53 protein-coding genes and 2 tRNA genes (2 of these 55 running past the window's edge) are annotated in these 57,671 nt (G+C 61.6%); 42 read left to right on the top strand and 13 right to left on the bottom strand.

The genetic code is table 11. The features are described 5' to 3' along the window. From V4529_09030 to V4529_08990, 9 genes are all read left to right on the top strand, one after another. Positions 1-1,041 carry the 3' portion of a hypothetical protein gene (locus tag V4529_09030; GenBank protein MES2358472.1) on the top strand. The gene continues 486 nt to the left of window position 1, outside the view, so 1,041 of the gene's 1,527 nt are visible here — the last part of the coding sequence; the start codon falls outside the window, past its left edge; the stop codon is at positions 1,039-1,041. After that, positions 1,035-2,807: an ABC transporter ATP-binding protein gene (locus tag V4529_09025; protein ID MES2358471.1), complete on the top strand. Its 1,773-nt coding sequence runs from the start codon at positions 1,035-1,037 to the stop codon at positions 2,805-2,807. The genes V4529_09030 and V4529_09025 overlap by 7 nt, the downstream gene beginning before the upstream one ends. A 648-nt stretch (positions 2,808-3,455) precedes the next feature. Then, on the top strand, positions 3,456-4,331 hold the full coding sequence (locus tag V4529_09020) for a hypothetical protein (GenBank protein ID MES2358470.1): 876 nt from the start codon (positions 3,456-3,458) through the stop codon (positions 4,329-4,331). Positions 4,332-4,333: 2 nt separating this feature from the next. Beyond that, positions 4,334-4,954: an acyltransferase gene (locus V4529_09015; protein ID MES2358469.1), complete on the top strand. Its 621-nt coding sequence runs from the start codon at positions 4,334-4,336 to the stop codon at positions 4,952-4,954. Further along, positions 4,954-6,051, top strand: coding sequence for a glycosyltransferase family 1 protein (locus V4529_09010; protein ID MES2358468.1), 1,098 nt, complete (start codon positions 4,954-4,956; stop codon positions 6,049-6,051). Before V4529_09015 ends, V4529_09010 begins: the two co-directional genes overlap by 1 nt. Positions 6,052-6,518: 467 nt before the next feature. Further along, positions 6,519-7,331: a glycosyltransferase family 4 protein gene (locus V4529_09005; protein MES2358467.1), complete on the top strand. Its 813-nt coding sequence runs from the start codon at positions 6,519-6,521 to the stop codon at positions 7,329-7,331. After that, positions 7,328-8,575: a hypothetical protein gene (locus V4529_09000; protein MES2358466.1), complete on the top strand. Its 1,248-nt coding sequence runs from the start codon at positions 7,328-7,330 to the stop codon at positions 8,573-8,575. Before V4529_09005 ends, V4529_09000 begins: the two co-directional genes overlap by 4 nt. Positions 8,576-8,715: 140 nt before the next feature. Then, positions 8,716-9,645, top strand: a complete 930-nt coding sequence (locus V4529_08995) for a GNVR domain-containing protein (protein MES2358465.1) — start codon at positions 8,716-8,718, stop codon at positions 9,643-9,645. 5 nt (positions 9,646-9,650) lie between these two features. Next, complete coding sequence (locus tag V4529_08990; GenBank protein MES2358464.1) at positions 9,651-10,841, top strand: glycosyltransferase family 4 protein; 1,191 nt, start codon at positions 9,651-9,653, stop codon at positions 10,839-10,841. 18 nt (positions 10,842-10,859) lie between these two features. Here V4529_08990 and V4529_08985 read toward each other — a convergent pair whose 3' ends face one another. After that, entirely contained in the window at positions 10,860-11,837 is a 978-nt protein-coding gene (locus tag V4529_08985; protein MES2358463.1) for a GDP-mannose 4,6-dehydratase, read from the bottom strand. 39 nt (positions 11,838-11,876) lie between these two features. Continuing rightward, positions 11,877-13,583 (bottom strand): capsule assembly Wzi family protein, encoded by a 1,707-nt coding sequence (locus tag V4529_08980; GenBank protein MES2358462.1) that lies wholly within the window; start codon positions 13,581-13,583, stop codon positions 11,877-11,879. A gap of 11 nt (positions 13,584-13,594) precedes the next feature. On the opposite strand from V4529_08980, the gene V4529_08975 reads away from it, so the two are divergent. From V4529_08975 to V4529_08950, 6 genes are all read left to right on the top strand, one after another. After that, positions 13,595-15,343 (top strand): capsule assembly Wzi family protein, encoded by a 1,749-nt coding sequence (locus V4529_08975; GenBank protein MES2358461.1) that lies wholly within the window; start codon positions 13,595-13,597, stop codon positions 15,341-15,343. A 303-nt stretch (positions 15,344-15,646) separates the two neighbouring features. Next, positions 15,647-16,960 carry a sugar transferase gene (locus V4529_08970; protein ID MES2358460.1) on the top strand — a complete coding sequence of 438 codons (1,314 nt, stop codon included), beginning with the start codon at positions 15,647-15,649 and terminating at the stop codon, positions 16,958-16,960. Positions 16,961-17,021: 61 nt separating this feature from the next. Further along, positions 17,022-18,023 (top strand): NAD-dependent epimerase/dehydratase family protein, encoded by a 1,002-nt coding sequence (locus V4529_08965; GenBank protein ID MES2358459.1) that lies wholly within the window; start codon positions 17,022-17,024, stop codon positions 18,021-18,023. Positions 18,024-18,033: 10 nt separating this feature from the next. After that, complete coding sequence (locus V4529_08960; protein MES2358458.1) at positions 18,034-19,380, top strand: flippase; 1,347 nt, start codon at positions 18,034-18,036, stop codon at positions 19,378-19,380. Positions 19,381-19,411: 31 nt separating this feature from the next. After that, positions 19,412-20,212 carry a glycosyltransferase family 2 protein gene (locus V4529_08955; GenBank protein ID MES2358457.1) on the top strand — a complete coding sequence of 267 codons (801 nt, stop codon included), beginning with the start codon at positions 19,412-19,414 and terminating at the stop codon, positions 20,210-20,212. Next, complete coding sequence (locus V4529_08950; GenBank protein MES2358456.1) at positions 20,202-21,419, top strand: glycosyltransferase family 4 protein; 1,218 nt, start codon at positions 20,202-20,204, stop codon at positions 21,417-21,419. The genes V4529_08955 and V4529_08950 overlap by 11 nt, the downstream gene beginning before the upstream one ends. On the opposite strand, the gene V4529_08945 is transcribed toward V4529_08950, so the two are convergent. The 6 genes from V4529_08945 to V4529_08920 form a co-directional block, all read right to left on the bottom strand. After that, complete coding sequence (locus V4529_08945; GenBank protein MES2358455.1) at positions 21,355-22,260, bottom strand: glycosyltransferase family 9 protein; 906 nt, start codon at positions 22,258-22,260, stop codon at positions 21,355-21,357. The genes V4529_08950 and V4529_08945 overlap by 65 nt on opposite strands. A 260-nt stretch (positions 22,261-22,520) precedes the next feature. Continuing rightward, positions 22,521-23,450 (bottom strand): glycosyltransferase family 2 protein, encoded by a 930-nt coding sequence (locus V4529_08940; GenBank protein MES2358454.1) that lies wholly within the window; start codon positions 23,448-23,450, stop codon positions 22,521-22,523. Next, entirely contained in the window at positions 23,443-24,834 is a 1,392-nt protein-coding gene (locus V4529_08935; protein MES2358453.1) for an O-antigen ligase family protein, read from the bottom strand. The genes V4529_08940 and V4529_08935 overlap by 8 nt, the downstream gene beginning before the upstream one ends. Beyond that, on the bottom strand, positions 24,827-25,921 hold the full coding sequence (locus V4529_08930) for a GNVR domain-containing protein (GenBank protein MES2358452.1): 1,095 nt from the start codon (positions 25,919-25,921) through the stop codon (positions 24,827-24,829). Before V4529_08930 ends, V4529_08935 begins: the two co-directional genes overlap by 8 nt. 10 nt (positions 25,922-25,931) lie before the next feature. After that, positions 25,932-28,607 (bottom strand): SLBB domain-containing protein, encoded by a 2,676-nt coding sequence (locus V4529_08925; GenBank protein ID MES2358451.1) that lies wholly within the window; start codon positions 28,605-28,607, stop codon positions 25,932-25,934. A 33-nt stretch (positions 28,608-28,640) separates the two neighbouring features. Continuing rightward, a tRNA-Val gene (locus V4529_08920) sits at positions 28,641-28,714 on the bottom strand. 119 nt (positions 28,715-28,833) lie between these two features. On the opposite strand from V4529_08920, the gene V4529_08915 reads away from it, so the two are divergent. Further along, positions 28,834-29,940: an acyltransferase gene (locus V4529_08915; GenBank protein ID MES2358450.1), complete on the top strand. Its 1,107-nt coding sequence runs from the start codon at positions 28,834-28,836 to the stop codon at positions 29,938-29,940. Here V4529_08915 and V4529_08910 read toward each other — a convergent pair. Then, positions 29,938-30,009, bottom strand: a tRNA-Ile gene (locus V4529_08910). The two genes, V4529_08915 and V4529_08910, sit on opposite strands and share 3 nt — an antisense overlap. 112 nt (positions 30,010-30,121) lie before the next feature. On the opposite strand from V4529_08910, the gene V4529_08905 reads away from it, so the two are divergent. Further along, on the top strand, positions 30,122-30,859 hold the full coding sequence (locus V4529_08905) for a class I SAM-dependent methyltransferase (GenBank protein MES2358449.1): 738 nt from the start codon (positions 30,122-30,124) through the stop codon (positions 30,857-30,859). A 25-nt stretch (positions 30,860-30,884) separates the two neighbouring features. On the opposite strand, the gene V4529_08900 is transcribed toward V4529_08905, so the two are convergent. Beyond that, positions 30,885-32,435 (bottom strand): hypothetical protein, encoded by a 1,551-nt coding sequence (locus V4529_08900; protein MES2358448.1) that lies wholly within the window; start codon positions 32,433-32,435, stop codon positions 30,885-30,887. Beyond that, the gene (locus V4529_08895) at positions 32,432-33,454 is read right to left on the bottom strand and encodes a PfkB family carbohydrate kinase (GenBank protein ID MES2358447.1); all 1,023 of its coding nucleotides are present in this window, start codon (positions 33,452-33,454) and stop codon (positions 32,432-32,434) included. Before V4529_08895 ends, V4529_08900 begins: the two co-directional genes overlap by 4 nt. Positions 33,455-33,560: 106 nt before the next feature. On the opposite strand from V4529_08895, the gene V4529_08890 reads away from it, so the two are divergent. The 15 genes from V4529_08890 to V4529_08820 are packed head-to-tail and all read left to right on the top strand — an operon-like array spanning position 33,561 to position 45,711. Continuing rightward, positions 33,561-34,370, top strand: a complete 810-nt coding sequence (locus V4529_08890; GenBank protein MES2358446.1) for an ABC transporter permease — start codon at positions 33,561-33,563, stop codon at positions 34,368-34,370. Beyond that, complete coding sequence (locus V4529_08885) at positions 34,367-35,212, top strand: ABC transporter ATP-binding protein (protein MES2358445.1); 846 nt, start codon at positions 34,367-34,369, stop codon at positions 35,210-35,212. The genes V4529_08890 and V4529_08885 overlap by 4 nt, the downstream gene beginning before the upstream one ends. Beyond that, positions 35,213-36,190, top strand: coding sequence for an MlaD family protein (locus V4529_08880; GenBank protein ID MES2358444.1), 978 nt, complete (start codon positions 35,213-35,215; stop codon positions 36,188-36,190). A gap of 3 nt (positions 36,191-36,193) precedes the next feature. After that, complete coding sequence (locus tag V4529_08875; protein ID MES2358443.1) at positions 36,194-37,192, top strand: asparaginase; 999 nt, start codon at positions 36,194-36,196, stop codon at positions 37,190-37,192. Between the two features lie 57 nt (positions 37,193-37,249). Beyond that, positions 37,250-37,885, top strand: coding sequence for a carboxymuconolactone decarboxylase family protein (locus V4529_08870; protein ID MES2358442.1), 636 nt, complete (start codon positions 37,250-37,252; stop codon positions 37,883-37,885). Positions 37,886-37,887: 2 nt separating this feature from the next. Beyond that, a complete protein-coding gene (obgE, locus tag V4529_08865) occupies positions 37,888-38,910 on the top strand; it encodes a GTPase ObgE (GenBank protein ID MES2358441.1) in 1,023 nt (340 codons plus the stop codon). Beyond that, a complete protein-coding gene (dprA, locus tag V4529_08860) occupies positions 38,907-39,773 on the top strand; it encodes a DNA-processing protein DprA (GenBank protein ID MES2358440.1) in 867 nt (288 codons plus the stop codon). The genes obgE and dprA overlap by 4 nt, the downstream gene beginning before the upstream one ends. Further along, positions 39,740-40,885, top strand: coding sequence for a radical SAM family heme chaperone HemW (gene hemW, locus V4529_08855; protein MES2358439.1), 1,146 nt, complete (start codon positions 39,740-39,742; stop codon positions 40,883-40,885). The genes dprA and hemW overlap by 34 nt, the downstream gene beginning before the upstream one ends. A 13-nt stretch (positions 40,886-40,898) precedes the next feature. Then, the gene (gene hrcA, locus V4529_08850) at positions 40,899-41,933 is read left to right on the top strand and encodes a heat-inducible transcriptional repressor HrcA (GenBank protein ID MES2358438.1); all 1,035 of its coding nucleotides are present in this window, start codon (positions 40,899-40,901) and stop codon (positions 41,931-41,933) included. Between the two features lie 51 nt (positions 41,934-41,984). Next, positions 41,985-43,118: a molecular chaperone DnaJ gene (dnaJ, locus tag V4529_08845; protein ID MES2358437.1), complete on the top strand. Its 1,134-nt coding sequence runs from the start codon at positions 41,985-41,987 to the stop codon at positions 43,116-43,118. Beyond that, positions 43,115-43,942, top strand: coding sequence for a 50S ribosomal protein L11 methyltransferase (locus V4529_08840; protein MES2358436.1), 828 nt, complete (start codon positions 43,115-43,117; stop codon positions 43,940-43,942). The genes dnaJ and V4529_08840 overlap by 4 nt, the downstream gene beginning before the upstream one ends. Next, positions 43,939-44,676: an RsmE family RNA methyltransferase gene (locus V4529_08835; protein ID MES2358435.1), complete on the top strand. Its 738-nt coding sequence runs from the start codon at positions 43,939-43,941 to the stop codon at positions 44,674-44,676. Before V4529_08840 ends, V4529_08835 begins: the two co-directional genes overlap by 4 nt. A 5-nt stretch (positions 44,677-44,681) precedes the next feature. Further along, complete coding sequence (locus V4529_08830) at positions 44,682-45,029, top strand: histidine triad nucleotide-binding protein (protein ID MES2358434.1); 348 nt, start codon at positions 44,682-44,684, stop codon at positions 45,027-45,029. Between the two features lie 53 nt (positions 45,030-45,082). Further along, positions 45,083-45,271 (top strand): 30S ribosomal protein S21, encoded by a 189-nt coding sequence (rpsU, locus tag V4529_08825; GenBank protein MES2358433.1) that lies wholly within the window; start codon positions 45,083-45,085, stop codon positions 45,269-45,271. Beyond that, positions 45,271-45,711: a GatB/YqeY domain-containing protein gene (locus tag V4529_08820; GenBank protein ID MES2358432.1), complete on the top strand. Its 441-nt coding sequence runs from the start codon at positions 45,271-45,273 to the stop codon at positions 45,709-45,711. Before rpsU ends, V4529_08820 begins: the two co-directional genes overlap by 1 nt. Positions 45,712-45,926: 215 nt before the next feature. Here V4529_08820 and V4529_08815 read toward each other — a convergent pair whose 3' ends face one another. Beyond that, positions 45,927-46,286: a DMT family protein gene (locus V4529_08815; protein MES2358431.1), complete on the bottom strand. Its 360-nt coding sequence runs from the start codon at positions 46,284-46,286 to the stop codon at positions 45,927-45,929. A gap of 95 nt (positions 46,287-46,381) precedes the next feature. Between V4529_08815 and V4529_08810 the strand changes: the two genes are divergently transcribed. From V4529_08810 to rsmA, 10 genes are all read left to right on the top strand, one after another. Beyond that, entirely contained in the window at positions 46,382-48,760 is a 2,379-nt protein-coding gene (locus V4529_08810; protein ID MES2358430.1) for an endonuclease MutS2, read from the top strand. Beyond that, complete coding sequence (dnaG, locus tag V4529_08805; GenBank protein MES2358429.1) at positions 48,757-50,637, top strand: DNA primase; 1,881 nt, start codon at positions 48,757-48,759, stop codon at positions 50,635-50,637. Before V4529_08810 ends, dnaG begins: the two co-directional genes overlap by 4 nt. Beyond that, positions 50,634-52,343: a single-stranded-DNA-specific exonuclease RecJ gene (recJ, locus tag V4529_08800; protein MES2358428.1), complete on the top strand. Its 1,710-nt coding sequence runs from the start codon at positions 50,634-50,636 to the stop codon at positions 52,341-52,343. Before dnaG ends, recJ begins: the two co-directional genes overlap by 4 nt. Then, positions 52,340-52,852 carry a 16S rRNA (guanine(966)-N(2))-methyltransferase RsmD gene (gene rsmD / locus V4529_08795; protein MES2358427.1) on the top strand — a complete coding sequence of 171 codons (513 nt, stop codon included), beginning with the start codon at positions 52,340-52,342 and terminating at the stop codon, positions 52,850-52,852. Before recJ ends, rsmD begins: the two co-directional genes overlap by 4 nt. After that, positions 52,852-53,337 carry a pantetheine-phosphate adenylyltransferase gene (gene coaD, locus V4529_08790; GenBank protein ID MES2358426.1) on the top strand — a complete coding sequence of 162 codons (486 nt, stop codon included), beginning with the start codon at positions 52,852-52,854 and terminating at the stop codon, positions 53,335-53,337. Before rsmD ends, coaD begins: the two co-directional genes overlap by 1 nt. Before the next feature lie 43 nt (positions 53,338-53,380). Beyond that, positions 53,381-54,211: a phosphate acyltransferase gene (locus V4529_08785; GenBank protein ID MES2358425.1), complete on the top strand. Its 831-nt coding sequence runs from the start codon at positions 53,381-53,383 to the stop codon at positions 54,209-54,211. Further along, a complete protein-coding gene (locus V4529_08780) occupies positions 54,208-54,540 on the top strand; it encodes an STAS domain-containing protein (protein MES2358424.1) in 333 nt (110 codons plus the stop codon). The genes V4529_08785 and V4529_08780 overlap by 4 nt, the downstream gene beginning before the upstream one ends. Before the next feature lie 85 nt (positions 54,541-54,625). Then, entirely contained in the window at positions 54,626-55,045 is a 420-nt protein-coding gene (locus tag V4529_08775) for an ATP-binding protein (GenBank protein ID MES2358423.1), read from the top strand. Beyond that, on the top strand, positions 55,045-56,328 hold the full coding sequence (locus V4529_08770; GenBank protein MES2358422.1) for a GAF domain-containing SpoIIE family protein phosphatase: 1,284 nt from the start codon (positions 55,045-55,047) through the stop codon (positions 56,326-56,328). The genes V4529_08775 and V4529_08770 overlap by 1 nt, the downstream gene beginning before the upstream one ends. Next, positions 56,253-57,161, top strand: coding sequence for a 16S rRNA (adenine(1518)-N(6)/adenine(1519)-N(6))-dimethyltransferase RsmA (gene rsmA / locus V4529_08765; GenBank protein MES2358421.1), 909 nt, complete (start codon positions 56,253-56,255; stop codon positions 57,159-57,161). The genes V4529_08770 and rsmA overlap by 76 nt, the downstream gene beginning before the upstream one ends. Positions 57,162-57,315: 154 nt before the next feature. Here the strand turns inward: rsmA and V4529_08760 are convergent, their stop codons facing one another. Next, positions 57,316-57,671: the 3' portion of a hypothetical protein gene (locus V4529_08760; protein MES2358420.1), read on the bottom strand. It continues 229 nt past the right edge of the window; 356 of the gene's 585 nt are visible here — the last part of the coding sequence; its start codon lies beyond the right edge, outside the window — the gene reads right to left on this strand; it ends in the stop codon at positions 57,316-57,318.

Genomic DNA, 57,671 nt, shown 5'->3' with positions numbered 1-57,671 from the left:
CAGGTGTTAATCCTAGGGCAGCCGCGTTTCGATGTGTACTGTTCGCGAACAGAAGCTGCAGATCTCTCAGTGCTGGGTGTGGATGCAAGCGCCGGTAGGCCTACCGTGTTGTTCCTATCCTACGATCTTGACGCGTACGCGGAGGAGCGCAGTCTGGGAGCGGCGCACAGACCGTGGGAGCGATTGCATCAGGAGACGGAAAGCGTGCTGCTCGACCTCGCTGCGAAGGGAGAATTCACGCTGATCATCAAGCCACATCCGCAGCAGAATGCGAGCCAACTGGCGCACCTTGTGAATCGCGTGAATCACGTGCCGAATACGTTCATTTTGCCGGCTGGCGTGGATACGAGATCGCTTCTACTGTCGGTCGATACCGTGGTCGGCTTCCAGACGACCGCGATCGCGGAAGCGATGATAGCCGGCAAGCGAGTGCTCTACACGTTCTGGACGGAGAATGTCGAGCGAGTCCAGACGTTGCTATTGCCCTTCCATGAAATGGGCGATGCGATCGAGGTTGCAACCTCTCGTAGCGACTTGTACGAACGATTACAATCTCCGGTAGCAGCACTGACTGAAGACGTGAAGCTGAAGCGACAACGATACTGCGAGCCCTATCTTGGGATTGTCGACGGGGCTGCGGCAACTCGGGTCTGGAGCGTTGTGCGGGCGAATGCCGATCGACACATTAGCGCGAGTGCAACCGGAGGGCTGGACGGCCGATCGCTTGCGTATTGCCGGACGGAAGCAACACGGGCCGCTCGCAGCAGCATCGTGTGGGGTATTCTGGCCAAGGGCGCATCCTTTTTCCCGGGAGCGCGCAAATTGGCCGCTCGCGCGGAATGGCGTCGATGGCTGGAGATTGAACGCGTCACAGAGTGCCGTGAACGAATTGCGGGCGAATATCGAAGGACAGGATCGTTGCGTGGGCCTCGTTCTGACGGTGTGTTCGGGGCTGCGCGGCGCCTCGTGGCGGGATTAATCCAGCCACGCTCCGATCTCGATAACGTGCCGGCGAGAGTGCACCGTGCGCGACCATGCTGACTCTTCTTCGCCAGCTGGGCGCCTTCTTTCCCGGCCGGGATCGGGTACGTCTGATATTCGTCCTGGCGTTAAACGTGCTTGGCGCGCTGGGCGAGACCGTGGGCGTGGCGCTGATCCCCGCGTATGTCGCGCTGCTCAATGCTCCAGCGGCGGCGCGGAAATTCCTTGCGGGTCATCATGGCCGGTGGTTCGTGAATGGAACAGACTCCGAGATGCTGGTACGTGCCACCGTCACGCTGGCGCTGTTCTTCGTACTTAAGAATGGCTATCTGCTCGCGATGACGTATGTGCAACGGCGGTTTATTGCAGGTCGCCAGGTAACCCTGTCAACGCGACTGTTACGGACGTATCTGTTCAGCCCGTACACGTTCCACCTGACGCGCAATACAGCCGAGCTCTTGCGCAATATCAATTCGGAGGTGAATCAGGTTTTCAGCGGCGTGCTGCTGCCGCTCATCGCCCTGATGTCGGAACTGCTGATTCTGATCCTCGTTGGTGTTCTTCTGTTCTCGGTAGATCCGTTGTCCTCAGGTGTCGCGTTGGCGCTTATCGCTGGCGCAACGGCCGCCTACTATGGCACCATCAGACGCAAGATAAGCAGGCTCGGCCGACGTCAACAGGCGAGCGGGGCAGAGCTCATCAAGTGGGTGAACCAGGGGCTTGGCGGGATCAAGGAAACTAAGGTTCTTGGGCGGGAGGCATTCTTTCTCGATGCCTACGGCCGGAACGTGACCGAGTGGGTACGTGCCGGAACGATGTTGCAGATGCTCAATGAATTTCCACGTTACCTGATCGAAACGATTGCGATGTGCGGTATGGCGGTGGCTGTGGTGGTCATGGTTGCCGCAGGCCGCGACATACAGAGCATCCTGCCCAGGATGTCGCTGTTCGCGGTTGCGGCGTTACGCTTGATGCCATCCATGAACAGAATGGTTGGCGCTGCAACCTACCTGCGCTACCATCGCCACGCCGTGGATGTTGTTTACCACGACGTCACCGAGACCCATGCCGATGAGCGGGCATCTGCCGGCGGCGACGTGGTTCTGAAGAGTGAAATCACGCTTCGCGACGTAACGTATCAGTATCCGGGCGCGGACGCTCCCAGTGTGCGGGATATTTCCTTGGTCATACCGCGAGGCGCGTCGGTCGGATTCGTTGGCGCATCCGGTGCTGGAAAGACTACGATCATCGACGTCCTGCTGGGATTGCTAAAACCGACTGCAGGCGCCGTGTTAGTCGATGGAATCAATATCGAGACGGGCGTACGGGACTGGCAGCGAAGGATCGGTTACATTCCGCAGACAATCTATCTTTCGGACGATTCGTTGCGTCGTAACATCGCCTTCGGACTGGCGGATTCGGAGATTGATGATGCAGCGGTATGGCGAGCGATTGCCCAGGCCCAACTTGACATGCTCGTCCGCTCGCTCCCGCTGGGGCTGGATACGTTTGTCGGAGAGCGCGGCGTTCGCATATCCGGGGGCCAGCGGCAGCGTGTGGGAATCGCGCGCGCATTGTATCACAATCCCGAAGTTCTCGTAATGGATGAAGCCACGGCGGCACTGGATCATCGCACCGAGAAGGAAATCACTGACGTCATTCACGAACTTCGGGGTAGCAAGACAATGATCATGATTGCGCATCGGCTTAGCACCGTGCGGCGCTGCGACATCCTATTTGTGATGGCCGACGGTCGGCTCGTTGATCAGGGCGGATACGATGCTCTTGTCAAAGCGAGCCCAGTGTTTCAGGGAATGGTTGGTTAGATGGCTCGGAAGCGTTTGTTGGTCTATTCGCCGTTGGCGATCTGGCAGCCGCCGATCTATGAAACGCAGTTGGAGATTGTGCAGGGTTATATCGATGACGGTTACGACGTAACTGTGCTAACGTGTCACGCACATTTGCCTACGTGTGAAGCAAACCCAAGTCACTTGTGGTCAGTATGCACACTGTGTCGCTCTCGCGCTAAGTCCGGATTCGAATGGCTTCGCGGCCGATTTACTGTTGCCGATTTCTTGGATGTAACGCCGGACCAGCAAAGGCGCATCGCCACCATTGCGCGGACTCCTTTTCGGACGCTAGAGGAACTCCGATCCCTCACCGTGGATGGTTCCGATATTGGAATGGCGGTACTAAGTAGCGTTGTCAGTTCGCTTAGGGATCCCAACCCGGATCTGGACGCGAATCGCGCGGGAATCGTAGAGGGAATTCGAGCGGCGGCCGTCGTCCATTTCTCAATTGTGAATCATATTGCCCGTCTCCGCCCGGACGTACTGCTCTTGTTTAACGGTCGTATTGCGAGTCTGAGGCCAGCCCTACGGGCCGGACAGGCGTCGGGAGTGAGGACAGTTGTATACGAGGTAGGGGGTTCGCCCGATCGTTACCTCACGACAACCAATACCTATCCCCACGACTTGGCGACGCTAAAGGACGTCTTCAACAGCGCGTTCGACGAAGCAACGGAAACCCCAGAGGAGAAGGCGCAGATTGCAGATTCATGGTATGAAGCACGGATTGCCAGTCGTCCGGCTGATGGAATGTCGTTCACCGGGAAGCAAGAAGCCGGTCGCATTCCAGAGAGGCTTCAAACCGACGGGCTGCGCGTCGGCGTATTCATATCGTCCGAGGACGAATTCGTCGCGATCGATGGATGGAAGCCGCCGCTCTACGCCAATCAGGCCGACGGTATTCGTCAACTTCTCGCGGCCTTTGCCGATTGCAGCGGTGTGCAATTTGTGTTGCGTGTACATCCAAACTTGATCGGGCTAGACAATGCGCAGACGCGGGAACTTGCCGTAATCGCGCGGGATTATCCTGATCTGTATGTCATTGAGGCTTCTTCACCGGTTCACACGTATTCGTTGATTGAGGCTGTGGATATTGTCGTAACCTTTGGCTCGACGGTCGCCATTGAAGCCGTCTATCTTGGGAAGCCATCAATAATGCTTGGGCGACATATCTTTGAAGACATGGGCGGCGTGATTCGCCCGCCAACGCATGAGGAATTGGTCGCGATAATCCGCGGCGCTATTAGCGGCAAACCTGTGGATGTGCAACCGGGTGCTAAGCAGGCCGCTATCCGATTCGGCTTTGCGCAATCCCGAGTTGGCGTGCCATACAGGTACGTCGTCCGTGACGGCGCTGATCGTGCAGTAATGGTCAGAGACGGCCATAGCTATCGATTGCGCTCCAGCCTCACTGCCAGGCTTGTCACGGCGCCGGCTCGCGCCATTCGGAGGCTGACGAGCTCATTGGTGCCGAAACACGTCATGCCGTCATCCAGCATATGATCATGGACGCGCTTCGGCGGCTGCTGTACGATCCACGAAGGGTCGCACGCACGGATCGTAGGATTACGATTGAATCCACCTCGATATTACTTAAATCGACGCGTTTCAATTTTCAGGCCGCGGGCGGATCCGTTCACGTCGGCGCTGACTCGATTGTTGGTGGAATATTTACCTTCGAGTCCGACGCCGGCGAGATTCGTGTAGGAGCGCGGAGCTATATCGGCGGCGGAACACAAGTCATTGCGCGCTCGAGAGTTGCGATTGGTGATGACGTGATGATCGCATGGGGGTGTTATCTATACGATCACAACGGGCACTCGCTGAATTTCCGCCATCGGATTGCGGACATGGCGGCTCAAGTAAAGGCTCATCGTGCTGGGCTTCCGTTGATTGCCGGCAAAGACTGGACAACGGTAGACACTTCCCCTATCACGGTGTGCAATAAGGTCTGGATCGGGTTCGAAGCTACGGTATTGAAAGGCGTGACCGTTGGGGAGGGAGCAGTTATAGCCGCGCGATCAGTCGTTACCAAGGACGTGCCACCATGGACGGTCGTTGCCGGTAACCCTGCAACAATTGTCAAGTCAATTGAGCCAGCGGACAGGCCGCGTACGAACGATTAATGGCGCAGCTCGTGTACGATCACCAGATATTCTCACGTCAGCGTTTTGGTGGCGTGTCGCGCTACTTCGTGGAGCTGGCCGCGGGAGTAGCGGCAAACTCGGAGTTCGCAACATCAGTAGTCGCGCCGCTACACATGAATGTGCTCCTGGCGGAGCGCCGAGACGTGCCCCTGGTGGGCACGTACGTGCCACACATACGCGGTACGGGTGCCTTGCGATTTGCTGTGAATGCGCGGGTCAGCCACCGCCATCTCCGCCGTATGAGGCCGGACATTGTTCACGAAACGTATTTCTCCGACGTGTCAGGAACACCATGCTCGTCGACGGTAATAACGGTGTTTGACATGATCCACGAGTTGTTTCCGCAGTTCTTTCGGCCTGATGATCCCACGGCGCGGCGTAAGCGCGCCGCGGTGCAAAGAGCATCGCACGTGATTTGCATTTCAGAATCCACGCGACAGGATCTCCTAACTTGCATCGACGTCGACCCGGAGCGCGTTTCCGTTATTCCCCTCGCGGCCAACGATAGTTTTGGGACCGCCAGTCTTTATCCACGGTCGGTACCCATGCCATACGTTCTTTATGTCGGCGAGCGAGAAGGGTACAAGAACTTCAAAATGGCTCTCTTGGCGTTTCTCAAGAGCGGACTTCCGTCGAAGGGCGTGGCCCTCGTATGCTTCGGCGGAGGGGCTTGGTCCGCAAGCGAAGCACAGCTTGTTTCCGAAAGTGGGATGCCACAATCGCTGCTGATCCACCGGCATGGCAACGACAGGGCGTTGGCGGAGCTGTACCAGAACGCCGAGGCTTTTTTGTACCCCTCGCTTTACGAAGGGTTTGGCATTCCACCACTGGAAGCAATGAATTGCGGGTGTCCGGTTATATGCTCGCATACGAGTTCTCTTCCGGAAGTTGTTGGAGACGCGGCAGAACTCTTCGATCCGGCTGATGTTAACGACATCGCGCGCGCGCTTCGGGCTGTAGTTGGAGACTCTGGTCGCTCGCGGGACCTCCGCTTCCTGGGTGCGCGCCGTGCATCGGAATTTTCCTGGATGCAATGCGCACTTCGCACCACGGAAATTTATCGGCGCATGCTGTGAGCAGTTTGCCTGACTCGCATTCGGTAAGCAGCGGGCCGCCTTCTCCTGGCACCGGGCGGATAGCGTGTGCGTTTGTGGGAATTTTGGATGATGAAGGCCGAAATGGAGAGAACGCCGCATATAGTCCCGCCGGTGCGCAATTCCAGGAGTCTCTCTTGGAGGCGTTGGGGTCGACGTCACTGAATGTGACGCGCGTGTACTCACTGCGACCCGTCCAGTCCTATCCGAAATGTCGGACGCTGCTCTTCGGGGCAAGGGAGACGCTGTGCAAGACGATCCCGATGACTCTGCTGCCGTTCGTAAATTATGGTCCCTTAAAGACTCTCACGAGCGGATTCGCGTTATTCCCCAGACTTCTCGCGTGGGCGTGGAGAGAGAGACATCGGCCTCGCGTAGTGTTGCTTTACAACCTGTATAGTCCCCCGGGAATTGTCAGCATTGTCGCTGGCCGCCTGACACGAACGCCCGTGGTCGCAATCGTCGCCGATATTCAGGTCCCGGGGCAGGGACTGCTACCCAGGACAATTCTGCGACTTCTGGACTTCCAACTTCAAATTCGTACACTGCCGCTATTTGACGGGCTTGTGGTCCTCACGAAAGCAGTGGTGGAGGATTTTGCTCCGGCGGTTCCATGTATGGAACTGGACGGTGCCGTACCGGAATCCTTGATGGACCCGTTGCAGTTGATCGACCGCGAGGCCGATGGTGATTCGCGCTGCATCATTATGTATGCGGGTGGCTTGTCGGAGTTAAAGGGGGTGCCATTGCTCCTGTCGGCGTTTGCCATGCTTGATGGCGAGGGGTTCGAGCTTTGGGTCACTGGCCGCGGCCCTTTGGAAGCGCTTGTTCGCCAGGCTGCCGATCACGACGCCAGGATCACGTATTGGGGGTTTCCGGCGCAGGAGAAGCTCCACGAGTTATATGCCCGGGCCGATGTCTTGGTCAACCCGCATTCGGCATCGACCGAGTCTGCGCGCTATCTTTTTCCATCCAAGCTGATAGAGTATCTGGCAACCGGTGTCCCAGTGGTATCCACGTGCAGTACACCGGCGGTACAAGCGTGCTATGGCGATGTTGCTGTGGTGTCGGGCGACGGCGCGCCAGCGAGTTTGGCAGAGGGGTTGCGAAGGGTAGCGAGCATGTCGAGGCTCGAGCGGCGCGCTATTGGACGCCGTGGTAGGTCGTTTGTACTGAGAGAGAAGAGCTGGCGCGGACAAGTCGATCGGGTCTCTGCTTTCGTGGGCGCACTAGTCGAGCATCGAGGGACATCAACGAAGTGACAATTGACATTCGGGCGCTCGCCAGAAAATTGATAATCCTTGCGCTTGTGCTTACACCCTTCGTGAGCATTGGTGACGTGCTTGCTCTCTTCGGGGGCTCAATCCGTTCGCAGGTGATTGCTTCGACACCCGTTTACCTGAAGCTCGTAAAGGACGTGCTCATGGTCGCGCTTGTCGCTTTAGGTATCGCGAAGTTGGCGCGGTCCGGCCGCACGAACGTTCTCGCGATTCCTTTCTTGATTTTGTTGTTGTATACACTTATCGCGGCTTCGCTCGCTTCCGATAGTCCGACCCTAGCATTAGCCGGGCTGCGATGGATTCTGCCCGTGTTCGTCGCATTCTTTGTCTACGAATTCGTAGACGATCTCCTCATGCAGCGGATTGCACGCACACTAGCAGCGCTCCTGTTCGTCCATTTTGGATTGCAGGTTGTTGAACTGTTTTACATGAGTCACTGGTATGGCGCAAACGTTCTCGGTCTCGCCGCACGCGTACCCGGGTTCTTCCTTATCCCAAGTACCGCTGGTTTCTTTGCTGTTGTTACTCTTTATTTTGTGCACTTCTACGACACAAGCCCACGTCAGCGCTGGGCCATCTACTGCGTGGCACCGGTTAGCGTGTTTCTCACCCAATCTGGCACCGGCCTGATCGCCACTGCGGCTGTCGCAGCCCTGATTGCGCTCGGCATTCGCCGTGTCTGGCTGATTATCCCGTTGGGAGGGCTCGCTGCGGGCGTGATCGTTCCGTTACTCCCGGTGATTACGGGAAGGCAAGCAGACTACGTTACGGTTTCGGGCGGTACTCGTGTGCAGATATTTGCAGACCTATTTCGCCATATCGAGCTAGTCCCGACCGCGTTCGGATACGTCACGAATACCGCAGTATCACTATTTGCCAACGGTGGAGCGAGCCTTCGTTCCGACGTAATACCGACGATTGTCGATTCCACCTACGCAAGCATAGTAGGAAATCTGGGCATTGGGGGTACTGTCTTTTTCGCAATCTTTTGTGCAACCTGGGCTATAGTCGTGGTGTGTAGTCGTCGCTTGGACCTCTACGTTGCGACCGCCATATTCAGCTTGTATGGGTTCACGACAATAATCTTCGAGGCGTATCCGATGAATGTGCTGTTATCCGTTTGCGCCGCATACTTCTTGAGGGCGACGTACGTGCCATTCTGGTCGGGAAGACAGAACGCTGCGTTATCCCTCCCACCCCGTATCAGCTCTCGCATACCCGTCTGATGAATCTCACTGAGCCACCGGTGTTCGTTGAAGGCCCTGATCAGATATCCGTGGCGGCGCTCGGCCGAGGCATTTGGCGCAGCCGAGCGTTAATTGTGGTCACTATGCTGGTTGTGGGTGCTGCCGGACTTACGCATGCGGTGTTTCGTCGAACCACCTACACGGCGACGGCGTGGTTCAGACCCCAGTCGCAGCCGTCCCAAACCCAGTCGATTGCGGGCCTCGCCTCGCAATTCGGACTGGTGCTGCCGCTGGGCGGCTCGGGAATGACTCCGCAGGCGTACGCCGACCTTGCGACGGCCAGGGAGGTGTTACGACCCGTATCACTTTCCTCCTATACTTATCAGGACGGTGGACGAACCGTGACGGGTCGACTGGTCAATCTTTACAGCTCTGGCCCCGCGCCTCTCGAACAGCGTGTCGACGGAACGGTCGGCCTGCTCACGAGGCAGGTAAACACGACAGTGTCCAAGACTGGAGCTATCGCGCTTCGGGTCACCACCGCACATCCGGAGCTCTCAAAGGAACTCGCAGCGAGCATAATTGATCAAATCGACAGCTTGAATCTCCGTACACAACAGGGTCGTGCCACACCTGAGCGGGTATTTATCGAACAACGCCTCACGGTAGCTCAAGGCGAGCTACGCCAGGCTGAGGACCGTCTCACTGCCTTTCTCGAGGCAAATCGTCAAATTGCGACGCCGCAGCTGCAGTTAGATCGGGATCGCCTCAGCCGAGATGTTGCAATGCGACAACAGCTTTACACGTCGCTCGTCGAGGCATACCAACGAGCTCGGATAGACGAAGTACGCGATATGCCGGCGATCACTGTTCTCGAGGACGCGGAACTTCCCTACGCGCCCGACTCGCGACGGATTGGATCGACGACCGCGCTCGCACTTGCACTGGGTCTGGTGCTGGGTCTCTTTCTGGCGTTCATTCGCGACACTTGGCGCAGTTTGCGCAGAGTTGCGGACGCGGAGTCGGTGACGAACGAATCTGGGGCTGATAGTGTTTCACACCAGCGGATGCCGCTTAGACCTGGTTCGAGACCGGCGGGGACGCTGTAAAGCGAGTGCCCCACACACGATTACATGTCGTTCACGTCTGTAGACGCTTCTCTGGATCGAGCGGTGGCACGACCACGTCGGTCCGTCAGTTCCAGTCGGCGTTGGGAGGCCAGGTCGTGGCGTTTCAAGACGCGGGTGACGACGTCGGCAACCCAGACGTGGTATCCGTCCGGTGCGATCCAGGCTGGCTGGGACAAACGTACGGGTGGGCGGATCATCGCGCTTTAGCAAGCGCCCGGTGCGTGCTGGACCGAGCTGACCTTGTCGTCTGCCACATGCTACTGCAGTACCACGCACAGTGGGCAGCGAAACATGCGCGGGAACTCGGAATACCGTATTGGATCGTTCCACACGGTACTCTGGACCCATATGTGTTTTCGTATCGCGCCATGCGAAAGCGTTGGTGGATGAAGTTGGTTGGCGAACGGCTCGTCCACGAGTCAGCGCGAGTTCTTTTTGCCACGCGGCGCGAATGTGCAAAGGCTGAATCGGTCGTCGGACCGCTGCACAATACATCAACGCTGCCGTGGCCCGTGCAAAGTATCCCCCTGGCCGACAAGGCTGAACGACGCGCAGCGATCCGCCGAACGCTCGGCATTCCAGAATCGGAACGTGTACTGCTGTATGTCGGCAGACTGCAGCGCATGAAGCGATTGATGGAAACGGTCAGCGCTGTTGGTGGTGCGCCGCATCACGGTGTATCCCTTATTGTGGTGGGTCCGGATGGCGATTTGAAGCGATCAGAGATGGAGGAATTGTGTCGAACCAGAGGCTGGTCAAATATCCGTTTCATGGGTCCCGTATACGGGAACGAACTGTTCGATTTCTACAAAGCTGCAGACGGTTTTATATCGCTCTCGATGAAAGAGAATTTTGGTCACAGTGTGGCCGAAGCGCTTGCGACGGGGCTACCAATCATCCTCTCGCCGAGTATAGATCTAGTTCCAGAGATTTCGGATGTCCACTGTGGCTGGATGCTCGCATCAACGAGCGAAGAGACTGTTGCGGGCGCGATACACGACTTCTGGAGCGCCTCACCCGAGTTACTTGCGGAATTGGGCGCTCGTGGTCGGCGTTGGGTTCGCACGGTACTTTCCCCGGCGGCATTTGAAGAACAACTACGACGGCTCGCGCGCATCGACGTGAGTCGTTACAGGGGAGATACGGAACGGGTCGAGGATGGCAACCCCGTGTGATGCTGCGTGTATCCACGCTCACACGGGCCGATTATTGCCTTCCGCATAGACCATCTGCCTTGCAATGTCTGCGAGGCGAAATTGAGCATGCCAGCCCAACTCGCTATGCGCCTTAGCTGGATCTGCCGCGCCGTAGCGAATGTCTGTAGGCCTCAGCAAGGACCGGTCGGTTCGAACATGGTTGCGCCAGTTGAGACCAACATTTGAAAATACCTCAGCGACAAAATCGCGAAGCGATCTTGTCTCTCCGGTGGCAATTACGAAGTCATCTGGATGGTCGCGTTGCAACATCATCCACATGGCCTCGACATACTCAGCTGCCCATCCCCAATCGCGTTCGATTTCGATGTTGCCGAGCACGAGGTCCTCACTGCTGCCAGCCGCTATTCGACAGGCAGCGGCAACGATCTTTCTGGTTACGAAACGCTCAGGGCGGAGCGGAGATTCATGATTGAATAGTATCCCTGTGCACGCGTAGAGCCCGTATGCCTCTCGGTAGTTGGCTACCTGCCAGTACGCCGCGGCCTTTGCCACCGCGTAGGGGCTGCGAGGCGCGAATCGTGTCGTTTCGTTCGCCGGCGCGCCATCCGTGTCACCGAAGACTTCGCTTGATCCCGCGCTATAAAAGCGTATAGGCAGATCACTGAAGCGAATCGCCTCCAGCAAGTTCAGCGTTGCTGTACCTATGCTCTCCAATGTTTCGACGGGTTGTTCGAATGACAGACCGACGGAACTCTGGCCTGCCAAGTTATAGACTTCGTCCGGTTTCACGCGTTGCAGGATTTGCAGAACACTGCGGAAATCTGTCGGGGACATCGATGCGAGGCTGACCTGCTTTGCGATACCAAGGCTGTGGAGATTCGCAAATGTGGAGGCTTGTGCATCACGTGACGTACCCACCACGTTGTATCCCTTTTCGATTAAGAGTTGCGATAGATATGCGCCGTCCTGTCCCGACGCTCCGCAAATCAATGCCGTCTTTGGCTTGCCAGTCATATGGTCACCACGGCCGAGTACTCCACGGAATGTCGCAAGCTAACGTAGATGGGTAACGATGCCGATCGTCGCGTTGATGTTTGTTTCCACCGGGAATGCAACATCACGTTTTCCTCGGGTCATCGATATCCCATACGTCAGATCGGCGACGGACCCGAAACGGTATCGCTCATACCCTATCGTGGCAAACAGGTGTGACGCATTCGCGGACGTGAAGTCGAACGCCGTTAACGTACGCTGATTGTTATCCACGATCCGCTGCACGTACCAAGTGCTTCGCCCACTCGGTGAATAACTCTCCCACGCAACCTGCGCCCCTGCCGGCGAACCGACTCCGATATCCGCCCCCAGCAGCTGCCCGTCCTCCGTATGCCCCTGCCGCAACGGGCTGTGCACGTAGATGAGTCCTTCATCGCGATGCCTGTTCAGCGTCGGTGCCGTCCCGTCGATATACTCCGCTCTCAACGCGTGAAACGTCGTGTCACTCGTCGCAAATGCCTTCCTGAATCCCACCATCGCGATACGTGAATGATCCGGCTCGGATTGCAGATCGCGTATGTCCGCGTTGTGATCCTCGTGCCCGTACTCCGCATAGAACTCGAATCCGCTGTGCGGTAACACCCATCGCCCGAACAACGACGCGATCTGATTCTTCAACGCGTCCTTGTCATCTATCCCCGGCAACGCTACACCACGTGCTAGCGAGCTCTTGAGGATCCCCTCGAACGGCGACTTCAGCTCTGCAGAGCCTATGCTCCCGAACCACGCCTGGTGAAAGAACCTGGCCGCACCCAGCTCCAGGCCGGGGATGGGCGCAGGTGAGAACGTTACCACCAATCCCGACATGAAGCGCTTTGTTCCAGCGTGATTCGCGTCGGTGAATGTGTCGGGCCCGACGACGGGCGAGAACGCGGACTGCCGCTCGAGCCCGTATACCACCCGCGCCTGGACCTTCCCGATTCCGATGTTGGTTGGCCGCTCCGTTCCGAGGAACGCATGTGGAATTCCAGCGGCGTTGTTGCCGAGTATCACGGGAAAGACGGTCGCCGGCCCCCAGTACTGATTGGCAGTACTGAACCCCGCCGACACGCCGAACCAGTCGATGCGCAACGTGCTCTGACCCCAGTCGAAACGCGAGTAAGCTCCATCGCCGAATCGCTGCGGAAGATCGACTTCACTGGGGAAATCCCCGTTCGCAAATCGTCCGTTACCGGTTTGCCCGTTCGGCTGGAGCTTGAACGACGAGTTCTGTGCGCTGAACACGACCGGATCGAGTACCAGCGATATCGGTCCCCACGCGGCTGCAACACCACCCTGCAACGACGTAGTCGCGCCACGTCCGGCCCACACCGCTCCGTCGTTGCTGCCCCACGGAAACGCGCTGTTGAAGCCTACGTTGGCCGCGAGTGGGAGAACCGAGAAGTGATGTGCGCTGTCGGACTTGAACATCCAGGTCGTTCGCCATGGGTGTGCTCCGCTAATCTTCGACAAAGAATCGACTTCCGGAGCGGAGAACGGTCGCAGCCCCCACGCTCCCAACGGCACTTTCCCGAGCGTCTGCAGATAGCGCACGTAGTTGTCGAGCTCGAAGCCTGCGGGAATCCCGCCTCGCGCGCCGGCAACACTGGATTCGCTCTGCGCGATGGCTGTCTGCGACATGACGACCAGTCCGATGCCGCCAGCCAGGGCGGCACGGATGGCCTTGCGGATGGTGTTGCGAGTGACCCTGTTGGAGTAAATTGGCATCGGTGACGCAAATGAAACTGACGGAGCCGCCCATGCGACGTGTGTCGCATCGCTCGGCCCAATCTACTCGCTACGAGCAGCGCGCGCAGCTACGCACTCCGTGGATGGCGCTCATGCTGTCACTCACGTTCGGCGTCACGGCGTTGCCACTCTCGGCGCAGACTGCCCGGCCGCAACGTCAGATCGGTCCCATTACATATCCGACGTCGGATGCCAGCGATCGAATTCGGCTGTCTCAGCTGGCGGGCGATACGGCACATCTGGGTGCGTATCTCGTCCGGTCGCCATCGACGATTCTTTTCGGTGACAGCACTCTCGTTCCTGCGCGACGGTCGCTCAAATGGCTGGCGCCCGACGTCCACATGACAGTCAACAGCGCGATTCCGCTCTCACTCAACGAAGGCGGCATGTGGGCCGGACGTGGTGTGTCCACACGTCTCACCGGTGGCGCCGAGCTTTCGACGGGACGACTTCGCGTCGTGGTAGCACCTGAGTTCTGGACAACCATCAACGCGCGCTTCGATCAGATATCGCGCAAGAATGGGTATTACTACTACCTCGCCTACGCGCCGCAGTCCCGTGATGGCGGTGGTTTCGCGAATCGCTGGTACGCGCAACCGTATTCGGCGGATCTGCCGTGGCGCTTCAGCAGTTCACCCATGGGGCGACTGACCCCAGGTCAGTCGGGAATCTGGTACAACAGCGGCGCGATCGAGTTTGGGGCGACGTCCGAGAACATGTGGTGGGGTCCCGGCATTCGGAACGCCATAATCATGAGCGATAACGCTGCCGGAATTCCCAGGCTGGAGATGCGTACCGCGCGACCATTCAAGACGCGCGTTGGAAACTTCGAGGCGCACTGGTTCGTTGGCGCGCTGTCGGAATCACAATTCTTCGATACAACGAAAGCGAACGACGTGCGCTCGATTGCCGCGGCAGCGGTCACGTGGCAGCCGGTCTTCCAACCCACGCTCACGCTCGGTGTTACTCGCGCCGTTTACGCGACGTCAAGTGGATATGGGTCCGTCCCTTTTCGCTGGTTCGACGTCTTCGCCAATACGGGCAGCCCAGCCAATCACCTGCCGTCGGATTCGTCGCTCACGCCCGGCGGCCGCGATCAGCTATTCTCTCTCTTCGCCCGGTGGGTATTCCCGGACGATGGTTTCGAGGCATATACCGAATGGGCGCGCCAGGAGCTGCCTGCTTCACTGCATGACTTCATCGTCGATCCGACCCATTCCCACGGCTACACGCTCGGTCTCCAGTACCGACGCCCCGGGCCAATCGACAAACCGACATTTCGGGTCCAGGGCGAAGTGACCACGCTGGAACAGAGTGGCGACTTCAAGAACCGTCCGGTCGGCGTTTTCTATACCAGCCGCCGGGTGATTCAGGGCTACACCCAGCTTGGCCTGCCAATCGGCGCGTCATTCGGGCCTGGCGGCTCGAGTCAGTGGCTGGCCGTGGACCGGATCTGGTCTGGTGGGGCAATTGGTGTAACATTCAATCGCATCCGCTGGAACGAAGATGTGCGAAGCACCTTTACGTGGCCGGCCTACCTTGGGTATTGCAATCACGACGTGTCCATCATGCCAGGAGTTCGCGCAGGCCACAATGTCGGCGGAGGGTATCTGTCCGGCAACGTGAGCTTCGGCGACAGGCTGAATTACAACTTCCAGAACATCTCCGGTTGTAAGGGCCCGGCTATAGTGGATGTGCACAACACGAGCGTTTCCATCTCGTACTCCCCCTTCAAGTGACGCAACCGCTGGGCGGGCGGGTCATCTGGCCAGATACTTGCGCGGGTCGCCCGACGAGGATGTCCAACCGCTCTGTTCGATCAATTTCGCCCGATCTGCATGACGCCTGATTCGTCATCCGAGCCAGCGCAGCGATTAAGGCTCCATTCGTTACCCAAAACCGTTCCAGGCCGCCGAGCCCCCAGTGCAACAGCTGAATGGCCGGCGCGCGTACTGCGTCAGCGCCGCCCAGTCGCGGTCAGACGGCACGCTGTCCGCCTCATCAAGCGCCTCCTCGTCCTTGGCGTCGCCGATGTCTCGGCGGTGCTGCTCATCCAATCGATCGTCTGGGCGCTGGCCAATTCGCAAAGTGTCCCCCTCCTGGGTGGCATTCCCACGCCATTCGGTCCCGCTCCGGCCGTCGTCCTGCTCGCGAGTCTTCTCGTCACCGGTAACTATTTCCGGGGCGTGCATCTGTATCAGGCCGCTCGCCTCGCCGCAGCCTCGGGAGTAGCCGCCGCGGTCTTTCTATGGCCTCTGGTGGCCATCCACGGGGCACTGGTGACCCTTCAGCTGTTCGTGGTGGTCGCGGCAGGGCTCTGGATCATTCTGGCCGCCGAACGCCGGCTGACGCAGTGGTTCCTGCGCGAGATCTGGCCCGGCCCCAACGGCGCGACGCCGGCAATCGTGGTCGAGCGCGCCGACGCCGAACAGTGGAACTTCGACCAGATGACCACCGAGTTTGGCGGCGACTACCGGCCGATCGGGACTCTGACTCTGGGTCGCGACGGCAAGCAGCGTGAAGCGCTTACCCGGCTTGCGCACGCGATCAGCTCGGTCGGCGCCGAGGCGGTAATCGTGGCGTCGCACCTCGAGGAAGAGCAGGTTCGTGAGGTTTTAGACATCAGTTTATCGGCGGGATGCGAGTTCCTCTATCCCGCAAGGTCGGTACAGATTGCGGGTCGACGGCCACTGCTCGTCTGGCACAAGGACGAGCCGTTTTTCGAGCTTGGTGCGCCGCTGCTCAAGGCACAGGCGCTGGTCGTCAAGCGGGCAGTGGATGTAGTCGGCGCCGTGCTAGCCGTGGTGATACTCGCGCCGATCATGGCGGCCGTTGCACTCGTGATCCGGTTGGATTCGCCGGGTCCGATCTTCTTCTGGCAGGACCGCGCCGGTCTGGGCGGAAAGCGCTTCCGGATGCTCAAGTTCCGGACGATGCGCGTCGGTGCCGATGACGAGAAGGAAGATTTCGCCCATCTCAACCGCACGGGCGATCCGCGCCTGTTCAAGATTCCGAACGATCCGCGCGTGACTCACTTCGGCGCGTGGCTCAGGCGCTGGAGCATAGACGAGCTGCCGCAGTGTTGGAACGTGCTCATCGGCGACATGTCGCTGGTCGGCCCTCGCCCCTTCTTCGAGTCGGATCTGGAATCGTACGAAGACCACCACTTCCGCAGACTTGACGCCAAGCCCGGTATCACCGGTCTCTGGCAGGTGAACGGCCGCAGCGACGTCGTGGATTTCGAGGAAGTCGTTCGCTACGACCGGGAATACATCGAGCACTGGTCGCTACCACTTGATTTCAAGATCATGCTGAAGACGATCCCGGTGCTTTTCAGCAGAAGCGGCGCGTACTGACGGCGTGAACGGCGCCGCATTCCCGCCCGCGTATCCCGCCACGTCTCGCTAAATTCACCCCATGCAAGTGTTCATCTCCGGCGCGGCCGGTTTTCTCGGTAGTCATCTCGCCGAGTCCTACGTGGGGCAGGGCGCCCACGTCGTGGGCTGCGACAATCTCATAGGCGGCGAGCTTTCCAATCTGCCCGAGGGCATTCAGTTCGAGCAGGCCGACTGTTGCGACGTCGGCGCGATGAAACGCCTCATGGTGGGCTCGGACCTCGTTTATCACTGCGCGGCGATCGCGACGGAAGGCCTCAGCGTCTTTTCGCCCGCTCTGATCGCGCAGCACGTGTATCAGAACACAGCAGCGATGCTCGCTGCTGCAGCGTCGAACAGGATTGGCCGGTTCATCAATTGCTCCAGCATGGCGCGCTACGGCGACGCACAGGCTCCGTTCACGGAAGATACGAAGCCGCAGCCCGTCGATCCCTACGGCATCGCCAAGTACGCGGCCGAGATGCTGGTGAAGAACGTCGCCGACACGCATGGATTCGAGTACGCGATTGCGGTGCCGCACAACATCATCGGCCCCAAGCAGAAGTACGACGATCCCTATCGCAACGTCGCCAGCATCATGATCAACCGGATGCTCAAGGGCGAGCAGCCCATCATCTACGGCGATGGCGGTCAGAAGCGTTGCTTCTCGTTCGTGCAGGATTGCGTCGATCCGCTCATGAAGATGGGCACGCGCGACGGAATCGCCGGCGAGGTGATCAACATCGGCCCGGACGAGGAATACATCTCCATCCTCGAGCTGGCGCACACGATCGCGGACCTGATGAACTTCACGCTGGATCCGATCTTCGTGCCGGAGCGGCCGCGCGAAGTGCGCTACGCGACCTGCTCCGCGGACAAGGCGCGACGCCTGCTCGATTATGAGACGAAGGTCTCGCTTCGCGACGGTCTCCGCAGCATCATCGAATGGATCCGCGCCAATGGCACTCGGCCCTTCCAGTACCATCTCCCCATCGAGATAGACTCGCCGCTGGTGCCGAACACGTGGAAGCAGCGGATGATGTAGTGCGTCTGCCTTGAGCAACGAAATATTTCGTGCACTGCGCTCGCGTGTCGGGCGCAATGCACTCCTCAATCTTGGTGGGCTCGCGGTGCCGCTCGTCGTCGCCGCGATCGTGCTGCCCACACTCACGCATGCACTCGGTCCGGCACGATTCGGATTGCTGGGCGTCAGCTGGGCCTTTCTCGAGTACCTGACGCTGTTCGACGTGGGGCTGGGCAAGGCGACGGTGCGCTACGTTGCCGACTCCATCGCGCGCGGCACCGAGGATGTCTCCCAGATAACTTCCGTGTCGCTCTCGGTGCAGCTCATCATCGGATGCTGCGCGGCGGCGATACTCAGCTACTTCTCCGGAAGTCTCGCACAGCACGTGTTTCGTGTCGATCCAGGGTTGATCGACGAGGCGTCGCTGTTGTTCGTGGTCGTTGCGGTCAACCTTCCGGTCGTACTCGCTCTCACGACGTTCCGCGGCGTGCTGGAAGGCGCACAGCACTTCACGCTGAGCAACGCGATCAAGATTCCGGCGTCGGCCGGCTCGATAATAATTCCTGCGATTCTGGCCCGTCTGGGGCATTCTCTGCCGGACATGTTGATGTGGGTGCTGGCGTGGCGCGCGCTTGCGTCGCTCGTGACGCTGTATGCCATACGGCGCGTGATTCCCGGCTTTCGCGTCGAGCCGCCGCGCGATTGGAGAAGGTTGCGCAGCCTCATCAGCTTCGGCGGATGGGTCGCGGTGTCCGGTGTGGTGAGTCCGATGCTGGTGTATTTCGATCGGTTCGCGCTCGGAGCGCGATCGGGGCTTACTGCGGTCGGGTACTACACGGCGCCGTACGAGGGAATAACACGACTCCTCATGATTCCGAACAGTTTGATCAGCGCGCTCTTTCCGCTCCTCACCGGGCTCGGTGTGGTAGCGGCGGCAGGCCGCATCGACCGGCTGTTCGCGTCGTCCATGCGTGCGCTTTTGATCATGATGAGCATTCCGGCAGCGATAGCACTGTTCTTCGCTCCGGTGATTCTGCAAATCTGGATGGGCCCGGACTACGCGGCGCACGGCGCCATGGCGCTGCGCATCCTTTCGGTCGGCGTACTCATCAATGCAATCGCGCACATCCCCTACACATTTCTCGAAGCAGCTGGGCGGCCGGACGTACCGGCAAAGTTTCACATGATCGAGCTCGTGATTCACGTTCCGTTCGCGTGGTATCTGGTGGGACGATACGGTATAACGGGAGCTGCGGTCGCGTGGACCGCGCGCGTCACGCTCGATACGACGCTGCTGCTTCTCGCTGCCAACAGAATCGTTCCGGTGTCACTGCGCCGGGTGCTGTGGACGCGGCGAGTCGCGGAGTTGGCGGCGTGACGAGCGCGGTCAGCGGAACAGTGGAGTGCGAGTGACGCACGTCGCCGCATCGATCGTTTCCACCGGAGAGGGCGACAAGATTCGCGCCTGTCTGGAGTCGCTCGCCTCCCAGAGTTTCGACGGACGGCTGACGGTCGTGGTCGTCGTCAACGGGGTGGATGACAGCACTTCACAGGTGACGCGTGAGCTCATCCACGACGCGGTGATTCTGAAACGTGCAACGCCGTTCGGGTTCGCCGAGAATCACAACGACGCGCTCGCCAGTACCGGCTTCGACTTTGGTCTCGTTCTCAATCCCGACGTCGTGCTGGAGCCGGATTGCATCGCGGAAATGGTGGAGGCGATGGCCCGGCACGAAGATGCGGGGGTCATCGCTCCGTTATTGAGCTTTCCCTCCGGCGCACCACAGCCGTCGGCGCGCCGCTTCCCGCGGCTGGGTGGGACGATACTGCGACGCACACCGCTGCGACGTCTCGTAGGTGAGGATCGAGTCATCCGGACCGCGCACTATCTTCCGCCGCCGATCGAGGACCGGAAGATCGACTGGGCACTCGGCGCATGTCTATTCGTCCGTCGTGCAGCATGGACGGAGCTCGGCGGCTTCGATCCCGGCTATCGCCCGCTGTACATCGAGGACGTCGACCTCGCGTGGCGGATGTGGAAGGCCGGCTGGGCGGTATGGCAGACACCCGATGCGCGTGCGATGCACGAGCATCAGGCAGCTACGGACAAGACGTTCTTCGACCGGCGCACGCTCTGGCACATGCACGGCATGGCCAGGTTCGTGAGAAAACACCCGCGCATTCTCGTGTCCGGCCCGAATGTCAGATAATCGCCGCACGATTCTTTTCGTGCACGGAGCCGACGAGTGGTATGGATCGGACTATGTGCTGTACGAGATCGTGCGCGCGCTGGAAGGGACTGAATTCGACGCGATGGTGCTGGTACCGGACGACGTCAGCTCGGAGCTTGCGCCAGAGACGCGGCTCAGCGGACGTCTGCGCGCCCGCGGCGTGCCGGTACACTCGGTTCCGCTCACGGTGTTGCGCCGGCGTTACATGACACCAACCGGCTTCGCACGGCTCCTGAGACAGGCGCCGGCCTCGCTCCGCGCTGCAATGGATGCAATTGGCGATCGTAATATCGTAATGGTTCACTCACATACTGCGACGGTGCTTACCGGAGCCCGTGTTGCGGGAGCGTTGCGCGTTCCGCACCTGTGGCACGTATCCGAGATCGTCGAACGTCCGCGTGCAGTGAGAAAGTGGCTTTCCCGCAAGGTCGTGCGATCGGCGGACAGGGTGGTAGCGGTATCGAACGCGGTGAAAAATCACCTGCTCGATACCCAACCTGGCGCGACCTCGAAGCTATCCGTGATATACAACTGCATAGATCCAGCGCGCTTTTCCGGCGGAACATGTACGCCCAAGCGTCAGCCGATCGGTGCCACAAACCCCGATGCGCCGATCGTCGTGGGGATGATCGGCCGCGTCGGAACGTGGAAGGGACAGGAGCTGCTCCTCCAGGCTGCCAGAACGGTGTGCGGTGCAATTCCCAACGCCCAATTCGTGTTTGCCGGCGGCGTACTTGAGGGGAATTTTCCAGCGTTGGACAAGCTGCGAGCGGTCGCGCGGAGTTACGGAATCGCCGATCGGGTGACGATTCAGGAATATTGTGCCGACACGCCGTCGTTGCTCAGCACCTTCGACGTCTTCGTACAGCCGTCACTTCGTCCCGATCCGCTCCCGACGACGATCCTCGAGGCCATGGCGAGCGCCTTGCCCGTCGTCGCGACGAGACATGGCGGTGCTCCGGAGATGGTGGCTGACGGAGTGACAGGGCTGCTGACAGCGCCGGGCGACGCCGATGCGATGGCTGGCGCAATCATAAGTCTGTTGCACGATCCCGAGACACGCACGCGGATGGGGCACGCTGGTTACGATCGCGTACGGCGCGACTTCTCCTTCGATTCGTTCAGCTCGGCGTACCTGCGATGCTATCGCGAGCTTGTTGCCGCGCGGCCGATACCAACGCGTTAGCGACTGAGTCGCGATCGACGCTTTCGAGCGCACGCCGCATCGCCTCGGGCGAGAGATATTCTCCGGTTGGCGCAACGTCGAACTCTGTCGGGCAATATTTCCCGCTTCCGATTTCAGTCGCACCCATGTTCCGGACAAAGAATACGGGGATGCCCGCGGCGTTTGCGAGATGGCGCGGACCCGAATCCGCACCGACGAACGCGGCGCATCGCCTGAGCATCGCGCCGTAGGCGAGCAGCTGCAGCGTGCCAGCCGATATGCACGCGCGATCTCCCAACTCCGCGGCGATTGCCTCCAGAACAGGCCGGTCGTTCGCGCCGCCGCTGAGCAGCACGCGAGCGGTGGGCGCCAGCACGAGCACGCGGCGAAGGATGTCGCTGAAGAATCCCGGGGGAAAGTCGCCAATCGTCTGACGCGTCGTCACCGCGGACGCGATGACAAACTCCGCGTCGTGCAGGGCCAGTCGATGCCACTCGAAATCAGCCGCACGGACATCATTCTGTGACGGGTAGATCCTCGGCCGCAGCGGCGATGGGTCAGGCAATCCGGTTACAGCTTCGACCATGCGCCGGAAGGCGGCGGGATGAGACGTTGGACCGTCGGTAGCGACACCGAGCGTTACCAGTCCGGACAATCCCTTGCGCGTGAATCCGACGCGGTTGGGGATCCCAAGCTTGAGTGCGAGCATCACTGCGTGATGATGCGCAATGTTGTCACTGCACAACGCCACGTCGAACATTTTCTTCGCCAGTTCATCGCGCTTCACCGGCTCGAGCGGCCGCTCGTCGCTGTCGGACGTCCATGGCAGGACATGAGCGAGCGCCGGATTTCCGGCGAGCACGGCAGCACCACTCTCAGAGGTAAGATATGACCAGCGGCAGTCAGGCAAGCCCGTGTGCAGTGCTTCCAGTGAGCATGTGCGGTACAGTACGTCGCCTATGTGATCCCTGCCAATGATCACACCTGTACGCCAGCTCGCCGGCGGCGCTGGAGCCGATCTGGACGCCGCTCTTGCGACGAGTCGCAATGCGGGGGCGGCGATTTCACTCGCCACCGCCAGCGCATAATGATACGAATCCCGGAACTGGCTGCGATCGACCATCAAGCAGGATCGTCGGTCAAGCCATGCAGGAAGCCGCGGAATATCGCGCTTCCCATGGCCGGGCGGCCGCGCAGCAGCTCGACGAGGGAGCGAGCGGGCTTTGTGACGACGAGATAGGTGAGGGCCGTCACGCGGTCGAATCCGTGATAGTTGCGACGCACGTAATACCCTCGGTGGCGATTCTGCAGGAACGCGGCGCGCGGCGTGGCCTTCTCGCCCCCCATGCTCGCGCTCACTCTGTGGTACGCACGCGCAGCCGGCACCAGCATCACGCGCCATCCACCATTCCGCGCGCGAAAGGAGTACTCGGTGTCTTCCCAGTAGATCGGCGTATAGCATTCGGCGAGGCCGCCGCAGGCGTCGTATAGAGTGCGCGAGATCATCATCGCGCAGCCTGTTACGAACGGAGTCGGATGCGGAGCGTGATCGGCTGGCACTTCGTATCTATGCAGCACGAGCGCACGGTAGGGGACTTCGTACCCTCCGCCGAACCAGACCTTGTCGCGGTCTGGGTGGTAGTAGATGGTGCAGCCGAGCAACGCCGAGTCGGGATATTCGCGAATCGCGTCGCTCATGCGCGCGAAGTAATCGGGCGCGATGGTCGCGTCGTTGTTGAGCAGCAGAAAGTGAGTCACGTTCGTGCCCGTCGCGAGGCTGCGGAGCCCGATGTTGTTGCCGATCGCAAAGCCCCGGTTCTCTGCCTCTGCGACGATCGTCAGCCAGCGTCCGGCGGCATCCGAATCGCCGCGCGGCTCGTTGCGGTCGCGCCACGCGTTCAGTCGTTGCACCGAATCGTCGTGCGAACCGTTGTCCACCACGACTACGTGGTCGGGCCGCAGGTCGGCTGCCAACAGCGAGTCGAGTGCCGCTTCCGTATCCGCGCAGCCGTTCCAGTTGAGCAGCACGACGCCGAACGACGGATCATGCATAACTGAGCGCGATTTTGGAGCTGAGTGGCGATGGCGCTCGCTGCGCGAGTGTAACCGCCGTGCCGCCGAGCCAGAATACCAGGTAGCCGACCATTGGGTCGTTGAACATCGTACTCGTCATGCCGTAGACAAGCACGCCAAGTATGATGAGCGCGACAGCGACACCCATGTCACGTGCTGGCGCGGCGATGCTGCGCGTCGCCGCCCGGAAACCCGCCATCCCGATGCAGGCAAGCGTACCCACCAGCGCAACAAGCCCGGGCAGGCCGAGCTCGACGGCGTACTTGAGATACACGTTGTCCGCCGTGAGCGGTTCGAGACCTGCGCGGACCGCTGTCTGATCCGTCGTACCTAACCCGTAGCCCCAGGGTTGCTCGAGAAATGCGGTGATGCCATTGGTCCAATCCTTGAGGTGCGAGACGCTGCTGCCGCTCTGCCACGTCAGCGTCTCGAAGACGAAGGTCGCGAGCGATGGAAATACGAGCACGCCGGCCACCAGCGCGCCAACCGCGACGCTCGCGGCGAGCGCTGCGCCAGTCACTCGACGCCGGATGGCGAAAAGGATCAACGTCTGAAGACCTGCAACGACGATCGCGGTCCGGGTGAACGTCGCGATGAGCCCGATCCAGATGATGCCATACAGCACACGATGGAACCAGCGCGTTCTGTCACCTTTCTGAAGCAGCCACAGCGTCGCGAGCGGCAGCAGGACGATGAACACCACTGCGAACCCCTGTCCGGACAGGAATACGGAGCCTGAGCGGCGCACCATGTGACCGCCCATCTCGCTCCAGTAATTGTCCGGCAGCCCGTACACGTTCCCTTGCGTGAACGCTACACCGCCCAGAAAATTCTGCACGTATGAGGCAACACCCAGCGCGACGAGCATCTGCGGCGTGACGAATATCTGCTCCGCGATCGCGACGATGGACGTGACCGCCAGCACCGCAAATGCGTGTTTCATGAATCGGTAATCGTCACCCAACTCCGGCGTTGCGCGGCCCACAAAGTAGAACAGCATGAAGAAGGCTGCGTCACGCACGCCGAACACGGCAGCCTTCAATGGAACGAAGTCGCGCAACACGACGTTTTCCGTGGCGAAGAAGACCACGGCGAGGGCAATCCACAACCCTGCGAACAGATCAGCGGCGGACACCGCGACGCGTGGTCCCCAGCCGGTTGCGGCGCGCACGACGACCACGGTGAACAGCAGCAGTCCCGCGATTTCCTTCCACGCAGCGATTACCTGAACGACCTTTATCGAAAGGTTGAAATAGCCGAACAGGACCGCGATGCCGAGGATGTGGAACGTCAGCGCCCAGAGAACCCACGGAAGCGCTCTTGCAGGAAGCGAGCGCTCGGGGCGCGCGCCTTGCTCAGGCACGACGCGCAACCGGAGGCACGTCGCTGCGTGCTTTCCGGCGCCTTATCGCCGATGCAAGCTTGCGCGCTGCCATCGGCTCGCGTCGGCTCCAGTCCGCGTAGACTGTCGCGACTCCGGCAATCGTGATGCCGATGAAGATTCCGAGCAGCATGGCGCCCGGAATCAGCAAACTGAATCGCGGCCAGTACGGCTTGATCGGTGTTACCGCGGAATCAACCACAGTGATCAGCGCGGCATCGTTGAACTCGTCGAGCTTGGCGGATTCGACTTGCTTCTCGAGCGACAGGTACAGCTCCGATGCGACGTCCTCGTTGCGACGCAGCGTCTCCTCGTCCGAGGACAGGGTAGGGGAGAGCCGCCACTGCCGGTTGGACGACAAGAAGTCACGGTAACGTGCCTGTGCGGTACCGAGATCTGTCTTTGCCTGTGCGGTACGACCTTCGAGATAGACGCGCTTGGCGCGTGCGCGCGAAGTGCGCTGCTCGAGGTTGAACGAATTGACCAAGGCGAGCGCGGCGTTGGCCTCTCGCGATGCGATAGTCGGATAGCGATTCTCGACCGTGACCTTTATCAGGTTGGTCCGCACGTTGGACTCGGTCGTCATGGATTTCCCGAGTTCCTTCACGCCGAGCTCGATGCGTCGCGCAGGATCGGTGGACCGCAACTTCATGATATCCACCAGTCTCGCGCTGTCGCCGCGCACTGCCTGGCGCGGGTCCGGCATCTTTGTGAGAAGCAGTCTCGTCAACAGCTCACGGCTCTGCATCAACTCGGCGTAGAACTCGGGCGACTCCGTCGGCTCCCCGCCGACCGATCCAAGCCCCATCCCGCCCGCGAGGCTGGACAATGCGCCCGAGCTCAGACTGCTGATTGCGCCGCCCAGCTTGGACGAGCTGCTGGGATTCGGTGCAAATGAAACAGTGACGCGGTAGACCGGCGGCAGGATCACCGTCGATAGCAGCGCGAGCACGAGCACACAGATCGTGCTGACGATTACCGTGCGCCACCGGTTGAGCACGCCGGCGGTCCACAACGCAAGCGTCAGTGGCTCGAGGCTTGGCTCCGCAATCGGCACGACGTCCGGCATCCTGGGATGCTTAGTGTGTGCGAAGCAGCGCGATCACGGCGAGCAGGCTCGACGCGACCCCTGTCAACGACCCGAGCATCGTCAGTACGCTGGGGCCGCCGCTGCCGTCGTTCACTGGCACGTACACCACGCTTCCAGGTTTCGGCTTCGGGATGTAATCCGGAATCAGGAACCGTTGCGATTCTGCATCGACCTTGCCGTTCGGCTGCGTGACGTACGCGTGATCGACATCTGCCTTGCGCGTCGCACCGCCTGCGGCACGAATGTAGTAGTTGAGATCCTTGCCGGGCGAGTATGTAACCGCCACCGGCGAGTTCACTTCACCCTGCACACGCACCACCGCATTGAAGCGCGGTATGTACAGCGAGTCGCCATCTACCAGGAGCAGATTGTCGCGGCTTTTCGGATCCTTCAGCACGTCGGGTAGCTCGATGCCGATGCGCCCGATCGAGCTGGAGCGTCGGTAGAACGTCACGCCGTTGGCGTAACCCTCGGGAGTGAGACCGCCGGCGCGCTTGAGCACGTCGCTGATATGTTCGTTCTTGTTGAGCAGTGTGTACTTGCCCGGGAAGCGCACCTCGCCCGCGACCGTCACCGTGCGCTGCAGTTCCCAGCCTGGCTGCCGAAGGATCAGCACGTTGTCGTATGGCTTGAGCTGGACGTCGGGCGTCGGACCGGCGGACGCGGGTAGTCCAGGCGGTCCCGCGTATTGCCCGTTGGGCCCACGCTCAAATAGGTAGCTGGAGTCGAGCGGGACAGTGAATTCACGCGCGGTCACGGTACCCGATCTGTCATCGGGAAGGCGCGCGATGCGTGCTTCGTTGAGCAGCGCGCTCTGTTCCAGTCCGCCCGCTTCGAGCACGAGGTCTCGCATCGTCATCCCTTCGCGATATGGAAACTGTCCGCTCCTGCGGACCGCGCCGTTGATCGCGACGTAGCGAACCGGACGGAAGTCCGTCACTGAATAAACCGTGAGGTTATCGTCTTCGTGCAGTGGGAAATCGTTCACCACTGCGCCGGATGAATCGCGCAACGTCGCGCGCAGCTGCTGGCGCGTCGAATCAGGATTCAGTCGCGTGATGAGAACTTCGCCGAGGTACGTATCCGGCTTGATTCCCCCGGCCAGCTTGAGTGCGCCGGCAACCGTCATTCCTGGCGTGAGACCTATGGTACCCGGCATGTTGACATTGCCGCGAACCGTTACACGATTCCGCACGCGCGTCGCGACCGGGAACACACGGATGACATCACCCGGTTGGACCGGAACAGCGGGTCCGGTCCCGGTGAGAAACGCGTCCGAGACGATATCGGTGGTGACGCGGTCTCGGCCCGGTGTCCGTTCGGCCGGCGGTACGATTCGCTCGACCTGAACCCTCTGGCGTGAGGCTGTTGCCTTGAACCCGCCAGAGAAGCGAAGCGCATCGGCCAGAGTTTCGGTCGGCTTGATCTCGTAAGTCGCGGGCCGAACAATCTCTCCCACGATCCGCACGCGAGCAAGATGCACTGGAACGAAGACAATGTCCCCAGTCTCCAACCGGATGTCGTGTGACGCATCTCCATTGATGAGATAGTCGTAGAAATCCATGTTCGCGATGAGCTTGCCACCGCGACGCACCTGCAGGTCACGCAGGCTCCCGTTGTCGGTCGGACCGCCGGCCGCGTAAAGCGCTGACAGTAGCGTTCCGGACGCTGATACCTGATACGCGCCCGGCGCCATCACGTCACCGACGACGAACACCATGTTGCTGCGGAGCTTCGCCGGCGTGACGGAGAAGTGCGTGGTGGCGTCCCCACCGCGCCTCACGCCGGAGTACACGCGGCCGAGGCGGTCGTACAGGACGTCGTTCAACTGACTGAGCGTTAGTCCGTTGACCGAGATCTGGCCAACCTGTGGTACGACGATGAAGCCCTGTCTGGTTACATCGAGCTGATACGACGCTTCGACGTCGCCGGTGAGCACGAGCACGAGCTGATCACCGGGGCCGAGTCGGTAATTCGCGTCGACGGGCCCTGCGACGTTTGGATTGAACAGCGTGGTCGAACGGCGAAAGAAGTCGAGCCCGAATATCGTGAATCCGCTGTCGCGCTGCGACTGTGCAATCACTTCCGGGCGATGGAGCGAGTCAGCGCGAGCCTTGCATGCGCGCGCGAGCGCCTGACGCTGGCGGCTGTTTCGAACGCTGTCCGACATGTACGCATCCTGTCCCTGCACACCGCCGGAAAGGTTGGTCCCGCGCGGTCGCAGCGAGTTCAGCGAGCCGAGTGACCCGCTGGTCGTGTCCATCGCGCCACCGCGACCCCCATTGAAAAGCGTGTCGGCGTACATCAACGAATCCGGATTCAGCCCGCATCGCAGGAAATCGACCTGCGCACTGTCGACGATCCCGAGCTGCTGGACCGCGTTCAACACATCTCCCTGGTTCGCAGTCGAGTCCGGCGATCCGGCACCGCTCATGTAGGCGTCGAGCAGATTCTCGGGGTAGCCAGCTTCTCTGAGCCTCGCCCGAACCTGGTCCGGCGTCATCCCGCTGGTCATGATCCGTTGTCTCAGTTGCTGGAGCAGCGCAGGATTGCTCTGGAGCATCTGCTGCGCCTGCTGCGACGTTGGATTCTGCGCCACGGCTAGTGCCGGCGCTCCGGATACGACAACGGCCACGAGGAGTGACCGGAGGTTCAAAGCACGCATGCTCTGGTTTGTGATGAGAGAAAGGTAGGCGAGTGGTCGCGCAGGGACTCGAACCCCGGACCTCTGCTGTGTGAAAGCAGCGCTCTAACCAGCTGAGCTACGCGACCGGCCGGTAGTGAACCGGAGCCTCGTAAAATACCGCCCGCCACGGTGACGGGGTAGGGCTGGAGCCGCACGAGAGGACGAGCCGGAACGGCGAATAACAGGCGGGCGATAGATTTGGCGCATGCCACCGGATCGGGACAGGCCTCCGACGCCTCGCAATCAACGCCTGGAGCGACTGAACGCGCTTCGTGGTCCGGCTGCGCTCCTCGTTGTGCTCTACCACGTTCGTCAGATCGCGCTCCGCGACCTGGGCTCGGCAGGCACTTTCGAGTTCTGGCGCTTTGGCCACGCTGGCGTCGACCTCTTCTTCGTCATAAGCGGCTTCGTCATCTACCTCGTCCACCGGCACGACATAGGCCAGCCGGCCGCCACTCGGCGCTTTCTGGCGAGGCGGTTCATACGCGTTTATCCGCCGCTATGGATAGTCACCACCGGCGTTCTCATCGGCGCGCTGGTTACCGCGCACGCCGTGCACGCGGAGAAGATGAACAGCTGGTTCATCCTCCGCTCGTACCTGCTGTGGCCGATCAACGGAGCTCTCCCGCTCGTGCCGCCAGCGTGGACGCTCTCGCATGAGCTGAAATTCTACCTCCTTTTCGCTCTGGCAATTGCACTGCCCGCTCGCGTATGGAAGCCGTTGCTCGCGACGGTGTTTGTCGCAAGCGTTGTCGCCTGCGTCGTCGAGACAGTGGCGCCCACGGCGCTGCCCTTTGCGATCTCATTCCTTTTCAGCCCCTACAACCTGGAATTCGTTGCCGGTTCGGCGATCGCTGCCTTCATCCTCACGCGCACCGTTGCCGTGCCAGCGGCATGGGGTGCAATCGGACTCGTCATGTGGGCGGTCGCGGCGACGCACGACCAGTCGCTCGTCGCGCCGGATGTTGCCGAAGTGATGAGCTACGGAGTGCCGTCTGCGCTGATAGTGTTGGCTGTTGCCGCGCAGGATCTTCGCCGGCCCTCGTTCCACGCGCCGCTGCTTCGGCTGCTCGGAGATGCCTCTTACGCGATCTACCTTGTACACCTGCCGGTCATCATCGTCGCGATAAGGCTCGGGAAGCAGATACACATCGAGCCCAACACTGGGACTCTGTTGGTGATCGCGCTGATCGCGACCGTGGCGGGCGTGGTGTTCCACATCGTCCTGGAGCGACCGGTCACGCGTTACCTGACCGGACGCTTCGCCGCAAAGCCACGCGCTTCGGCCACACTGCTTGCGGTTGGGAAATAGGGCAGGTGGGAGTTGAACCCACTTCCTGACGGTTATGAGCCGACTGCTCGACCGTTGAGCTTCTGCCCCGTCCTGCTGACATCGAAACTGGACTGCAGCGGTCTTCCGACCAAATTACTGGGAGTCTTGCGCGGGCGCCACTGGGCGCGGGTGCGGGAAACGCGTCGAGCTATACTTCGCCATGTTTGAAAAACTTGTAAATCGACTCCGTCGTGAAGCTTTTATAACATCGCCGCTGGGCATCGTGATAAGTCCCGTCTATTTCATCCGCGACGGGCTCTACAGGAACATTTCAAGCCTCGCTCCGCGTTTGAGCGGGGACATTCTCGACTTTGGATGCGGCTCCAAGCCGTACGAGTCCCTGTTCGTCAACGCTTCCAGTTACGTCGGCGTCGACGTTCAGGTGTCCGGGCACGATCACAAGGACAGCAGGATCGACGTCTACTACGACGGACGGACGCTGCCGTTTCCCGACAACCACTTCGACGCCGCTGTGTGCTTCGAAGTCTTCGAGCACGTGTTCAATATCGACGAGTTGCTCACCGAGATCAGGCGCGTCATCAAGCCTGGCGGCTATCTGCTCCTGTCGATCCCGTTCGCGTGGGACGAACACGAAATCCCCTACGACTTCGCCAGATACACCAGCTTCGGCATCAGGTCGGTCCTCGAGCGCAACGCTTTCGAGGTGCTGGAGATGCGAAAGACTACCACCTACATCCTGGCGCTGGCTCAGATCTTCATCGCCTATCTGAGCCGTTACGTCTTCCCGAAGAACAGGTTCCTGTCGAAGGTGGTACTCCAGTTGCTGATCATCTTCCCGCTCAATCTTCTGGCGCTGCTGTTCGACTTCCTGCTGCCGACGCGCTACGAGTATTACTCCAACAACGTTGTGTTGTCGAGAACGAAAGTCGCCGTGTGACGCATGCGATGTTCCGCGTGTCGCGCTAGAAATACAACCCCTTCGGCGTCCACTGGAACCGCGCCCGCGCCGCGATCTCGTTCCGCGTCACGCCAATCAGGTGGTCCGCGTTCGTGCTGTGGTTCACGCCGACGTCCCCCGTCAGTTCCACGCCCGGCGCGATCATGCCGCCGCCCTCCACTCCCACTCGCGCCGTGTGCTCCACCACGCCATCCAGAAATCCGGGCGTCGTGGAATACTGCGCCGGCGTCGGAAATGGAAGATGAAAATCGCCCTGTCCCTGCCGCCTGAATGCGCCGTACAACTTGACCGTGGTATATGGCACGAGCGCGAGATCCACGCCCGCCTTTACCTCGTCGTAATCGCTGAACGGCTGCCCGAGCCCGACACCGAGACTCGCGTACTGCGCAGCCGGTCCTTCCTTTCCGCGATACGCCAGCGCCGACAGTCGCGAGTACGCCGCGAACAGGCGCTGGTCGCCGAAGAACGGAATCCCTTCCGCGGTCGCGGAGTATCCGTACGACGCAGGCTCCTGACACGCGAGTGTGGGACATGAATCGATCTGTCTGTTCCCGAGCAGCAGCTCCGCCGAGTAGTTGCCAAACCTCGCGGTTCGGAGTGCAACAGTCCCTCCGAGCGTGAGATTCCCCGAGACGTGCTCGTTGCGCCACGACAGCGCGTAGATGTTGAGCGGATTGAGCAGCGACGGATCGTACGATCTCCCGATTCCGTAAGCTAGATATCCCTCCGACGTGCCGACTTCCAGACCGCGCCATCTGACCGACAGGCGGTGAGTGTAGAAGTACCGGGCATATACTCCATCCGGCTGGAAATCATCGTCCAGTCGGGTCGCAAGCGCCGACATGTGAATGCGATCGGTGCCGATCTGCGTGTACAACTGATCGTACGTGTACGGCGCGCTCCCGAGCTGCAAGCCTTGCAGCGACGACGGGCCCCAGTTCCGCGCCATTCTTCCGGCGAACAACGTTCCGTATTTCCACTGGCCGCTGACGTAGGCGTCTTCAGTGCGGCCCGCGATCACGCGATCCTGCTTGCCCGCAAAATCCGGATCGTGATTGAGCCTGTTGTCGATGATCGGATGAATCATCGCCGCGATCGGGCCCGCAACCATTGCAAGCCGGAATCCCGCGCCGCCCGTAACGGTGTGATTCGTGTCGGCCAGCATCAGCTCGCGCTGTCCCGATGTCTGCGCGGTGCTGAACACGTCGGCGTTGGCGATGAAAGCCGGCTGATCCGCCGAAGTCGTTGCGCCGCGCGCATTGACCGCGTAGCGCTCGAGCGCGGTACGCAGCGCGATTGCGTATGACCGGATCACTGGCGAGTGCGTGTGTGCCAGTGCGGTATCGGCGCCCGCGGACATCTGTGCGGCAGTGTAGGGACGCTCGAGCAGCGAAACGCCGCGCAGCTCGCCGCGCGCGATCAGAGCATCTGCGAACCGGTAGGCGATGTCATCCAGTGGAACGTACAGCGACGCCTGTGCGCGTGCAGATCGCGGCAGCGCAAGCGACGCAGCGGCAACGAGAACGATCGCAATCGCGCGTGTGAAACTTTTCAATTGATGGTCTGTTGTGTGGTTGTGCTCTTGTACGCGTCGTATGCGTCGTATGCGTCGAGTACTTCATCGACACCGACCGTCGCCGCGCCAAGCTTCCCGACTTCGACGCCAGCCGCGAAATTCGCGATGACCGACGCCTCCGACGCCGTGGCGCCAGCCGCCAGCATCGTCGCGAGATACGCGGTCACCGTGTCGCCCGCTCCCACCACGTCGTAAACTTCGCGCGCCGTCGTGGGAATGCGTCCGACCTCCCCGTCCGCCGATACCAGTACCATGCCATGCTCGCCGAGCGTGAGGAGCAGATGCTCGACCCCCAGGCGCGCACAGGTCGCGGGAAGTGCCGCCGGTGAGCCGATGTCCAGCGTGGCCCCGACCGCCGACTCCAGCTCCCGCCGGTTCGGCTTGAATATCGTCGCGCCGCGAAACTCGAAGAAATTCCGGAACTTGGGATCCACGACGACCGGAATTCCCTTCGCCAGCGCGGCGTCCATGGCAGCGCGGATCACCGCCGGTGCCAGAACTCCCTTGTTGTAATCCTCCAAAACCAGCGCATCGGCTTCTCGAACAGTTGTTCGAACAGCCGCTATCAACGCCTCGGTGTCGGCGCCGTCGGCGTCCAGGTCGTCTTCCTCGTCGACTCTCACCAGCTGTTGGGCCCGCGCCACGATTCGGGTCTTGGTGGTGGTTGGCTTCGCGCTCGGGAGCACCCCGGTCACCGTCGCGCCCGCACTTCGCAGCATATGTGTGAGCTCTCTCCCTGCCGCGTCCCTGCCGACTGTGCAGACCATGCTGCAGGATGCGCCGAGTGCCAGGACGTTCTGCGCAACGTTGGCAGCGCCGCCAAGGGCGTGGCGCCGTTCCCGTACTCGAACCACGGGGACCGGAGCTTCCGGCGAGATTCGTTCGACGTCGCCGACCAGATACACGTCGAGCATGGCGTCGCCAGCCACTGCCACGTGGTATCTTTTCGCCGACTCGAGCAGTGCAACGAGCCTGTGGCGCTGAATTGTCTCGATCATCGCCTACCAACCTAGCCCTTTGCCGGGGATCGGCAAAGGACGCCCCCATGACAGCCGAATTCCGGCGAGTTGGGGTCGGCATGTCCCTTGCCTTCTGACGGAGCGGATGGCCTTACTAGAACGAATCAACGCCGCAGCCCGCAAGAAAGTATTCTCCCTGCAGGAGGCTTTCGTCCTTGCCTGGAATGCCATCCGTTTCATCTTCGTCCCGCCATTCTATCGCGAAGACGTGATCCAGCAGATGGATTCCATCGGAGTCCAGTCACTCGGCATCGTCGTTCTTACCGGATTTTTTACGGGAATGGTGCTGGCGCTGCAATCCGCGGTTCAGATGCAGCGCTTCGGCGCGACGACCTATGTGGGGAGCCTGGTTACGGCTTCCATGATCCGGGAGCTCGGTCCGGTTCTCGCCGGCCTCATGGTCGCCGGACGCGTCGGATCGGGCATCGCGGCACAGATCGGCTCCATGCGCGTGACGGAACAGATCGACGCGCTCAATGTGATGGGCACCGACCCGATCAAGAAGCTCGTGACTCCGCGTCTGATCGCGGCGCTCCTGATGCTGCCCGCACTCACGGTGATCAACGACGTTGCGGGAATCTTCGGCGGAAACGTCATCGCGAAGTTCTATCTGCAACTTCCCACGTCGCTCTATTGGGCGACTGTCTGGGATCAGATATCGAACGGTGGCTTCGTCCTTCGTTTCATTCCCAACGACTTCGTGCACGGTCTCATCAAGCCGTTCGTATTCGGCGGTATCATCTCGCTCACGGCATGTCACTTTGGACTTCGCACGACCGGCGGTACCGAAGGCGTCGGCGTCTCGACGACGCGCACCGTTGTGACGGCCAGCATCCTAATTCTCGTCACCGATTACTTCATCACACAGGCGCTGCTCGCGCTGTTGCCATCATGACCGATCGCGACGACGATCAGGACGCGATACAGACGGAACGCGTGCGCGCCGCCATCCGCGACGAGATTCAGGCCGACGAGGAGCGGGATGACTCGCCGACGCCGCGGGACACACCCGTCATCGAGCTGCGCGATGTATGGCTCGCATTCGATCGTCCCATCCTCGAAGGTGTATCGTTCGCCGCGCGCAAGGGCGAAACGGTCACCGTTGTCGGCGAATCCGGCACCGGAAAATCGACGATCGTGAAGCTGATACTCCGGCTGCTCGTCGCGGATCGCGGCGAGGTCTGCGTCCGCGGGAAGGACATAGAGAAGGTGACGTACGAGGAAGCACTCAAGATTCGCCAGCGCATGGGGATGGTGTTCCAGAGCTCGGCGCTCTTCGATTCGCTCACCGTGTACGAGAACGTCGCATATCCGCTGCGCGAGCACACCAATCTCACCGACGACGAGATCGGCGAGCGCGTGCGAGAGAAGCTGCGCTTCGTGGATCTCGACCCCGACGAGGTGACGCAGCTCGCGCCCTCCGAGTTGTCGGGCGGGATGCAGAAGCGCGTCGGCATCGCACGCGGACTCGCGGCCAATCCGGGAATTATGCTGTACGACGAGCCGACGTCGGGCCTCGACCCTCTGACGACCGGCATCATCACGAATCTCATAATGAAATTGCAACGCGAGCTGCACGTCACGAGTGTCGTCGTCACGCACGACATCAGATCCGCGTTTCGCATGTCGAGCAAGATCGCGCTGCTGCACGACCGACACATTGTATTCTTCGGATCGCCCGAGGAGATGGCTGCGTCGGACGATAAGTACATCCAGACTTTCCTGGGCGGTTACTGAATGAGACGCTCCGAGATCATCACCAAGGATGCGCTGCGTGTCGCTGCCCTCGCGATCGTTGCGCTCGCCATACTCACGTATGCGATCATTCGGCTCGGCGAAGCAGCGCGGCTGTTCACGCGCCGGTATTCGCTGTATGCCTTTGTCCCCAACGCTAGCGGACTGCGCGAGGGCGGACAGGTGACCGTCGCGGGTCAGCTTGCGGGCTCCATCAGCAAGATCGAATTTCTGCCCGTGGACAACGACACCACCCGCAATCTCAAGATCACGGTGCAGATCGATGAGGATCTGCAGCAGCAGGTACGCATGGATTCGCGCGTCATGCTCCGCAATCAGGGCCTGCTCGGCGATCGGTTCTTCGACATCACGCCGGGAACGCCACGCTTCCGCCCGCTGCACCAAGGCGACACTCTGCTACTCGGGCCGTCCATCGGGTACGACGTGATGATCCAGCGCGCGGCCGCAGTGCTCACGGATGTCGCCGGTCTCACGCACGACCTGCGTGAACTGACGCAGTCTGTTGCGCACGGCAACGGAACCGTCGGCAAGCTGCTCACCGACCGCGGTCTGTACGACAGGCTCAACGCCACACTCGCATCGACGAGTGCTCTCCTCAAGCGGCTTCAGAATCCGGACGGAACCGTGGGCAGGTTGCTGGACGATCCGCAGCTGTATACCAACCTCACGGAGATGGTCGGCCAGGTCGATTCGCTCATGACGAAGCTCAACTCGGGCAAGGGAACAGCCGGAAAGCTGCTTCAGGACGACTCGCTCTACACCAACCTCGTGACGGTCACGGCGCACGCCGATTCGCTGGTCGCATCGCTGAGCAAGGGCAACGGAACCGCTTCGAGACTCCTGAGCGATACCACCCTCTACAATCAGATGGTCCAGGCGGTCCAGCACCTGAACGAGATTCTGGCGGACGTCAAGAAGAACCCGAAACGCTACACCAAGGGAGCGATCACGATATTTTAAGGGGTGAGTCCCGCCGCTTCCTATGATATCGATGTAGTCGTCACGCGCGGGAGCGCGGTGGAATCGGTCCATCACGTTTCTGCTGCAATCGTCGCGAACGACGCCCTGATCGGCTATGCCCGGAATCCGGAGCTGGTCACGTACTGGCGCTCGTGCGCCAAGCCGTTCCAGCTCATTCCGTTCATGACCACGGGGCACGTGGATGAGCTGGGGTGGGGCGCAGACGAGATCGCGCTGGCCTGCGCATCGCACGGCGGCGAGCCGGAACACGTTGCGATCGCCGAGCGGATGCTGAGCGACCTGGGGCTCGAAGAGGGTGATCTCGCATGCGGCGCCGCGGAGCCACTGTCACAGCGCGGTCAGCGTCTGTTGCGCGAATCGGGCGGCAGGACGACCCGGCTCCACAACAACTGCTCCGGCAAGCACGCTGCGATGCTCGCTTGCGCCCAGACCGCAGGCTGGCCAACCGCAGGGTATGATCATCTCGACCACCCAGTGCAGCAAGCCATAGTACGAACGATCGAGACCTGGAGCGGCACCAGCCGCTCCCAGATCAGGATCGCACGCGACGGCTGCGGCGTCCCCGTATTCGGCATCAGCCTCGAAGCCATGGCGCGCGCATTTGCGCGTTTTGCAGCGGCGATGAACAGGGGCGACGAAGTTCCAGCGCGTATCGGCAGCTCGATGCTCTGCAACCCGTTCCTGGTTGGCGGTACCGACCGGTTCGACACGGTCGTGATGACCGAGGCCCCGGGTATCCTCTGCAAGATCGGCGCAGAGGGAGTGCATTCCGCGGCTATCGTCAGCGACGGAATCGGGATAGCGCTCAAGGTCGAGGATGGAGCATCTCGTGCGCAGTATCCCGCATTGCTCGCGCTGCTGCAGCACCTTGGTGCATTGCCTGATCCGTTGCCGCAACGTCTTGCTGAAATTGCCCGCAAGCCCGTGCGCGATACTCGCCACGAGGTCGTGGGCGAGATAGTCGTTCGCGCAATGATCTGATTCGTCGCGCATGGATGCGCCGTGGCGCTGTGCGTGACTTGACGTATCGTTGACATTATGGAATCCAGTATTGAACACGAGGCGCTGTTCAGCGACTCGATGCGTGCGCTCGTTCGTATTTCCGCGGCCGTCGCGGGTGCGCCACTGGCGTTCACCCGGCGGATGATGGTGGAAGCCGTCGGCGTCGCGTCGCCGCCGGCGGTGGACGAGGTCTTGCTGCAATCGTACCTGTTCGCGGGTTTCCCCCGCGCGCTGAACTCGATGCGCATCTGGCGCGAAGTATCCGGCGATCCGGCTCCGGCCGAAGATGCTGCGACTACGCCACCGCTGCCCGATGTCTACCGTCTGCAGGGAGAGGAAGCGTGCCGAACGGTGTACGGCAGCAAGTATGACGCGCTGCGGCAGAAGGTTGGACGGCTGCATCCGGCGCTGGATGCGTGGATGGTCATGGACGGATACGGGAAGGTTCTCTCGCGTCCTGGAATGACATTGGTACAACGGGAGCTGTGCATCGTCGCCGCGTGCGCCGCGTCGGAACAGATCCCGCAGCTCAAGTCGCATCTGCGTGGGGCGCTCAACTGTGGTGCGACGCCGGATGATCTGGCACTGACGCTATCGGCGTTGACCGACATCGTCTCCCGCGAGGCGCTCGCCGCCGCGCGTGAAGAATTGAATCGAATCAAGGAGAGCTGACGATGTTCATAGACAAGGTGACGGTCCGCGCGATAGCGGGCACGGGTGGTTCCGGATGCCAGTCGTTCCGGCGCGAGAGTCTCGTACCGATGGGTGGTCCCGACGGAGGTGATGGCGGACGGGGCGGCGACGTGATCGTCCGTGGTGACTCCAACCTCGCCACACTGCTCGACTACACGTATCGCGACGAGTGGGCCGCCGAGCGTGGCCAGCATGGCATGGGTTCCAACATGACGGGGAAGAGCGGCAAGGACATCTACATGCCCGTACCGCCTGGCACCATCGTGCGCGACGCGGTAACCGGCGAGATTCTCGCCGACGTGCTGGCCGACGGCGAGGAATTCATCGTGGCAAAGGGCGGCCGCGGTGGAAAGGGCAACGCGTTCTTCGTCACCGCTACTCACCAGTCACCGCGCGAGTGGCAGCCAGGCGAGGACGGTCAGGAGCGCACGCTCGAGCTCGAGCTCAAGCTCATCGCCGACGTCGGACTCGTCGGACAGCCGAACGCCGGTAAATCCACGCTGCTGTCGGTGATCTCCGCTGCGCGCCCCAAGATCGCGGATTATCCCTTCACGACGCTTCAACCGAATCTTGGCGTGGTGCAGCTTTCCGATCACCGCACATTCGTCGTCGCCGACATTCCCGGCATCATCGAAGGAGCGGCAGAGGGACGGGGACTCGGCCTTCAGTTTCTGCGTCACATCGAGCGTACGAGAATCCTTGCGATGATCATTCCGATCGATGCAATGGACTGGCAGGCTGAGTACGATCAGCTGCGTGTGGAAGTGGCGAAATACAGTCCGGAGCTCGCGCGCAAGCCGCATTGCGTCGTGTTCACCAAGCTGGATCTCTTCGGCGAACAGTACGTTCCGCCCATCGAGGCACCCGGTGCGTTCGCAGTTCTATCGATCAGCGCAGCCAACCGCGAAGGTCTGTCGCCGCTGCTCGCCGCGTGGTGGAGTGAGCTGCTCCGTCTCAAGGTGGAAGAGGCAAAACCCAGCGAGGCTGTGGCGCCGCTTCCGTGAGTCTGCGACACACATTCACCGTCGCGCGCCCGCATGATGACGAATGGCCGGCGGAGCTCGCGACCGTTCCCTCGCCTCCAAAATCGCTGCACTACACGGGCGACATCGCCGTGCTCGCTCAACCATGCGTCGCGATAGTCGGTAGCCGTCACCCGACTGCATACGGCGAGCGTGTGGCGCGCGATCTGTCGCGCGCACTCGCGTCCGCAGGTGCGTGCATCGTGAGCGGCATGGCCTTCGGCGTCGATGCGATCGCCCACCGCGCGGCGCTTGAGTGTGGCGGAACGACCGCCGCCGTGCTCGGCGCTGGAATCGACACGGTATACCCGCGCTCGCACATTGCGCTGTACGACGAGATTGCGCAACACGGGGTCGTGCTGTCGGAATTCGGCGCCGGCGTCGGAACCTTCCAGGGATGTTTCCCGCGCCGCAATCGTGTCATTGCCGGCCTCTGCCGTCTGACGATCGTCGTCGAAGCTGGCGCAAAAAGCGGATCGCTGATTACCGCGGGATACGCCGGAGATTTTGGCCGCAACGTCGCAGCCGTACCGGGACCGATCGACTCGCCACAGAGCGCAGGCACCAATCAGCTGCTGCGCGACGGCGCCCAGGTCATCGCCAGCATCGACGATGCGCTCGCGCTGGCGGCTCTGACCGCGCAAGCGAATGCACGCGTGCCGGTCTCGCTCGGCGCCGACGAAGCGACTGTGTGGGACGCCGTCGCCCAGCACGCGGCTGCCAGCGCCGACGAGATCATCACGCACACGGGCTGGCCCGCAAGCCGTTGCCTCGCCGCGCTCACGCAACTCGAAATTCAGGGACTTCTGGAATGCTCGGCCGGCGGAGTGATCGCGCGCAGATGACGGTGGATCCGGTGCGCCACCTCTACATCCACGTTCCATTCTGCGCGCGGCGCTGCTCGTACTGTGATTTCTCCATCGCTGTGCGCAGCTCGGTGCCGGTCGCAACTTACGTGGAATCGATCGCGCTCGAGATCGCGCGACACGACACGCGCCGCTGGGATCTCGACACGATCTATCTTGGGGGCGGGACTCCGTCGCGGCTCGATGCTGGCGTGGCTTCCGTTGTGAAGATCGTCCGCGAAAATGCATCGGTCGCCGCCGACGCGGAGATAACGGTCGAGGCAAACCCGGACGACGTCACGCCCGCGAACGCAGCTGCATGGATCGATGCCGGAGTCAACCGTGTGTCGCTTGGCGCTCAATCGTTCGACCCGTCGGCTCTCGAATGGATGCACCGCACGCATTCGGTTGAGCAGATCGTCGGCGCGATCGGGACTCTGCGTACGGCCGGAATCACCAACGTCTCGCTCGATCTCATTTTCGCGCTCCCCGAATCGATCCCGCGCGACTGGGGTGCTGATCTCGAGCGCGCGCTGGAACTCGAGCCCGAGCACGTCTCCCTGTACGGCCTCACCATCGAGCCGCGCACGCCGCTCGGCCGTTGGCGTGCCCGCGGCCAGGTAGTCGAGGCGCCGGAAGAGCGCTACGAGGCCGATTTCATGATGGCACACGAAAGACTCGACGCCGCGGGATTCGAGCACTACGAAGTCTCCAATTTCGGACGGCCCGGACGGCGTTCGAGACATAACTCGTCCTACTGGACCGGCGAACCGTACGCCGCGCTCGGACCATCCGCGCACTCGTTCGACGGAGATGCCCGTAGCTGGAACGTGGCGGCGTATGCAGATTGGGAGAGGCGCCTGCGCTCCGGCGAGAGCGTTGTCGCCGAGCGGGAATTGCTCACCCGGGAGAACCGGCTGTCCGAGCGGGTGTATCTAGGGCTACGTACGATTGACGGTCTTCCTGCGACGGATGCGGAAATCGACGTCGCTCGTCCTTGGGTCGAAGCGGGATGGGCCGAGATCACTAACCGAACGATCGTTCTAACAGCGACTGGCTTTCTTCGCCTGGATGCTATCGCAGCGTCCTTGACACTCGCCGGAAGTCGTTGATACTATTGCACTTATGGCACTTGCCGAACTGACCGACCGAGAGCGTATGGTGCTCGAGGCCGTAATCCAGACGTATGTAGCAACCGCCCAGCCCGCTGGGTCGCGTCAGCTTGCCCGTCGGTTCAATTTCGGTGTGTCACCCGCGACGATCCGCAACACCATGAGCGACCTGGAAGAGAAGGGCTACCTCTTCCACCCTCATACGTCGGCCGGCAGAGTTCCCACGGACGTCGCGTATCGCGTCTACGTGGACTCGATCCTTCCCGCGCACAAGTTCACGACAGCAGAGCGCGACAGCCTTGCGCTGCAGATATCGAGTGGCGGGTCGGCGGTGGAGAACATCCTCCGTCGCGCCGCGCAGAGTCTCGGCATCATCACGCAGGAGCTTGGTGTCGCGCTGGGGCCGCGCTTCGATGCGAGCGTTCTGAACCGCATCGAGCTGGTGCGGCTCGCATCCGACCGACTCCTCGTAGTGTTGTCGGTACAGGGTGGTGGCGTTCGCACCATCTACGTCGATGCGCGAGGCCAGATTGCCGACGAAGCGATCACCGAAGTCTCGCGCGTGCTCAACGAGCGGCTTGGCGGACTCACACTGCGTGAGGTACGCAACTCGCTGTCGCAGCGCCTCCGCGATACGACTGTCGGAGCGGCCGAGCTGATCAACGTATTCCTGGAAGAAGGCGAGCACATATTCGACGAGGTATTCGATTCGGCGAACGATGTAATGCTGGGTGCGGCCTCCGTGCTCGCCGAGCAGCCGGAATTTGCCAGCGCGGACAGCATGCGAAGGCTCGTCGCCCTGACTGAAACGAGGCACTATCTGGCCGAGGTGCTGCGCAAGCGCAGCGAATCATCCGGCGTGAGCATTACTATTGGCAACGAGCATGACGATCCCGCGCTGGAGAACTTCACGCTCGTCACGGCGCAGTATCACGTTGGTGCGTTGAACGGCGTCATCGGCGTCATCGGACCGACGCGGATGCCTTACGACAAGGTTATTTCGCTCGTGACTCACACATCCCAGCTCGTCACCGACCTGCTGGACTGACGCATTACCGAACGCACCACCAAACGCATTACCAAACGCATCACCAAACGCATGGCAGACTATTACGAAACACTCGGAGTCCCGCGCGCAGCGTCGGACGACGACATCAAGAAGGCATATCGCAAGCTGGCGATGCAGTTCCACCCGGACCGCAACAACGGCTCGTCGGAATCAGAGGAGAAGTTCAAGGAGATCACCGAAGCGTATGACGTGCTGCGCGATGGCAACAAGCGCGCAGCGTACGATCGGTATGGCGAGGCCGGCCTCAAGGGCGGTGGCTTCGGGGGTTTCCACCATGTGGACCTCTCGGAAGCGCTCAACATCTTCATGCGCGATCTGGGCGGGATGGGCGGCTTCAACGATCTGTTCGGTCGTAGAAGCAGCGCCGCTGAGACGCGCACCGGCTCCGACATTCGCATCACCCTCGGACTCACACTCCAGGAAGTAGCGACGGGAGTCGAGAAGCCCGTCACGATCAAGCTGTTGAATCCCTGCGACTACTGCAAAGGCACCGGCGCCGAGCCTGGCACGAACGTGAGTACGTGTCCTACGTGCAAGGGTGCGGGTGAAGTGCGTCGGGCGCAGCAATCGTTCTTCGGTCCCGTCGTGAGCGTGTCGGTGTGCCCCAACTGCGCCGGTGATGGCAAGGTAGTCGCGTCGCCGTGCAAGAAGTGTCGCGGTGAGGGGCGCCTCCGCTCGGAAGAGCAGGTCAACATCAAGGTTCCGGCAGGAGTCGCGACGGGTCAGTACATGACTCTGCGCGGTGTCGGTAACGCCGGCCCGCGAGGCGGCCCGCGCGGCGACATCCTCGTCGTGTTCGAGGTCGATGAGGACGAGCGCTTCGAGCGCGACGGCGAGGATCTGCTCACCGAAGTGCTCGTCACGTATCCACAACTCGCACTCGGCGCCGACGTCGATGTTCCGACTGTTACCGCATCGGTCACGTTGCGCATACCTGCGGGAACTCAAAGCGGTCAGGTGATGCACCTGCGCGGACGCGGACTTCCGCGCATCAACGCATCGGGCACCGGCGACCTGCACGTGCGGTTGCAACTCTGGACTCCCGACGTGATGAGCGAAGAAGAGGCCACGCTGCTTCGCCGCCTTTACGAAATTCGCCCTCTGGCGCCAGCAAGACGCGAGCGCGGATTCTGGGCCAAGGTCAAGGAATCGCTCGGCGCGTGAGCACGGAATGGCGCGCGGTTCGTGTCGAGCAGTGCGCCGATCGCGATGCGGTGATGAGCGCGCTGTTCGCAGCCGGCTCGCAGGGCGTCCACGAAGACGGTGACGCCCTCGTCACGCATTTTCCGCCGGACTTCGATACCGCAATCGTTGTCACGGCGGTGCACGACACTGACCCGTCCGCGGTCGTCACGACAACGGTCGTGCCCGCGGTGGACTGGAGCGAGTGGCGCGCAAATGTCGACGCACACCACGTTGGAGGCCTTGTCGTAACGCCGCCCTGGCGCGCGGCAGAGTTCGATCCGGCGACTACCATCGTGATCGATCCTGCGATGGCGTTCGGCACTGGCGAACATCCAACCACGCGTGGAATGCTTCGTCTCATGCAGCGCACGATCCGCGCGGGCGATTCCGTAGCCGATCTCGGCGCCGGCAGCGCCGTGCTGTCGATTGCTGCCGCCAAGCTCGGCGCAACGCGTGTTGCGGCTATCGAAATCGACGACGGCGCCGAAGGCTCCGCGATCGAGAACATTCGCGTGAACGGCGTGGAAAGTGCGATCCGATATCTGGTTGGTGACGCGACGGTGTTGCTCGCGCTCGTCGCGCCGGTCCGTGTGATTCTCGCGAACATCGTCTCATCCGTGCTGATGGAATTGCTTGCAGACATGGCAGGGTCGCTCACGCCAGATGGAGTTGCGTTGTTGAGCGGGATCCTGGTCGAGGAGCGCGATATCATGACCAGCGCGATTGTACGTGCCGGCTTTCGCGTCGAAGCTGAAGATGCGGAAGGCGACTGGTTGAGCATCCTCGCCGGTCGTGTTTCATGACCGATTCCGATCGGGCAGCGTTCTATTCGGAAGATCAGTTCACAGTTGGGGCGCAGATCGCGCTATCGGAGAGCGACGCGTCGCACATTACGGTGCTGCGTCTTGGCGTCGGGGAACGCGTCGGCCTTCGCGACGGGGCGGGCCATATCGCGTCGGGGACACTTGTCCGGCTCGGCCGCAGGAATGCACTGGTTGAGGTCGACCGGATCGCCGAGGTGCCGCCGCCGCTACCGATTCACCTGCTGGTTCCAGTCGCGGACCGCGACCGGATGCTATGGCTCGCCGAGAAGGCCGCCGAGCTCAATGTCGCGAGCTGGCGTCCGGTATTGTGGCACCGGTCGCGGAGTGTGTCGCCGCGCGGAGATGGTCCGACTTTCCGGAACAAGGTACGTACGCGAATGACGTCCGCCTTGCTTCAGTCGCGGTCGGCGTGGCTGCCCGAGATATTTCCCGAAGCGACGCCGGAGCGCGCGATGGCCGCGTCTCCTGAGGGATCGCGTGTGGTCCTCGAAGCGAGCGGGCGGGCGTTCGGCGCCATGGACGTCTCGGAACCGATGGTGGTGGCAGTGGGGCCCGAAGGGGGCCTGGACGCGGAAGAGCTGGATGGCCTTCAGGCTGCCGGATTCAGGCTCGCATCGATCGGCCACTCGATCCTGCGGTTCGAGACGGCGGCCGTCGCCGGTGTCGCCGTGGCCCGCGCGTTGCTGGAAGCGAAACTCATCTCAGACCGGTAATTCTCATGGCGGACGACTCCGCAAATTGTGTTTTCTGCAAGATCGTCCGCGGGGAGATTCCGGCTACCATGGTCGCCGAGAACGAGGCGGCGATTGCCTTCCGCGACCTGGACGCGAAGGCGCCCGTGCACGTGCTGGTGGTCCCGCGGAAGCACATAGTCTCGCTTGCACATTCGACCGATCCGGCCACTCTGGGCGAGGTTCTGGCGTTGGCTGGGGACGTGGCGCGGCAGGAGGGGCTGGATGGCGGGTATCGGGTGGTCATCAATACCGGGCCGGACGCCGGCCAGACCGTCCATCACCTCCATGCCCACGTTCTGGGTGGCCGAAACATGGCGTGGCCGCCGGGCTGAGATTATTATTAAAGGCTGCACATCAACCGTTACAGGATCGGGGGCGATAGGGTTTGTCAGAAGTCATCATTCAGGAAGACGAGAATTTTGAGCGCGCGCTCAAACGCTTCAAGAAGAAGGTCGAGAAGGCGGGGATCCTCGCGGATCTGCGCAAGCATCGCCACTACGAGAAGCCGAGCGAACGTCGCAAGCGCAAGATGAATGCGGCGACGCGCAAGAATCGCCGTCATCGCGCGATGTAATGTCGCTGCTCGGCGACAAACTGCAGGCCGACCTCAATGCTGCGCGCAAGGCGCAGGACAAGGGCGCGGTGCTGCTGCTGGGGACCATACTGTCGGACGTCAAGAACAAGCGCATAGAACTTCGCGCCGAGCCAACTGACGACGACGTACTCGACGTGCTGCGCAAGGGCATCAAGCGCAGGCGCGAATCGGTCGAGATGTACGACAAGGGGAACCGCCCCGATCTCGCCGAGAAGGAGCGCGCGGAGGTGGCCGCCCTGGAGAAGTATCTACCAGCGCAGGCCAGCGAAGACGAAATCCGCGCAGCGGTGCGCGCCGCGATCACTGCCGGCGCCGCATCCATGGGACCGTTGATGGGCCGCGTGAATCCGCAATTCAAGGGAAAGGCCGACGGCAGCGTCATCAGCCGCATCGCCAAGGAAGAGCTGGCGAAGGTATAGCCCCGCCGACGCTGTCCACGCGCCGAATTGGTGGTCCCGCGTAGGGCGCGGATTTATCCGCGCCTGGCCCATTTACGTGCAATCGGAATCGGATGTCCGTGGGATTTATCCGCGCCTGGCCCATTTACGTGCAATCGGAATCGGATGTCCGTGGGATTTATCCGCGCCACTCACCGTACGGCGGCCCCACGGATGATGGAAACGCCGCGGTCCCCTCAGTGCCCTCTGAACACGAAGAACACCGCCCCCACGATACACAGCGCTGCCCAGAGGTAGTCCATCTTGAGCGGCTGGTCCATGTAGAAGTACGCGAACGGCACGAACACGCTCAGCGTTATCACTTCCTGCATGATCTTGAGCTGGCCGAGAGTGAGTGTGGTGTATCCGATTCGATTCGCCGGCACCTGCAGCATGTACTCGAACAGTGCGATCCCCCAGCTGACGAGAGCCGCGACGTACCACGGCTTGGCTTCGAGATTCTTGAGGTGGGCGTACCAGGCGAACGTCATGAATACGTTGGAGCACACCAACAATCCGGCAGTCCGGAAGATCACCGACCTGAAAATCGTGAGCATTGTCATGGGTCGCGGCAGGCGCGAAAAGTGAGCCAGCTCCAACCCACCGACTCTTCGGTGTATTTTCGCCGCACTCTGTATTATTCAGAAGCTCAATGAATAACCACGCCCTCTCCGTCCTGGAATTCCACCGCGTCCTCGACGTGGTCGCCGAGCGCGCCACGTCGGCGGAGGGGGCGGAGCGCGTCCGCGCGCTCAGGCCCACCACCGACAGGGCCTGGATCGAGCGAGAGCAGTCCCGGGTGTTCGCGGCAAGGTCTCTCATAGCCAGCGAGGCCCGCTGGGCGCCACACGCCATACCGGCTGCGCGACGCGCACTGGAACGACTTCGCGTCGAGAATGCCGCGCTGGCCGCCGCCGACTTCATCCTGATCCGGGCGCTTCTCCGAAGCTCTCGGCTCACTCTGGATTCGCTGGCGGATCCGCGGCTCCCCATTGCGGCGCGTGCAGTGCTCGAACCGGTAACCTCGCGTCTGCTGCGCGACACGCAGGCGGAAGCGGCCATCGATCGCGTCCTGAGCGACGAGGGAGACGTACGCGATAGCGCGTCGCCGAAATTGCGTGGAATACGGCGCGAGCTGCGACATGCGGAGTCGGATCTCGTTGCACTGCTCGAACGCCTGATGACGCGACTCGATCCCAGTCAGCAGGTCCCCGACATGTCGGTGACGGTTCGCAACGGGCGATATGTGATTCCCGTGCGTCGCGAAGGCCGCGCGACGGTCGGTGGAATCGTGCACGACGCTTCATCCACCGGCGGTACGTTGTTCATCGAACCGCCCGCGGCCGTCGAAGCGGGCAACCGCATGCGCGAGCTGGCGTCCGAGGAGACGATCGAGATCGAGCGCATACTCTTCGAGTTGGGTGACACGCTTCGTCCGACTCATCCGGGGCTGGCGGACGCGTTCGACGCACTCGCGGACCTGGATTCCCTGTACGCGCGCGGCCGAATGGCGCTGGAGTTCAATGCCGCGCCGGTCACACTCCGCGATCCAACGGAAGGCTTCGACATCATAGGCGGGCGGCACCCGTTGCTGCTCGCGCAGGGTGCACGCGTCGTTCCGTTCGATCTGTCGCTCGGCGAGTCGGAGCGCACCTTTCTGATTTCCGGACCTAATACCGGAGGCAAGACGGTTCTGATCAAGGCGATCGCGCTGCTTTCGCTCTGTACACAGGCCGGGATCCCGCCGACGGTCGGAGAGGGAAGCGGTATTGCGATCTACGACGAGATCTACGCGGACATAGGTGACGAGCAATCGATAGCTGCGAGTCTCTCGACTTTCTCGGCGCACGTCAGGAATCTGCGCGAGATTCTGGCCGGTGCGACTGATCGATCGCTCATCATCATAGACGAGCTTGGATCCGGAACCGATCCTGTCGAGGGCGCTGCGCTCGGCGGTGCCGTCCTCGAATCGCTGACCGCTCGCAACGCTCGTACGGTCGCGACGACGCACTTGGGAGCGCTCAAGCAGCTGGCCGTCGAAGACGTCGGGATCGTGAACGGATCGTTGCAGTTCGACGCGATCGAGCTGGCGCCGACGTACCGATTGATCAAGGGAATTCCGGGCCAGTCGTACGGTTTAAGTATCGCGCGCAGGTTAGGGGTTCCAGCAGAAGTGCTCGAGCGCGCCGAGGCGCGGCTGCCGGTGGGTGAGCGTGATGTGAACGTATTGCTCGCGGACCTCGAGGCGCGTGACGCGGCACTCGCCGAACGAGAGCGCGAAGCTGAGGTGATCGCGAACGACGCGCGGGAGCGCGCGCGCAGAGTCGCGGAGCGCGAGCACAATGCCGGTGTGCGTGAGCGCGAATCCGAGCGTCGTGCGCGTGAGGAGTCGCGCAGATATCTGCTCGCCGCGCGCCGAGAGATCGAAAATACGATTCGGTCGCTCAAGAAGTCGGAGAGTCCCGAAGAAACGGCGCGCGATGCACGACGCCACGTCGAGGAGCTTGCGAAGGAGCAGACGCGCCAGCTCGATCGGCTGGACGAGCGGGAGCGGACGACACCGCCAAATCGTGATGGACGCACGACTGAGCCGCCGTCGGTTGGCGATCATGTTGCGGTCGCAAGCCTCGGCGGACGGATAGGGCAGCTCATGGAGATGCGCGATGACAATGCAATCGTCGCAGTTGGAACGCTCAAGCTGAGCCTCCCGCTATCCGATCTGACGCGCGCGCAGCGACCCGCGCCGGCGCTTGCCGTGAGCATTCGCGGCGACGCGCCCGAAGCCCACGTCGCAAGCGAGATCGACCTGCGCGGCATGCGCGTTGGTGAAGTCGAAGGGATAGTAATGCACGCCGTAGACAATGCCGTCCGCGCCGACATGAAGGCGCTGCGCATCATTCACGGAAAGGGAACCGGCGCATTGCGCGAGCGGATCGCCGAGATGCTTCAGAAGGAGCCACGCGTGGCGAATTTCCGGCTCGGTGCGTGGAACGAGGGCGGCGCCGGTGTGACGGTGGTGGAGCTGGCATGAGCTCCGATCCAATAGTCGAGCGTGTTCGCGAAGCGGCGGACATCGTGCAGATCATCGGCGAGCACGTCAAGCTCAAGCGTGCTGGTGGTGATTTTCGGGGACCGTGCCCGTTCCACGGTGGCAAGAATCCGAATTTCAGCGTGTCGCCCAGGCGGGGGCAGTACCACTGCTTCAAGTGCGGCGAGTCGGGCGACGTATTTTCGTTTCTACAGAAACACCTTGGCATGAGCTTCCCGGATTCGCTGCGCGCCGTCGCCTCCACGGTCGGGATCGAGATTCCGCAGCAGCGAGTCGAGCGGGCTGGACCGGATCCGCTCGATCAATTTCGCGAGATGAACGCCGCCGCAGCAGATTACTTTCAGCGCGAGCTGTGGGACTCGGAGCGCGCGGTTATTGCGCGTACGTATCTCGAGAGCCGCGGAATCACGCGAGCGGATGCGGATCGCTTCGAGCTTGGATTCGCGCCGGACGACATCGGTACGTTCCGCGCGCACATGGGAACGATGGGTTTCGATGTGGAGAGATTGCTCGAAGGTGGCTTGCTGAGCCGTCGGGATGAGAACTCCGAGCCGCGTCCGCGCTTTCGTAATCGCGTCATGTTTCCGATTCTGGATGCGGCAGGGCGTCACGTCGCGTTCGGCGGTCGCGCCCTGGGCGACGCAGAGCCTAAGTATCTCAACTCGCCGGAAACTCCGGTCTTCAGCAAATCAAAGACTCTGTACGCGCTTGGCTGGTGCAAGAACGCAATTCGCAAGGCGGATCGTGTGTTCGTGGTCGAGGGATACATGGACGCGATACGCCTCATGATCGCCGGAATCGAGACCGTCGTCGCGCCACTCGGCACCGCGCTCACGGAAGCGCAGGGTGCGATGGTAGCGAGATACACGCGCAACGTTTACCTGCTGTACGACAGCGATCAGGCCGGCCTCAAGGCGACATTCCGCTCGGGCGATGAGCTGCTGCGCCACGGCTGCGCCGTACGTGTCATCACGTTGCCCAACGGAGAGGATCCGGACACATTCGTTCGCGCGAATGGCGCTGCGGCGCTCGAGCAGCAGGTTTCGCAGTCTGTGGATGTGTTCGAGCGCAAGATTCAACTACTGGAGCGCGGCGGATGGTTCGCAGAGCTGCAGAAGAAACGTCGCGCTCTCGACCGGTTGCTCCCCACCATTCGCGCAACGGCCGATCCTTTGTTGCGCGAGCTCTACATAGGCCGCGCTGCGGAGAAGACGGGTATTGCGAAGGAGGCGTTGATTCGAGAGGCGAACACCATTCCACGCGGGGAGTCTCGCCCCGTGGTCGCCGATGAACGCATCAGTGGAGATGATGGCGAGCCCGCCGATCCCTACGGTGAATCAGGTCCGCCGCATCCTGCTGCGCACCATCGCGAGCGGAGGCGAATCCACGATGGCGGCGTAGCGGGAGCGGAGCGTGAACTGATCCACGCAATGCTCGATGACCCAAGTCGAACGGTTGCAATAGCAGAGAAGATCGATCCCGCTGACTTTATCGACGAGCGTTACCGGGCCATTTTCTATGCGATGCTTGACCTCAGCGACGATTATACGATTGAGCGCCTGGAGGACCGGCTCGAGCCGAACGATATTGTCGTGCTCAACGCGATCCTGGAGGAGAGGGGTGCGCTGCTTTATCCTGACGAGACGGTTTCCGCTTCGATCGCGATCATTGAAATGCGCAAGATTGAAGCGAGCCAGGCCGAGATTGACCGCACGATGAGCGTTGGCACCGTACAGGAACAGACCGACATGTTGATGAAGAAGGTGAAGCTGCAACAAGAGCGCAAATCGCTGGGCCAACCCGCGGCCAAGTCGTACGGCAAGGTGCTGAACCCACCCAAGCGAGCGCCAAGCGAATGACGCGCGCAAAAACCCGTTGGACTGAAGCGCCGGTGATCGATGTCGCGTCGGCCACAACGCTCGCTGCGGCACTGGGTGTGTCGATTCCGATCGCGCGCCTGCTCGTTCATCGTGGTTACGGCGACACGGAAGCCGCCAAGCGCTTTCTGCGGCCGCGCCTGGATCAGCTGCACGACGGCAGCGCGATGATGAGCCTGGAAGTGGCGGTGGAACGCCTGGTGCGCGCGATTCGCGGCGGCGAGCTCGTCATGATCCACGGCGACTATGACGTCGATGGAATCTGCTCGACGACGCTACTCGTGCGCGCGATTCGGGGATTTGGCGGCAATGTGATTCCGTTCATTCCGAACCGCATGACTGATGGCTACGACCTTGGCACCGCGGGAGTAAAACACGCAATCGAGATCGGCGCGAAGGTCGTGGTCACGTGCGACTGCGGCACCAGCGCGCTCGAGCCCGTCGCTGCGCTGAACGCGGCAGGGATCGACGTTGTGATCAGCGACCATCATCTACCGCGCGAGACGTTTCCCGACTCTCTAGCGTTGCTGAACCCGCGCCGCCCGGATTGCGACTATCCAGACAAGGATCTCGCCGCGGTCGGTGTGGCGTTCAAGCTCGCGCTCGCGCTTGCGAGCGCATTGAAGGTCAGCGACGCATTCATCTGGAAGATGCTGGACCTCGTTGCACTCGCGACCGTCGCAGACGTTGCATCGTTGCGCGGCGAGAATCGGATCTTCGTTCGGTACGGCATGCGAATGATCTCCGAGACCGAGAACGTGGGGCTGCGTGCTCTGCTCAGAGCTTCGGGAATGGATGGCAAGCCGCTCACCGCCGGCCGGATCGGCTTCACGCTGGCGCCGCGATTGAACGCCGCGGGACGGCTCGGTCACGCACTGCGCGGAGTCGAGCTGCTTCTGACTGAATCGGAGCACGAGGCCAATGTCATCGCGCGCGAGCTGGAAGAGCTGAATCAACGTCGTCAGGCGCTCGACCGCACGACGCTGGATGATGCGCGCGTGATGGCTGAGCGTCAGGTGAGGGACGGGGCGATCGGACTCGTGCTCGCGAAGGAAGGCTGGCATCCCGGCGTCATCGGCATCGTCGCGTCGCGCATCGTCGAGGAATTTTCGCGGCCGGTGATCATGATCGCGCTCGAGGATGGCGTGGGCAAGGGCAGCGGGCGCTCGATTCCGGGATTCGATCTTCATTCGGCGCTCGTCGACTGCTCCGATCTGTTGCTCAGATTCGGAGGCCATCGAGCGGCCGCCGGAATCACGATTGCCACCGATCAGTTGGGTGCCTTCACTCATCGTTTCGACCAGGTTGTGCGGGCACGTCTCACGCTCGACGAGCTGGTGCCCGTGTTGCGCGTCGACGCCGAGATCGAGCTCGATCAGGACACGCTCGATCTCGAGACCACGTTGCGACACTTCGAGCCATTCGGCGTGGGTAATCCTGCGCCGGTCTTCGCAGCCCGGAACGTGACCGTATTTGGAAGTCCAAGAGTCGTTGGGCGCGATGGACTCAAGCTCACTCTCGTCGGCTCCAACGGCACTCAACTCGAGGCGATCGGATGGGGAATGGCTGATCTCGCGCCGGAAATTCGCGCCGGAAAGGCGCTCGATGTCGCGTTCCGCCTGGAGCGCGATGAGTACAGAGGCGAAAGTCGGCTGCAGGCACGTCTCGCAGATGTAGTCGTGCGATGAGGATCGTCGGCGGCGAGTGGCGCGGGCGGATAATCAAGGCTCCGCGCGGCAAGACGGTGCGTCCCACGCTCGACCGCGTTCGAGAGGCGTGGATGAGCATCGTTCAACTGTCGCTTCCAGGCGCGCGCGTGCTCGATCTCTTTGCAGGCTCTGGCGCACTCGGTATCGAGGCTCTGTCGCGTGGCGCTGCGAGTGCGGAATTCGTCGACTCGGATCCGCGGTCGCTCAGCATTCTGCGCGAGAACCTGGTTGCGCTGGACGCTACCGACCGGGCAACGGTGTTGCGCTCGGACGCCATCGCCTTTGCCGACTCGCTCGGGCCCGACTCGTATGACGTGGTTTTTGCCGACCCGCCCTACGCGACGGACGCAGCGGTACGCCTCGCGGAGCGCTGGTTGAGTGCGCCATTTTCACGCATGATCGGAATCGAGCACGCGCGCACCGTCGCCATGCCTCCGGGCGGAGAGACGCGGCGCTACGGCGATTCCGGCGTTACCTTCTATCGCTGATGCCGACAATAGCCGTTTACGCTGGCAGCTTCGACCCGATGACCCGTGGGCACGAGGAACTCGCGCGCCGCAGCCGGACCTTCGTGGACGAGCTTGTCATCGCCGTCACGACAAATTCGAGCAAGCGTCCGCTGTTCTCCATCGAGGAGCGAACCGAGCTCATCAGGACCACCATCGGCGATGCGCCGGGAATAACTGTGCGTCCGTTCGCCGGTCTGCTCGCCGATTTCGCCCGCTCGATCGGCGCATCGCTGATCATCCGCGGGTTGCGCGCAGCTGGCGATTTCGAGTATGAATTCCAGATGGCACTGATGAATCGCCACCTCGGGCCGGGTATCGAAACCGTCTTCATGGTGCCATCGGTGGAAACCACGTACATCAGCTCGAGCATCGTGCGCGAGGTGGCGCGCTACGGTGGCGACCTCACCGGTCTCGTGCATCCCAGGGTGGCCGAAGCGCTCCGCGCAAAGTTCGACCATCAGTGAAAGGGAGTGATTGCCAGTGACTGACGAAGGTCTTCACAGTTTCATCGACGGGATCCGGAGCCGCGCGGCGAAGTCCAAGCGGCGCATCGCCTTTCCGGAAAGCTCCGACCCGCGCGTGCTCGCGGCCGCGGAACGCCTCGATACGATGGGCATCTGCGATCCTGTACTGATCGATCCGGGGCCCGATGCGCTCGAAAGTGCGGCTGAAATGGTCGCCAACGGCGTTGCTGACGCGATGGTTGCCGGCGCCGTCAGCACCACGCGCGACGTTCTGCGTGCCGCCATCCACAAGATCGGCCTCGCCCCCGGGATGCTCACTGTTTCCAGCGCATTCTACATGGTCGCGGGAAGGCCTTGGGAAGCTGCCTCCCCGGTTCTCACATTTACCGATTGCGCCGTAGTGCCGTATCCGACGGCCAGCCAGCTCGCCGAGATCGCAATCTCGGCCGCGAACGACCGCCGCCGTATCGTCGGTGATGAGCCGATAATCGCCTTCCTCTCCTTCAGTACGGCCGGAAGCGCTTCGGGGCCTTCGGTTGATCTGGTCCGGGCCGCCGTGGATATCGTGCGGCACCGAGTCCCATCCCTCGTGGTGGACGGAGAATTGCAAGGAGACGCCGCGTTGGTGCCGGCGGTCGCGGCCCTCAAAGCCGCCGATTCGCCCTGTGGCGGTCGCGCGAACGTCCTCGTGTTTCCGTCGCTCGACGCCGGCAACATCGCTTACAAACTGGTCCAGCGGCTCGCTGGCGCTGCGGCACTCGGCCCGATTCTGCAGGGATTGGCGCGCCCCGCTGCCGATCTGTCGCGCGGCGCGACGGTGGACGATATAATCAATGTGACGGCGATCACGGCATTACAAACGGAGAACGGATGAGCTTTACGCTTAAGAAGAACGGCGATGTGGTGGTGGTTGATGTGGAAGGGCAGCTGATCGTCGGCAATCGCCAGGAGCTGAAGCAGAAAGTGCTGGACGAGCTGGAAAAAGGGGACCGCAAGTTCCTTATCGACTTCGCGCAGACCGGCTACATCGACAGCTCAGGACTCGGCGTCCTCGTTTCACTCAGCAAGAAGATCCGCGAGCACGGCGGCGAGCTGCGTCTGGCCAATCTCAACGACGATCTGCAGACGCTCTTCGAGCTCACCAAGCTCGATACGCTCTTCCAGATAGCCGATACCAGGGAGCGGGCACTCGAAGGATTTTAATGCCCCGAATCCGGAGCACCGCCGGCTCGCTGATGTCGCGTGGGCCGGCTCGTCCGACGTTCCTTATGACTTCTCATTCGACGCGGTGACGCCTTCCTACGTAGCGCTCGACGTCGAGATCCCGAGTGACGTCAGACAGATCGAGCCGATCGTGAATCTGGTCACCGAGCACTGCAAATCGCTGCGCCTCTCGCGGCGCCAGTGCTCGCTGAACATTCCGGTCGCACTCAGCGAAGCGCTTTCGAACGCGATAATCCGCGGCAATCACGAAGACCCGCGCAAGCACGTTCGCCTGCGCGCGACCGTGTCCGATCGGGCGCTCGTATTCGATGTGGTGGACGAGGGAAGCGGCTTCGATATGCAAAAGGAGTCGCACGATCCGACGACTGCCGAATACATCACGCGCGAGGACGGCCGCGGCATCTTCCTCATGCACCAGTTGATGGATCGCGTCGAGCAGTTCCGCGGTCCGCAACACGTCGTACGCCTCACGCTCAACCGCTGATGTCACGCGACCTCGAGCTCGAGATCGAGAACGCCGCGCGCGAGCTGGCCGAACGCTACGAGGAGATCAATCTCCTCTACACGATCAGCGAGATCCTGGGCCGCACGGTCTCGCTCGATCGTGCAGCGACTACGATTCTCCGCGAAGTATCCGAAACAGTGGGAGCGCGCCGCGCCGCGATCTACACGTGCGAGGCCGGCAGTGACATGCTCGATCCGATCGCGTCCGTCGGCGTCCCGAATGCGCTCCCGAGCGTCTCGTTGTCCGATCCGCGCAATCTCGCCGCACGTGCATTTCGCGGCCGTCATTCGGTCGTCATCGCTCCCGAGGACGACGTCACTGATGACGGCTTTCGCATCGGTGCCGTGCTGGCCGTGCCGATAATGTGGACGGGGGAGGCCGGTCGTCCCGAGCTGCTGGGCGCTGTCAGCCTGACCAACAGATCCACTGGTGCCGCGTTCAGCGCCGGCGATGTCAAGCTCGTTGCCGCTATCGCGACGCAGATCGGCAGCGCGATTCAGAACGCGCGATTGGTGCGCGAATCCATCGAGCAGCAGAGACTGCTGCAGGAAGTGCGTCTCGCGCACGACCTGCAGATGAAGCTTCTGCCCAGCGGCGACGTGGTCGCGCCACAGGCGGAAGCATCCGCGCGCGTAGTCCCCGCTGAGAGCGTTGGCGGCGACTTCTATCATCTTTTCCGACTCACCCCATCTGCAACCGGCGTGATGATCGGCGATGTCTCGAGTCACGGATACCGCGCCGCGCTCATCATGGCGCTCGCCATGAGCGCTGCAGCCATTCACGCCCAGAGCACGCTCGATCCCGCCGCGATGCTGCACGCGCTGCTCTACTCGTTGCGCGAAGAGCTTTCGAACACGGAGATGTTCATCACTCTGTTCTACGGGGTGGTGGACAGGCAGAACCGGACGCTTCAGTATGCCAATGCAGGGCATCCTCACGTCTTCTGTTGCCGTCCGACGGGCGAGCCGGAGCGTCTCGGCGCGCTCGACCCGCCGCTGGGCATGAGCGACCAGGCTCCGACATCGCGTACGGTCAAGTGGACACCCGAAAAGGACCTGCTGGTATTGTTCACGGACGGAATCACCGATGCGCTGAATGACGCCGGACAACCCATGGGCGAGCGTCGCGTGCTCGATACGATCCAGCGCTACGCCACCGAGCCCGCTGCGGTGATCGTCGATCGCGTATTCGATGCACTGAGCCAGCACACCGGCGACATTCCGCCGCGCGACGATCTCACTCTCGTCGTACTTCGGAGCTGATCACGCGAACACGTGGTGGATTCCCGCCCACGCTCAAGCGACTGGGCCAGCACTTCCTTGCGGATGAGCGCGCGCTTGCACGAATCGTCGACGCACTCGCGCCCACCGAGACCGATACTGTGCTCGAGATCGGACCGGGCCGTGGCGCGCTCACCGACATTCTCGTGCAGCGCGCGGGCCGCGTCGTGGCAGTCGAGCTCGATCGCGCGCTCGCCGCATTGTTGCGCGAACGGTTCGCCCTCACGCCAAGCGTCGAGATCGTTGAGGCCGACATCCTCAAGACGGATCCCGGCAAGCTTGGCGGGCCCGGTTACCTTCTCGTCGGCAACGTCCCGTATTACATCACCACACCGATCCTGTTTCATGCACTTGCGTGCGCACTTCCACGCCGTGCGGTCTTCCTCGTGCAGCGCGAAGTCGCGACGCGCGCGATGGCGGACGCGGGCTCCAGAAGCTACGGCGCGTTGTCCGTCAACCTCCAGGTCCTGGCGCGCGTCGAGCGTGTATTCGACATTCCGCCGGGCGCATTCAAGCCGCCACCGAAAGTCGATTCATCGGTGATACGAGTCACGCCGCGCACCGATCCCATTCTTCGTGAGGGAGAGCAGGGGCGCTTCCGTTCTTTCGTGCAGAGCCTGTTCAGTCAGAGGCGCAAGCAGATCGGAACGATCCTGCGCAGTCTTCCCCCGTCGGCATCGGGTGTTCCAGCGGTGACGCTCGATGCACTCGCAGCACTCGGCATTCCACCAACCGAGCGACCCGAGCGGCTCACCCCGCTGCAGTTCGTCGAGCTATTTAGATCTTCCCCGCGGAATACGAGGATTCCGGACTGACATCGCCGCATGTTCAATGCTTGCTTTCTCGTCATCCGCGAGGAGCAATGTTCGAGGGATGGCGTACGAGACGATTACAGCCTGCTCGACTCGCGAGTTGATTTCATTGACTTGTCTCCGTTTTGACAAGTCTCGTCACACGCCACGACTTCCGTCACTCGGCTCCGGGGTGCGCCCATCCTGGCGAGGCGCGGAGAGATTGGCAGACAATTCCCACGATCACAGGAAGATGCGGAAAGACACTCCCCCGGTCGCGCGTAAACAGTTGTCCCGCGAACTCCACCGTGTCGCCTCGTACTCCGACCACTGTGCTGTCCGGTAGCGCGTCCGCGAGGACATCGCTGAAGTAGACCCGTCCACCAGCTAACCAGTACTTATTGCCCCTTCCACCCAAACCAGTTGACTGGTTCGACGCGCGCCCCGCCGAGTCCACGAGGTCGGAACATATCACCGTCTGGTAGTCCCGATCCGGCGCAAGATACAACCGGCCCGCAAGTACGCGCTCGAAGA

Source organism: Gemmatimonadota bacterium (assembly GCA_040388625.1).
Classification (GTDB): domain Bacteria; phylum Gemmatimonadota; class Gemmatimonadetes; order Gemmatimonadales; family Gemmatimonadaceae; genus Fen-1247.
Note: the sequence above shows the minus strand (reverse complement) of the source record. Positions and strands in the feature narration are given on the sequence as shown.

What these genes read in the sequence shown, in the direction of transcription:
- V4529_08925 (MES2358451.1), bottom strand. Translation starts at nt 28,607, where the DNA reads ATGCGTGCTTTGAACCTCCGGTCACTCCTCGTGGCCGTTGTCGTATCC.
- V4529_09015 (MES2358469.1), top strand. Translation starts at nt 4,334, where the DNA reads ATGGACGCGCTTCGGCGGCTGCTGTACGATCCACGAAGGGTCGCACGC.
- V4529_08870 (MES2358442.1), top strand. Translation starts at nt 37,250, where the DNA reads ATGGAATCCAGTATTGAACACGAGGCGCTGTTCAGCGACTCGATGCGT.
- V4529_09025 (MES2358471.1), top strand. Translation starts at nt 1,035, where the DNA reads ATGCTGACTCTTCTTCGCCAGCTGGGCGCCTTCTTTCCCGGCCGGGAT.
- V4529_08890 (MES2358446.1), top strand. Translation starts at nt 33,561, where the DNA reads ATGGCCTTACTAGAACGAATCAACGCCGCAGCCCGCAAGAAAGTATTC.
- V4529_08835 (MES2358435.1), top strand. Translation starts at nt 43,939, where the DNA reads ATGACCGATTCCGATCGGGCAGCGTTCTATTCGGAAGATCAGTTCACA.
- V4529_08950 (MES2358456.1), top strand. Translation starts at nt 20,202, where the DNA reads ATGTCAGATAATCGCCGCACGATTCTTTTCGTGCACGGAGCCGACGAG.
- V4529_08810 (MES2358430.1), top strand. Translation starts at nt 46,382, where the DNA reads ATGAATAACCACGCCCTCTCCGTCCTGGAATTCCACCGCGTCCTCGAC.
- V4529_08985 (MES2358463.1), bottom strand. Translation starts at nt 11,837, where the DNA reads ATGACTGGCAAGCCAAAGACGGCATTGATTTGCGGAGCGTCGGGACAG.
- V4529_08820 (MES2358432.1), top strand. Translation starts at nt 45,271, where the DNA reads ATGTCGCTGCTCGGCGACAAACTGCAGGCCGACCTCAATGCTGCGCGC.
- hrcA (MES2358438.1), top strand. Translation starts at nt 40,899, where the DNA reads ATGGCACTTGCCGAACTGACCGACCGAGAGCGTATGGTGCTCGAGGCC.
- coaD (MES2358426.1), top strand. Translation starts at nt 52,852, where the DNA reads ATGCCGACAATAGCCGTTTACGCTGGCAGCTTCGACCCGATGACCCGT.
- V4529_08815 (MES2358431.1), bottom strand. Translation starts at nt 46,286, where the DNA reads ATGCTCACGATTTTCAGGTCGGTGATCTTCCGGACTGCCGGATTGTTG.
- recJ (MES2358428.1), top strand. Translation starts at nt 50,634, where the DNA reads ATGACGCGCGCAAAAACCCGTTGGACTGAAGCGCCGGTGATCGATGTC.
- V4529_08770 (MES2358422.1), top strand. Translation starts at nt 55,045, where the DNA reads ATGTCACGCGACCTCGAGCTCGAGATCGAGAACGCCGCGCGCGAGCTG.
- rsmD (MES2358427.1), top strand. Translation starts at nt 52,340, where the DNA reads ATGAGGATCGTCGGCGGCGAGTGGCGCGGGCGGATAATCAAGGCTCCG.
- V4529_08975 (MES2358461.1), top strand. Translation starts at nt 13,595, where the DNA reads ATGAAACTGACGGAGCCGCCCATGCGACGTGTGTCGCATCGCTCGGCC.
- V4529_09010 (MES2358468.1), top strand. Translation starts at nt 4,954, where the DNA reads ATGGCGCAGCTCGTGTACGATCACCAGATATTCTCACGTCAGCGTTTT.
- V4529_08930 (MES2358452.1), bottom strand. Translation starts at nt 25,921, where the DNA reads ATGCCGGACGTCGTGCCGATTGCGGAGCCAAGCCTCGAGCCACTGACG.
- V4529_08895 (MES2358447.1), bottom strand. Translation starts at nt 33,454, where the DNA reads ATGATCGAGACAATTCAGCGCCACAGGCTCGTTGCACTGCTCGAGTCG.
- dnaG (MES2358429.1), top strand. Translation starts at nt 48,757, where the DNA reads ATGAGCTCCGATCCAATAGTCGAGCGTGTTCGCGAAGCGGCGGACATC.
- dnaJ (MES2358437.1), top strand. Translation starts at nt 41,985, where the DNA reads ATGGCAGACTATTACGAAACACTCGGAGTCCCGCGCGCAGCGTCGGAC.
- V4529_08915 (MES2358450.1), top strand. Translation starts at nt 28,834, where the DNA reads ATGCCACCGGATCGGGACAGGCCTCCGACGCCTCGCAATCAACGCCTG.
- obgE (MES2358441.1), top strand. Translation starts at nt 37,888, where the DNA reads ATGTTCATAGACAAGGTGACGGTCCGCGCGATAGCGGGCACGGGTGGT.
- V4529_08965 (MES2358459.1), top strand. Translation starts at nt 17,022, where the DNA reads ATGCAAGTGTTCATCTCCGGCGCGGCCGGTTTTCTCGGTAGTCATCTC.
- V4529_08980 (MES2358462.1), bottom strand. Translation starts at nt 13,583, where the DNA reads ATGCCAATTTACTCCAACAGGGTCACTCGCAACACCATCCGCAAGGCC.
- V4529_08780 (MES2358424.1), top strand. Translation starts at nt 54,208, where the DNA reads ATGAGCTTTACGCTTAAGAAGAACGGCGATGTGGTGGTGGTTGATGTG.
- V4529_08885 (MES2358445.1), top strand. Translation starts at nt 34,367, where the DNA reads ATGACCGATCGCGACGACGATCAGGACGCGATACAGACGGAACGCGTG.
- V4529_08940 (MES2358454.1), bottom strand. Translation starts at nt 23,450, where the DNA reads ATGCATGATCCGTCGTTCGGCGTCGTGCTGCTCAACTGGAACGGCTGC.
- V4529_08880 (MES2358444.1), top strand. Translation starts at nt 35,213, where the DNA reads ATGAGACGCTCCGAGATCATCACCAAGGATGCGCTGCGTGTCGCTGCC.
- V4529_08905 (MES2358449.1), top strand. Translation starts at nt 30,122, where the DNA reads ATGTTTGAAAAACTTGTAAATCGACTCCGTCGTGAAGCTTTTATAACA.
- V4529_08830 (MES2358434.1), top strand. Translation starts at nt 44,682, where the DNA reads ATGGCGGACGACTCCGCAAATTGTGTTTTCTGCAAGATCGTCCGCGGG.
- hemW (MES2358439.1), top strand. Translation starts at nt 39,740, where the DNA reads ATGCTCGGCCGGCGGAGTGATCGCGCGCAGATGACGGTGGATCCGGTG.